This is a genomic window from Prochlorococcus marinus subsp. pastoris str. CCMP1986 (assembly GCF_000011465.1).
GTDB classification, from domain to species: domain Bacteria; phylum Cyanobacteriota; class Cyanobacteriia; order PCC-6307; family Cyanobiaceae; genus Prochlorococcus_A; species Prochlorococcus_A pastoris.
Genome location: NC_005072.1, coordinates 1,419,818 through 1,477,488 on the forward strand (window position 1 = coordinate 1,419,818; position 57,671 = coordinate 1,477,488).

Genomic DNA, 57,671 nt, shown 5'->3' on the forward strand with positions numbered 1-57,671 from the left:
GGTTTTAAGGTTCTATAGTTTATCGTCTCTGGTTTAGTAACTTCTCCTACTACTTGCCCATTAGGTAATGTCCTTTGCCCCCAATCCATTATTCTTTGAGGTGAAGCAATAGATATCTTGACGTAATCAAAATGATTTTCTGTTCTTAAGTTGCTGTTAGTCATTTTTAGAATATTTAAATTAGAAAGTGTTGATAAAGTATTTAATCTTCTGCATATTCAGAGGTACCTAGAGATTCATAAGTAGGTCTCGAAGGAGTATTTCTTTTTGGATTTACATCTTGCATTAAATCAACCTCCTTACCTTCATCAGTGTAAACACCAATGTCTAGACCTAGGGACTGTAATTCTCTCATTAGGACTTTAAATGATTCAGGAGTTCCTGGTCTAGGTATAGGCTTACCTTTAACTATGGCGTTTAATGCTTCATTTCTTCCTTGCATATCATCTGATTTAACAGTTAACAATTCTTGCAAAGTATAAGCTGCACCGTATGCCTCTAAAGCCCAAACCTCCATTTCTCCAAGTCTCTGTCCACCTTGTTGAGCTTTACCACCCAAAGGTTGCTGAGTAACTAAAGAGTATGGACCTGTTGATCTTGCATGGATCTTATCATCTACTAAGTGAACAAGTTTAAGAAAGTGAGAATATCCAACAGCTACTGGTTGATCAAAAGGTTCGCCTGTTCTACCATCTTTGAGTAACAACTTTCCAGGATCTTTAGGGTTATAAACCCAATCCTTACCATCTTGCTTTGAAGCTTCCTCTAAAAACGCTTGTACAGTTTGATGTGATTTTTCAGCACCATACATTTCATCAAAAGGCACAACTTTAACTCTGCAATTTAAATTTGATGCTGCCCACCCCATTAACAACTCAAAAACTTGACCTACATTCATTCTACTTGGAACACCAAGAGGATTTAAAACGATATCAACTGGTGTGCCATCCGGTAAATAAGGCATATCTTCTCTAGGTAAAATTCTACTTATTATCCCTTTGTTACCATGTCTCCCAGCCATCTTGTCACCTACCTGAATTTTCCTCCTTTGAGCAACATAAACTCTTACAACCATATTCGCACCAGGAGGCAGCTCATCACCTTGCTCCCTTGTATAAATACGAACATCTAAAACTCTTCCTTTTTCTGTTTTAGGAACTCTAAGAGAATTATCCCTCACATCTCTTGCTTTTTCACCAAATATAGCTCTCAAAAGTTTTTCTTCAGGTGGCTGATCTGATTCTCCCTTAGGGGTAACTTTTCCTACGAGAATATCACCACTCTCTACAAAAGCACCTGTTCTGATAATTCCCATTTCATCAAGATTATTCAAACTTTCTTCTGAAATATTTGGAATTTCTCTAGTTATTTCTTCAGGGCCCAATTTAGTTTGTCTAGCTTCTATTTCATATTTTTCTATATGCACTGAAGTATAAAGATCATCAGTAACCATCCTTTCACTTACAAGTATTGCATCCTCATAGTTGTAACCTTCCCATGGCATATAAGCAATTAAAACATTCTGTCCTAAAGCTATTTCTCCACCTTCACAAGCTGATCCATCAGCAAGAACTTGACCAGATATAACTTGATCTCCATTTTTCACTATTGGTCTTTGGTTTAAACAAGTATCTTGATTAGATCTCTGGTATTTTTGAAGAAAATGAACATGCTCATTACCATCAACATCTTTAACAACTATTTCATTAGCATCAACATAAGAAACGATTCCATTTACTTTTGTAATTGGCACCATCCCGGAGTCTCTAGCAACTTGGGATTCTAATCCTGTGCCGACTAAGGGTCTTTCAGGTCTTAATAATGGAACCGCTTGACGCTGCATATTTGAACCCATTAGCGCTCTATTTGCGTCATCATGTTCTAAGAAGGGAATGAGAGAAGTCGCTACTGAAATAACTTGAACAGGAGAAAGCTGAACATAATCAACTTGATGAGGCGGAACTTTCTCAAAATCTTGCCGGTACCTTACTGGAATTAAATCTGCAAGAATATTACCACTTTTGTCAGTCGCCACATCACCAGGAGCAACCCTACATTCATCCTCCAAGTCCGCTGATAAATAAACAGGATTCCCCTCTTTCATAACCCTACCTTTTTCTACTTCCCAAAAAGGTGTTTCAATAAAACCATATTCATTAACTCTTGCATGTGTTGCAAGAGAATTTATAAGACCTGCGTTTGGGCCTTCGGGAGTTTCAATAGGACATAATCTTCCATAGTGTGATGGATGAATATCTCTAACAGCAAAACCTGCTCTTTCTCGAGTTAGCCCGCCTGGTCCTAATGCTGATATTCTTCTTTTATGCGTTAACTCAGCTAATGGATTTGTTTGATCCATAAATTGGCTTAATTGACTGGATCCAAAAAATTCCTTAATAGCTGCTACCAAAGGCTTTGGATTAACTAGCTGAGCAGGTGTAAGAGAATCTGTCTCGCCAACAGTCATCCTTTCTTTGATAATTCTCTCTAATCGGTTAAGACCAACTCTGACTTGGTTTTGAAGAAGTTCTCCAACGGATCTAACTCTTCTATTACCTAAATGATCAATATCATCTAAACTAGCTCCACCAATATCAAGTTCCAAATTGATAAGATAATCAATTGTCGATAGAACATCCTCATGTGTAAGTGTTCTGACTTCATTTGGAACAGTTAATCTCAATTTTTTATTAATTTTGTATCTACCTACTCTTCCCAAATCGTATCTTTTAGGATCGAAAAATCTACTATGTAAAAGTTGTTGCCCACCAGAAACAGAAGGGGGTTCACCTGGTCGTAATTTTTTATAGAGTTCTAATAAAGCTTGATCTTCAGAATTTATTCCTTCATCATTAGCTGAATCAATTGACTGTTTATAAAACTCAGGATGTCTTAATTTATCAACTACATCATTATCCGAGAGCCCCATAGCTCTCATAAGTACGTGTGCATTAATTTTCCTCGTTTTATCAACTCTTACATAAAGTAGATTATTTTTATCAGTTTCAAATTTTAGCCAAGCTCCTCGATTGGGTATAACGCTAGCATTATAAGTCCTCCTACCATTTTTATCCATTTCATCTTTGAAATAGACCCCTGGACTACGTACTATTTGATTGACTATTACTCTTTCGGCTCCATTAATAATAAAGGTCCCTCTCTCAGTCATTAAAGGAAGTTCACCAATAAAAACTTCTTGTTCTTTGATTTCTCCTGTTTCTTTATTTATTAACCTACATGTTACATACATTTGCGAAGCAAAAGTTGCATCTCTTCTCTTGGCTTCTTCAACATCATGTCTAGGTCTTTTTAACCTATATTCTTCGCCAACAAAATGTAGTTCTAATTTACCTGTGTAGTCGGTAATTGGAGAAAAGCTTTTTAATTCTTCAATTAAGCCTTTTTCCAGAAACCATTTAAAACTTGCCCTTTGTACTTCAACCAAATCTGGTAGATAAGTTGCTGTTTTAGCTATCTGTAAAGCGCTACTGCTCATCCAAGAAAACCCGCCATTATGTAAGATTTGCTAATTACCATAAATTTGACTTAACTTTTAGAAAAATAATCAAAACTTTTAGAGTGAAATCGAGATTTTAGTCTTGAATTCAACAAATATCTAGATTATTATTAGCTGAAATGATCAAAGATAAAGGTTATAAAACCACACTTTAATAAGCTGTTTACTAATAATTAAGAAAAAAATCCAGTAATTTTTAATATTAACAGATTATATGTTAATTTATCAAGTCAAATTTAAACAAATCTTCAGCATTCCTAGAAGACTCATCTGCAATACTTTTCAAGTCTGAAGATCTTAAACTGGCTATAGATTTAGCTACACTTTCAACAAAAGCTGGCTCATTTCTTTTCCCTCGATATGGGACAGGGGCTAAAAAGGGAGCATCTGTTTCAATTAAATATCTATCACTCGGAACAATTCTTGCGCATTCATGAATTTCGTATGCTTTTGGGAATGTAACTATCCCACTAAAACTTATATAAAATCCTAGATCTAAAAATTGCTTCATCTCATCTGGAGTGCCACTCCAACAGTGCAAAACTCCTTTAGGACATATACCTTGTTTAGATAAATCGTGACATATTTTTATCATCTCATTTGCAGCTTCTCTACAATGGATAATGACGGGCAAGTCAAGTTCGCAGGCTAAATGCATTTGTGGAACAAGCGCATCTATCTGTTTATTTGTATTATCACTTTTAAAAAAATCTAATCCTAATTCACCAATAGCAACAACTCTTGAATCACATTGGGCTGCATCTTTCATTATGGATTTAGAATTACATTCCCATTTGTTAGCTTCAAGAGGATGTAAACCAACTGAGTAATACAATTCATCAAATCTTCGAGATATATTTTTTAATTTAGGAATTTCTGATAATTCACAACATGCATGGAGCAATTTTTTTACACCTATTGAACGCCATCTTGAAACAACTTCTTCAAGATCCTCTTCAAAATTTTCAAATATCAAATGACAATGAGAATCAATCAGTTCAATATTGTTCATTTTTACTTACTTACTTGTAAGAAAATCTTTAACTACTTTGTTGATTTTTGATTTTTTGTTAGCACCGTTATTCTTATGTAGAACATTCTTTTTGACTGCCTTATCAATAAGACTGAAGGCTTGATTTACACTAACAAGAACTAGATCTTTGTTATCTGAATTAGGTTCTTGCTTATATTTCTCACAGTTAGCTAATGTTTTTTTTGTTAGCGTTCTAACTGTTGATTTATATGATTTATTAACTAAACGATTTCTCTCAGCAACTTGAATTCTTTTTTTCGCTGATTTGTTATTGGCCACAGAAATTAGAATAAAATATAGATTTATATTATATCAAATAGATAGACTACTAATCAATAATATATAATTTAGATCAGTGAGTTACGTTATTAATTAATTGAATTTAAATAAGTATTAAGAATATGAAGATTATAAATAGTAAACAAAAAGCTCTCCAAGAGTTGAGAAGAATTTCTCAAAGAACTACATCTGGAGACAATAAAAAAATAAATTCAATTGTTGAAAATATTCTTCAAGAGGTGAAATTTCATGGAGATATAGCTGTAGAAAAATATACAAAAAAATTTGATGGATTTTATCCTAAACCAATGCAAGTAAGTACTAGGGATTTAAAAACTGCATGGGAAGAGACAGATCAGCATTTAAAGAAATCATTAGAAGTTGCCTATCAAAGAATAAAAAAATTCCATGAAAAAGAAATCCCTGAATCGTTTACTATAAAGGGAGAATTTGGTGACTCCGTCCAAAGAAGATGGATGCCTGTAAAAAATGCTGGTTTATATATTCCTGGTGGGAGAGCGGCATATCCAAGTACAGTTTTAATGAATGCGATACCTGCAAAAGTAGCTGGAGTTAAAGAAATTTCAATGGTATCGCCTGGAAACGAAAAAGGAAAAATAAATACAACTGTTTTAGCTGCTGCTTACTTATCAGGGGTTGATAAAGTTTTTAGAATTGGTGGAGCACAGGCAATTGGCGCATTAGCATTTGGCACAAAGCAAATAAATAAAGTTGATGTAATTTCGGGACCTGGAAATATCTATGTAACCACTGCTAAAAAGTTAATTTACGGATTTACTGGAATTGATTCCTTAGCCGGTCCAAGTGAAATTTTAATCATCGCCGATAGAACAGCCAACAGCTCTCAAATAGCATCAGATTTATTAGCACAAGCCGAGCATGATCCATTAGCTTCCTCAATACTTTTGACCACATCAAATGATCAAGCTCAAGAAGTTTTTGATGAAGTCTTTAAGATAATAGAGAATCACCCCAGAAAAGAAATTTGCATTCAATCAATTAAGAATTGGGGATTAATTGCTATTTGCGAAAATTTAGAATCATGTGTTGAACTAAGTAATGAGTTTGCCCCAGAACATTTAGAAATAATTACTATTGATCCAAAAACGACGCTCAAGTCTATTGAAAATGCAGGTGCGATATTTTTAGGAAAATGGACACCGGAGGCTGTAGGTGATTATTTAGCTGGACCAAACCATACTTTACCAACATGTGGGAATGCGAGGTTTAGTGGTTCCTTAGGAGTTGAAACTTTCATGAAGAATTCTTCAATAATTGAATTTAATGAAAAAAGTTTAAAAATTAACAGCGTGGATATTATAAATTTGGCAAATAGTGAGGGTTTACATAGTCATGCAAATTCAGTAAAAATTAGATTTGAAGATTAACTTCTCCTAGAAGGTGAAAATAATACTGGAACGTCATCTTCAATTTTACCCACCAAAACCTTATCTGCTAAATCAACAAATAATCCATTTTCCAAGACTCCAGGAATATTATTAATACGCATTTCTAAATCTTTTGGATCTCTTATGCCAGCATCAAATAAAACATCCAAAATCAAATTACCTTGATCCGTGACAACTGGGCCTGCTTTTTTTGTTGCCATCCTTAAATTAGAAACTCCACTCATTTCTGAAATTATATCCTTCACCTGCTTCCACGCAGAAGGCATAACCTCCACAGGGAGAGGGAAAACTTGGTTTAAATTTTGCACTAACTTTGATTCATCAATAACAATTAATAATTTATTTGCTTTAGATGCAACCAATTTTTCTCGGACATGGCAAGCTCCCCCACCCTTGATGAGTTGAAAGTCAGGATCTACTTCATCCGCTCCATCAATGGCTAAATCAATGTAAGGAACTGAAGCTAAATCAATTAAAGGGATATTGAGTTCTAATGCAAGCACCTCTGATTGAAAGGAAGTCGGGACTCCTTTAATATTTTTTAATTTGCCTGATCTGATTTTTTCAGCAAGACTTTTTATCATAAGTGCTGCTGTTGATCCAGATCCTAAACCTAAGATCATTCCATCTTCTACTTCTTCAATAGCTGAGTCAGCAACTATTTGTTTCATCTGAGTCTGTAAATCCAAAATGTTTTGAACAAGAGTTTATAGATTATTAAATTTCAACAGATGCTTTATGTCAAACCTGGAAGTGCTTCAGGTTTAATATTGACTTTAATTTCTTTATTATCTCGTAAAACATTTAAAAGAAATATTTTTCCAATTTGAGCTTTTTCTACCTCATCTAAAAGAGTCTTAGGCTCTTCTATTAAGATATTTTCAGCAGCGATTACTAGATCACCTCTTCTTAATCCAGCTTTTTCTGCAGGACTATTTGGTATTACAGATTGAATTAAAGCCCCTGACCGCTCTGGCAATTGAACAAGTGAATTAGGATCTTCATTATGTTCTTTGGCTATTTTAGGGTTCAAGGAAATCAATTGTACGCCTAAATAAGGATGAATAACTTCTCCATTTTCTAGTAACTGGTCAGAAACATTTTTAGCCAAATTTATTGGTATTGCGAAACCAAGACCAGCTCCAGGTCCACTTCTTACTAGAGTGTTGATACCAATTACTTGACCATTAGAATTAATAAGTGGGCCTCCTGAATTACCTGGATTAATTGCAGCATCTGTTTGTATAAGATCAAGCCTTTTATCAGAAAAACCGAGAGCATTAATGTCTCTATGAAGACTGCTAACTATCCCAAGAGTTACTGTTTTTTCTAGGCCATAAGGAGTCCCAAGAGCTATTGCCCAATCTCCAACTTCAAGCTCTTCTGAATCTCCTAAAGGTGCATAACTAGAGTCCTGTTGATTATCAATTTTAACTAAGGCTAAATCGGTAATTGAGTCCGTTCCCAACACTTGACCCTCACGATTAGTTCCATCAGCCAAAGTAACAGATACATTATCAACTCGTTCTACAACATGAGCATTAGTTAGAACTAAACCATCTTTATCAATAATTACACCTGAACCTTGACCTCTCTCTCGGTCGGGAGCCATACCGGGTTCTCCAAGTAAATCTCTCAATAGTGGATCTAATAAAGTTGGATCAAATTGTTGTCTTTCTACTAATCTTTCAGTATCAATTCTTACAACTGCAGGACCTACCTTTTTGACCGCATCTGAAACAAAATTATGCCCATCAATAAAATCAAAAGCTAAAACTTCAGAAAAAGGGAATAAATATATAATAAAAGTAATTAGTAAACTTATTTTAAGCAAATAACTAAATTTAGTTTTCAGAAATCTCATTACCTTTAAAAACATCAAGAATATTCAGAATTTAATTGAATAAGATTCCTAGTGTTGTTTTTTTGTTAACATCCATAAAATACACATTACAAAAACTTATTTTCAAAAAACTTTTTGATATGTGAAAATAATCAATTATTAAACAAAAACTTAAAATAAATTGGATAAGGAATGTAAAAGCAACTTAGAAAGTCTTCTTCAAGGAGTCGCTAAAGAATTTAACCTAAAGATTCATAGTTTAGATATACTGACAAATCAAAATCCTATTATTGTAAAAATTATTATTTGCAAAACTAACAAAGATGATATTACTTTAGATGACTGTTCAAGATTCAATAACCCTGCTATTAGTGTGATTGAGAATTCAAATCTTTTAAATTGTTCATATGTTTTAGAAATTAGTAGTCAAGGTGTCAGTGATGAATTAACCTCAGAAAGAGACTTCAAAACTTTTAAAGGTTTTCCAGTTAATGTTGAGTTAAACCAAAAAAATTCTCAAATAAAATTTTTGAACGGTTTACTTTATGAAAAGTCTAAAGATTATTTAGCCATTAACATTAAAGGTAAGATTAAAAAAATTCCCTTTAATGAAGTATTAAAGGTTAGTCTTTGCACTTTTAAAGACTAATTAATTATCAACTCTTATTCATTTTACCCATCATAGATGGCATTAGTAATTCTCCCAGGTTTAAACAATCTTATTGAAGACATAAGTGAGGAAAAAAAATTACCTCCTCACGTTGTGGAATTAGCTTTACGTGAAGCTTTGCTTAAAGGTTACGAAAAATACCGAAAAACTTTCTACATTGGAGTGAAAGAAGATCCATTTGATGAAGAATATTTTAGTAATTTTGATGTAGGATTCGATCTAGACGAAGAGGGTTATCGAATTTTATCGAGTAAAATTATTGTTGAAAATGTTGAAAGCGAAGATCATCAAATATCTCTTCAAGAAGTTAAACAAGTTGCTGATGATGCTCAAATAGGCGATACCGTCGTTTTAGATGTCACTCCCGAAAAAGAGGATTTTGGTAGAATGGCCGCCTCAACAACTAAGCAAGTATTGGCTCAAAAGTTGAGAGACCAACAAAGGAAAATGATTCAGGAAGAATTCGCAGATTTGGAAGATCCTGTTTTAACTGCAAGAGTTATTAGATTTGAGAGACAGTCAGTAATTATGGGGGTTAGCTCAGGAATCGGGAGACCAGAAGTAGAAGCAGAACTTCCTAAAAGGGATCAATTACCTAATGACAATTATAGAGCTAACGCTACATTCAAAGTTTTTCTTAAAGAAGTTAGCGAAGTAGCTAGAAAAGGTCCTCAACTTTTTGTAAGTAGAGCTAATGCTGGTCTAGTGGTTTATTTATTCGAAAATGAAGTCCCAGAAATTCAAGAAGGCACAGTCAAAATTGTTGCTGTTTCGAGAGAAGCAAATCCTCCTTCAAGAGCTGTTGGGCCAAGGACTAAAGTTGCCGTAGATAGTATTGAAAGAGAAGTTGATCCAGTCGGAGCTTGCATTGGAGCTAGAGGAGCAAGAATTCAACAAGTAGTTAATGAATTAAGGGGAGAAAAAATAGATGTTATAAAGTGGTCATCTGACCCTATTCAGTACATACTAAATTCTTTGAGTCCAGCTAAAGTTGATCTTGTCAGACTTGTTGATCCAGAAGGACAACATGCTCATGTTTTAGTTCCCCCTGATCAATTAAGTCTTGCCATAGGAAGAGAAGGTCAAAATGTTCGTCTTGCTGCTAGGTTAACAGGCTGGAAAATAGACGTTAAAAACTCCTATGAATATGATCAGGAGACTGAAGACTCTGCAGTAGCAGAATTAATTGTTCAAAGGGAGGAAGAAGAGAATCTTCAAAGAGAAGCTGAACAGAGATTGGAGGCTGAGCAAGCAGAAAGAGCTGCAGAAGATAAAAGACTAAGGGAACTTTACCCTTTACCTGAAGATGATGAAGAATATGGAGATGAACTATACGAAGAAGAAACTCGTTCAGAAAACGACCAAACAGAAAACTTGAAACAAGAGGAACTATTGTCTAAAGAGGAGAACACACGGTGATACAGAAATCTCCTGTTATGCGTAAGTGCATTTCTTGCAGGACAACTTTTGATAGAAATAATCTTTTGAAGATTACTAATGATCATAAGTTAGGAATAATGCTTAACCAAGGTATTGGTCGTTCTGCTTACATTTGTAAGTCAAAAAAGTGTTACACAGATTCTAAACTTAAAAAAAAGCTTCAAAAAGCTTTAAAAGGCATTTTAAATCCTGAATTTATTGATATTTTTGAAAGGGAAATTGCAAACTATAAATAACTATCCCAAAAGGGCATATAATTAAAATTATATTCTTCCAAAATTTCTTAAAAAGAGTAACATTCAGATTAAATGACTATCAGCGATAAAATCAGAGTTTATGAACTTTCCAGAGATCTAAAACTGGAAAATAAAGATATATTGGATGCTGCTCAAAAACTTTCAATATCAGTCAAAAGTCACAGCAGTTCAATAAGTTTAGAAGATGCGAAAAAAATTAAAAATCTTATAAATAAAAATTCAAGTAAAAAAATTCTTTCTGTAAGTAAATCTGCAATTAAAGCAAAAAATGAAAACCCAAAAAATAATGATAATAAAAATAATAAAAATTTTTCTAATCCCTCTCATCCAGAAAAGTTGTCAAAAGAAGGTTTAAATAAAAAACCCCTTTTAATAAAGCCTACTAATAAAGTAGTGAATTCATTAGTAAGCTCAAATATTAAAAATCCAAATCCCCCTACTATTGTCTCTAACCTCAAATCTCAAGCTCTTTCAAAAAATCAAAATAAAACTAATACTTCAGTAATAACAACTCCCAATCTAAAAGACAAAAAAAATCCAAGTGCTCTACAAGACAAAAAGCCTTTAAAAAACTCTTCAGGATCTCCCGCAAAAACTACTGCAAGGCCGCCTATTCAACTAATTGAAAAACCAAAAAATTTGGCAAATTCCAATAGGAATATAAACGCAAACAAAATAAATAACTCAGTTAATCAAAAGGCTCAATCATTAAATAGAGCTGATAATAATAAATTAAGTAGAGCTGATAATAATAATTTTCCTAAAAAGAACTTAAACAGTCCTAACGTAAAAAGTACTCCTGAACTAGTAGGTGCCCCGATTAGAAGGGAAGATCCTAAAATTAATACAAACAGGCCGAACTCTAATAGCAGGCAACCCTCATCTAATACACAAATTTCTGCAAATAGGCCAGGGGGGCAGAATAGGCAGGGTGTTCCAAATAGAGAAGGCGGTCCCTATAGACAGGGATCTCCTAATAGACCAGGAACTCCTTATAGACAAGGTGCTCCTAATAGGCCAGGGGGGCAGAATAGGCAGGGTGTTCCAAATAGAGAGGGCGGTGGCCCCTATAGACAGGGATCTCCTAATAGGCCAGGAACTCCTAATAGGCCAGGAACTCCTTATAGACAAGGTGCTCCTAATAGGCCAGGAGGGCAGAATAGGCAGGGTGTTCCAAATAGAGAGGGCGGTGGCCCTTATAGACAGGGATCTCCTAATAGGCCAGGAACTCCTTATAGACAAGGTGCTTCTGGGATTAGAAAGCCAGTAGCACCCAATGAACTGATGCAGTTACAGAAAACCAATGCATCAAATAAAGAAAAACCTAATATTTCTAATGTAAACAAACAAAAAATCGAAGGGGCCAATCAGAAGACAAAAGCACCTAATAGTCGTTTAAATACATCTCCTTCTCCTACGGCCAAGAAACCAGCTAGATCATTCGCAAGCAACACTAAGAAGCCTGGCAGAACAGATTGGGACGATAGTGCCAAGCTAGAAGCATTAAGAAATAAAAATCCACAGAAACAAAGACAAAAAGTTCATATTATTGGCGAAAATGATGATTCATTAACCTCTGAGACTAGCGGTTACTCAGGAGAAAAGGTTTCAATACTATCAGCAAGTTTGGCTCGTCCAAAAAAAGAAAAGTCTGAAGAGATCAAATCACAAAAACCCTCAAAACAATTCAAGAAAAAGAAAAAAGAGACTACTAGGCAAAGACAAAAGAGAAGAGCTATGGAATTAAGAGCTGCGAAAGATGCAAAACAAGTAAGACCTGAAATGATAATAATACCTGAAGATAATTTAACAGTACAAGAATTAGCCGATAAGCTTAGTCTTGAAAGTTCTGAAATAATCAAATCTCTTTTCTTTAAAGGTATTACGGCTACAGTGACTCAATCACTTGACTTAGCAACCATTGAAACAGTGGCTGAGGAATTTGGGGTCCCTGTTTTACAAGATGATGTTCAAGAGGCTGCAAAGAAAACAGTAGACATGATTGAAACCGATGATATTGAAAGTCTCATCAAAAGACCTCCAGTCATCACAGTTATGGGACATGTCGATCATGGTAAAACAAGTCTTTTAGATTCCATAAGAGAATCCAGGGTAGCCTCTGGAGAAGCAGGTGGAATAACTCAACATATCGGAGCTTATCAAGTTGAATTTGAGCACGAATCAAAAAAGAAAAAGCTAACTTTTCTTGATACTCCAGGTCATGAAGCATTTACGGCCATGCGTGCAAGAGGTACAAAAGTTACTGACGTAGCGGTACTTGTTGTAGCTGCTGATGATGGTTGCAGACCTCAAACACTTGAAGCTATTAGTCACGCAAGAGCAGCGAAAGTACCAATAGTTGTAGCCATAAATAAAATTGATAAAGAAGGTGCTTCTCCAGATAGAGTTAAACAGGAATTATCAGAAAAAGATCTAATTGCCGAAGATTGGGGTGGGGATGTAGTTATGGTGCCAGTCAGTGCAATCAAAAAACAAAATATTGATAAATTACTCGAAATGATCCTTTTGGTTTCTGAAGTTGAAGATCTCCAAGCAAACCCAGAAAGATTAGCTAAAGGGACAGTAATTGAAGCCCATTTAGATAAAGCCAAAGGTCCTGTTGCAACTTTATTAGTACAAAATGGCACATTAAAAGCTGGAGATGTTTTAGCCGCAGGTTCAGTCCTTGGTAAAATTAGAGCCATGGTCGATGAACATGGTAATAGAATTAAGGAGGCGGGGCCTTCATGTCCAGTGGAAGCACTTGGATTTAGCGAAGTCCCAACAGCAGGTGATGAATTTGAAGTTTATCGTGATGAGAAATCTGCTAGAGCGATTGTTGGAGATAGAGCGACTGATGCAAGAGCAACAAAATTAGCCCAGCAAATGGCATCTAGGAGGGTAAGCTTATCATCTTTATCTACTCAAGCAAATGATGGAGAACTTAAAGAATTAAATCTAATTCTTAAAGCAGATGTCCAAGGAAGTGTAGAAGCTATATTAGGTTCGTTAGAACAATTACCAAAAAATGAGGTCCAAGTCAGAGTCTTACTCTCCGCACCAGGAGAAATAACCGAGACTGACATAGATCTTGCTGCTGCCTCTGGCTCAGTAATAATAGGCTTCAACACATCATTAGCCTCTGGAGCCAAAAGAGCGGCCGACGCAAATGATGTTGATATAAGAGAGTATGAAGTCATTTATAAACTTCTAGAAGATATCCAATCTGCTATGGAAGGATTACTTGAACCTGATTTGGTGGAGGAATCTTTAGGTCAAGCTGAAGTAAGAGCAACATTTGCAGTTGGGAAAGGAGCAATTGCTGGATGCTACATACAAAGTGGTAAGCTTCAAAGAAATTGTTCTTTAAGAGTACTTAGATCCGATAAAGTAATATTTGAAGGTAATTTAGATTCCCTGAAAAGATCGAAAGATGATGTAAAAGAAGTTAATACTGGTTTCGAATGTGGAGTTGGATGTGACAAATTCTCAACTTGGAGTGAAGGAGATATCATTTCGGCATTCAAATTTGTAACAAAAAAAAGGACTCTAAATAAATAAAAGCTTAATCTTCCTTATTTCTATCGAAGAAAAATAAGATAGGAAATAATGCACAAGCTCCTAGTTGTATTAAAAGATTATTTTGCTGTATTTCATTCCCACTAGCAATTTTAGAAACCATTATTAGAAGACCTAAAAAAGCAGAACCAGAGAAGGCAATCCATAATATTCTCCTTAAACCTTTGAATGGAGCTTGAGTCTCCTTTAGTAACTTTTTTTTTAATTCAGGGTCAATTTTTGACATTAATTCTTTAAAATATAAAATTAAGTCTATATGAAAAAACTAAAATTTAATATCGCCGACATAGTCGGTGGAACAGCAACTATTTCGTAAACATTAAGTCATTTGTTTAATTCAAATTATCGGCATTTATCTAAAATAAGACAAACTTTTATATGTGGAAAATTAATTTCAAATTGTTTTTAAAATTACTTATATTTTTTCCATTAATTTTCTACTTTGGTAAAAGAAGTTACTTAGCTTATGATGAGGGATTCTATGCTTTACAGGCTAGATGGATATTGGAAAAAGGAAATTGGACAATTCCATTATGGTGGGGAGATTTTAATTTAGATAGAACAATAGGTATACAATTTCTAATTGCCAAATCACAAGAAATATTTGGGGAAAATTTATTTGCAGCCTATTTACCAACAACTATTTCATCAATAGTGATGTTAATAATAACCCATAAATTACATGAAGAATTAATAGGTAAAAAGTTTGCAATCGCATCACCACTTATTCTTTCAACAACTTTTTTGTGGTTTGATTATTCTCACTTAGCTACTCAAGATTTAATATACAGTTGCTTAGTGACTATTGGAATATTCTCCATTGTAAAAACAAACAGTAAAAAAGAATTAGTTTACATATCTCTTTTTGGAATTTGGATAGGTTTAGCTTTTATGATGAAGACTTTTCTAGTAGCGGTACCAATTACATCATTATTACCCTATCTGATTAAAAAAAAATATATTTTTACTTCAAAATATTTTTGGCTTGGATTAATAATTGGTTTTATTCCATTCATTGTATGGTCAACATCAATAAATACATTTCTTGATAAAAATATTATTTTTCACCTTTTAGATAAATTTAATAATTTATCTGAAGAAAATACTTTTACAAATCCTTTTTACTATTATTTGTGGAACATACCAGTCACTTTTCTTCCATGGAGCATATTTTCCATTATTGGATTAGTTCATGGTTTAAAAAGCAAAAATTCACAAGGTTTTATTTTATTTTACTTCCCCTTAATTCTAATAATTTTGATAAGTAGTTTTTCTACAAAAACGCCATACTATCCTTTACAAATCTCTTCTATACTATCCTTAAATGCATTTATAGGTATCAAGTATTTAATAGAAGAAAAAAGATTTAAATTTCTATTTATTTTTATATCGTCAAGAGTAATTCCATTATTAGTGGTAACGATAATTTTTATATATTTCCTCTTTCTCAAAGCTACGATAAATTTTAATCTCAGAGAAAATACATTTTTAATAAGTGGATTAATACTATTCGCATTGGCTTGGAGTTTTATCAAAAAAAGTCAACACTCCTCAAAAATGATTTCTATATTAATTATTGGACCCTATTTAATGACATCATGTTTTTTGCAATCAGGTCTTTTTACAGACCGATCAAGAGAAATTAGAGAAACTATGGAGAATATCTCCTCTTTGAAAACATCCAATAATCGAATAATTAAAGTTGATAAAAGCAGCATTATAAATACTACAACACACTCAAAAATTATTAGAATTGCTCTCTTAACACCTAATTTAGGCGAAGGGATCGATAATATCAAAACTTTAAAATCCTCAGAACTAGCTTGGTCCATCTTTCCAAAAGAAGATCAAACAAAAGATACCTCCATTAAAATTATTTATGAAAATGAAGTTATATTTCCTTGGAAATTAATCAAAAAAATCTAATAGGTTAATATTAATTACGGTTAAATTTTCAAAAAATGAAATCAGTAAATACTTGGAATTTAACAAACAATAAACTCCACCAATTATTTAAAGATGATAAAGAATTTATTTCTCTTAAAGTAAGAGGTAATACTTGGGAACCAATTACAAGATGGCTTAGATTAGATTCCAGAATATTTAGGGAAACAACAAATACAGCAAGAATTACTTTATGTGATGTTGAATCATTAGCAGAAATCTATAATTACAGATCTATCAGATGGAAAGCAAAAAAATTAACTCCAATACAAACCAAATTATTTCCCCAGTCTATAAAAAATACTTTGCGAAAGTTACCAATAATTAAGCATCTTGCATTTGAAATAGAAATCACATTTTATAAATATCATGAAAATTTAAATGATCATTTGATTTCAATACTTATCCCTGCAAGAAATGAAGAAGGTAATAGAAAACTTTTAATCAAAGCACTAAATAAATTTAAAAAAATACCAAATAAAATCGAAATAATATTTGTAGAGGGAAATAGTAAAGATAATACTTTTCAAATGTTGGAGGATCTTACTAAAGACTTCTCAAAAAACTATAAAATATCTCTTTTAAAACAAACTTCGAAGGGAAAGAAAAACGCAGTTGTTGAAGGATTTAATATATCAACTGGAGATACTCTAGCAATTATTGATTCTGACTTAACCGTTGATATTGACGATAGTATTGATGCTATTATGGAATCCACAAAAAATGAAAATATACTAATAAATTGCTCTAGGACAACTTTCCCAATGGAAAAAGATGCCATGAGATGGTCAAATTATATTGGTAATAGATGTTTTGCAATATTTTTATCAATTTTAATTAACAAGCCTATATCTGATTCGCTGTGTGGAACAAAAGTTTTCTCAAGGAAGTTTTTTAATTTGATGAAAAAAAATGGTAGTTGGGAATCAAAGTCAGATCCTTTTGGCGATTTTACAATAATCTTTGAAGCGGCCAATAATAATATTAAAATCTTAAATTACCCTGTCAGATATTATGCAAGGCGGTCTGGAGCACCAAATATATCAAGATGGATAGATGGTATTAAACTTCTAAATGTTTGTTGGAAATATATGATTTCAGACATCTAACTGAAAATAGAGTTAAATTTTTTCATGATTAAATTTAAAAAAATCACAGAAAGGGTAATAAAATAGTTAGATTCTTAATATGAGATCATTTTAAAATCTCTTTTATGTTGTTTAACTTTCCTTTAAAAAATTTAGCTAAAGAGACCAATAGAGAATCTTTTAGAAAAGTTCTCATTGTTAGACTTCCATGCAACCCGATATTTCCGATAGGGCCTATTTATTTAGCGGATCATATTCATAAGTGTTTTCCTGAGATAGATCAACAATTCATAGATTTAGCAATAGTACCGCTAAATAAAGTATCTAAATATCTAAAAAGAAAAATTGACCAATTCAGACCTCATATAATTGTTTATTCTTGGAGGGACATACAAATATACGCACCAGTTGACGGAAGAAGTGGCAATCCTTTGCAAAACTCATTTGAAGTTTTTTATTCGAGTAATATTTTAAAAAAAATTAGAGGTGCTTGGGGAGGTCTAAAGTTAATAACATCACATTATGAAGAAATAAATAGAAATACATCCTTAGTAAAGATGGGTCTCAATAGAGCTCAAAAATACAACAAATCTGTAAAAGTGATTTTAGGAGGAGGAGCTGTAAGCGTTTTCTACGAACAGCTAGGTAAGTTATTACCCAAAGGTACAATAATTTCTGTTGGAGAAGGTGAGAACCTTATCGAAAAAGTTCTTAAGGGTGATTCTATTATCGAAGAAAGATGTTATCTTGCTGGGCAAAAACCTAGAAATAAATTAATACATGAACAGCCATCAGGAACAATTAAAACAGCTTGTAACTACAAATATATTAAATCTATTTGGGCTGAGTTTGATTGGTACATAGAAGGTGGTGATTATTATGTAGGAGTTCAAACCAAAAGAGGTTGTCCACATAATTGTTGTTTTTGCGTTTATGGAGTTGTAGAGGGTAAAAAAGTTCGAGTTAATCCCGTAAATGAAATTATTGAAGAAATGAAGCAACTTTATGAGATGGGAGTTAGAGGTTTTTGGTTTACTGATGCTCAATTCATTCCAACAAAGAATCATATTCAAGATGCGAAGTTACTTCTTCAAGCTATAAAAGATCAGGGTTGGACCGATCTTAAGTGGGCGGCATATATTAGGGCCGATAACATTGACCGTGAATTAGCTCAATTAATGGTTGAGACAGGAATGAGTTATTTTGAGATCGGGATTACATCAGGATCTCAGGAACTTGTTAGAAAAATGCAACTCGCATATAACCTTAAAACTGTACTTGAAAATTGTAGAATGCTTGTTGAGGCAGGTTTTAGAAATCATGTCTCAGTGAATTACTCATTTAATGTTTTTGATGAAACCCCTAATACAATTAAACAAACAGTTGCTTATCATAGAGAGCTAGAAAATATATTTGGGAAAGGTTTAGTAGATCCAGCTATATTTTTTATAGGTTTACAACCACATACACTTTTAGAAAAGTATGCTCTTGAAAATAATATATTAAAACCTAGTTACAATCCAATGAGTATGATGCCTTGGACAGCACGTAAACTTTTATGGAACCCTGGTCCTCTTGGTAAAAAACTGGGAGAGGTATGTTTAGAAGCTTTTGATAATAAAGATGACGAATTTGGAAAAACAGTTATTAATATTTTGGAAAGAAATTATGGTAAATCATCCTTAGATGATTCCCTAAAAGTTCGTAAATTATCAGAAAGAAAGCTTACTGCAGCAAAAGTTTAAAAGTATTAAAATTAATTTATTCGTAAGAAGATAATTAATCTTCTTTTTCAATTGAACTTGATATTCCTTTTGATTTCAAAGATTCTGAATAAAATTCAGCCGGCTCAAGATCACATACAATAACTAAACCAACACCAGTATTATGAGCTTCAAGCATAATAGAAATAGCATCTTGTTCGCTTAATTGTGGAACTACTTCTCTAAGTGCATTAGTAACATACTCCATTGAATTAACAGGATCATTGTGAAGTAAAACTTTGTATTTTGGTGATTTGTTTTTTAACGGGGCTGTTTTTTTCTCCAACACTGCTGCGTTATTATTTTCCCCTTTTTCAAACTTTATATTTGACATTACTTTTTGATTGTAATTACAAGAAAATCTATTAATCATTATATATTAATTATTCGTTCCATTGCATTATTAACATTCATTCTTGAATTGAAAGCAGATAATCGAAAATAGCCCTCACCCGCCAATCCAAATCCACTTCCTGGTGTACCTACGACATCAGCTTTTTCAAGTAAATAATCAAAAAAGTCCCAAGAAGTCATTCTATCTGGTACTTTTATCCAAACATATGGTGCATTATCACCTCCATAAACTTTAAAACCTGCACTTCTGAGCTTATTTTGCATAATTTCTGCATTTTTCATATAAAAGTCAATCAGAGAATTAACCTCTTTTTTACCTTGCGAAGAATATACCGCCTCAGCTCCTCTTTGTACGATATAGCTTACTCCATTAAATTTAGTACATTGACGCCTATTCCATAATGACCATAAATCAATTTTATCCCCTTTTGAATTTTGTCCTGATAGATTTTTTGGTATTACTGTATAAGCGCATCTAACTCCAGTAAATCCTGCATTTTTTGAGAAAGATCTAAATTCGATAGCACAATTTTTTGCCCCCTCAATCTCATATATTGAATGAGGAATATTTTTGTCTTGAATAAAAGCTTCATAAGCTGCATCGAAAAGAATCAAAGACTTGTTTTCTATGGCATAATCAACCCATTTTTTCAATTCTTGTTTAGTAATTGTTGCCCCAGTTGGATTATTTGGAAAACAAAGATAAACAATATCAACTTTCTTTTTTGGGATTTCAGGTTGAAACTTATTTTCTTCATTAATAGCTAAATATACTAATCCTTGATAAGTACCATTTTGAAGTGTTTCTCCTGTTCTCCCAGTCATCACATTAGTATCGACATAAACAGGATAAACCGGATCGGTTACGGCAATTAAATTATCACTCCCAAGAATATCTAAAATATTGCTACTATCGCATTTTGAACCATCAGAAACAAATATTTCTTCCGATGAGATTTGACACCCTCTTGAAATAAAATCATTTACAGAAATTTTTTCCCTAAGCCATCCATATCCTTGCTCTGGGCCGTAACCTTTAAATCCGTTATTTGTTCCCATTTCATTTAATGCTTCGCCCATAGCTTTAACACAAGCTTTAGGTAGCGGCTCCGTCACATCGCCTATTCCAAGCTTAATGACTTTCGAACTGCTATTGGCTTGAGTATAGTTGTTAACTCTTTTTGAAATTTCAGGAAATAAATATCCTGCTTTGAGTTTTAAATAATTTTCGTTAACTTTAACCACTTTAAAAAATTTCTAAACTTAACCTATATAAGAATAATGGACAATGTACTTAACCGGGAATTAGATGTTAATATAAAGGTGGTTATGATTTAATTAAAGAAACAATCATAGCTATTTAATCAATTTCAAATCGTTTGAAAGTCGTCTAAAACTAAAACACTTAGCAAGTCAAACTGCTACTAATTATTTTAAAAATCTAATAACTTAAGCTTTCAAGAAATTGCTAGCGAAAAATTAAATATGTAATTATTTACTTTTTATCGATTTTCAAAAATTCAAAACATACTTTAAAATTTTTATGTCTCAGCAAATTGTAATAGCTGAGCAGGCGCGTATTGCAGCACTACTCACAGATGATCAAGTTGATGAATTAATCGTCGCACAAGGTCAATATCAAATCGGGGATATTTTTTTAGGAACTGTTGAAAATGTCCTACCAGGTATTGATGCTGCCTTTATAGATATTGGAGAAAGTGAAAAAAATGGCTTTATTCATGTATCAGATCTAGGTCCATTAAGATTAAAAAAAGGTGTTGTAGGAATTACTGAACTTCTTGAACCAAAACAAAAAGTTCTCGTGCAAGTAATGAAAGAACCTACTGGAAATAAAGGACCTAGACTTACAGGTAATATCTCGTTACCTGGTAAATATTTGATACTGCAACCATATGGACAAGGAGTCAATATTTCTAGAAAGATAAATACTGAGACTGAAAGAAGTCGTTTAAGAGCTCTTGGAGTTTTAATTAAACCGCCTAGCACAGGATTATTATTTCGAACTGAAGCAGAACAAATCAAAGAAGAATTTCTTATTGAAGATTTAGAACATTTAATTCAACAATGGGATCAAGTATTAAAAAATTCAGAGAATAATCATCCACCAAATTTAATAAGTAGAGATGAGAATTTTTCATTAAAAATTTTAAGAGATTACATCAAATCATCAACTAGTAAAATTGTAATTGATAATAAAATCGCTCTCGAAAAAGCAAAAGACTTTTTAGTTAATAATGACTCTAATTTGGATCTTGTTTTTCACAATAATGAAATAAATGAGCATATTTTAGAAAAATACCAAATTAATAAAACTATTCAAAAGGCGCTTCAGCCAAGAGTAGATTTACCTTCAGGAGGTTACATAATTATTGAACCTACTGAAGCATTGACAGTAATTGACGTTAATTCTGGATCTTTCACAAGATCAGCTAATTCAAGACAAACTGTTTTATGGACGAATTGTGAAGCAGCTATAGAAATTTCTAGACAAATGAAATTAAGAAATATTGGGGGAGTTTTAGTTATAGATTTTATAGATATGGAATCTCGAAGAGATCAATTTCAGTTACTTGAACATTTTACTTTAGCCATTAAAGATGATTCAGCAAGGCCACAAATAGCTCAATTAACTGAGTTAGGTTTAGTTGAATTAACAAGAAAAAGACAAGGTCAAAATATATATGAATTGTTTAGTACTAAATGCAATAACTGCAATGGATTAGGGCATAAAGAAAAATTACCAAATTATAAAAATATTTCTTTAAAAACTAATCAAAATGCAAAAAAATCCAGTAAAATTAATGATACCAAAATCTCAGATTCAACTCCCATTCAATTAATTGAAAATCAGGAAACGATCATTGGGGAAGAGTTAACTAAAACCAAAAACACCATTAAAGACGATGATCATTCCAATAAAAGGGGGAATGATAATGAATTACCTAATACAAACAATCGTAGTGAAAAGAAAGTAATCACGGTTGAGCTTAGTAATGATGAAAAAATTGTTTACAGCCAATTGGGTATTAATCCATTAATTAAATTAGGAAAGGAATATCTAAGTAGTAATCACTTAGTACGTTTGGAAGATGTTAAGAACAAGGAAAAAGATGATTCCGAGCAAAATGTAAAAACAAATAATAAAGTTACAAGTAAGAATACAAATAAAATAACCTCAACTTTTGATTCAAAAGAAGAGGTTGAAGCAGATTACTCTAAAGAAGTGAATCCCGACAAAAAATTGCCAAAAGTAACAAATGAGAACGAGGTAATAGAAACAACAGATGAAATGGATAATTCAAGAAGAAAAAGAAGAAGATCATCTGCAAATATTGAATAAAGATTCTGAGATAGGTATTGACGAAGTCGGTCGTGGTTCGGTTTTCGGACCTGTATTTTCTGTTGCTGTAGTTCTTTCTAAGAAAAGTGGATTAACTCTCAAGAAATTAGGGGTTAATGATAGTAAAAAATTAACTCCAAAAAAAAGAAAAGATTTTTTTCCTAAAATTATTGCATTATCATCAGATTACGCTTTAGGGCAGTCTTCAGTAAGAGAAATAGATTTGTTGGGGATAAGACATGCAACTGAACTTTCCATGATTAGAGCAGTTAAAAAGTTAAAACATATGCCATCTGAATTATTAATTGACGGCCCATTAACATTAAGACTTTGGGAGGGTAATCAAAGAAATATTATTTCAGGTGATTCTAAATTTATTTCAATAGCTACTGCAAGCATAATTGCTAAAGTAATGCGTGACTCTTTGATGGAAAGATTAGAAAGCAAATATCCTGGATATTTCATATTTAAAAATAAAGGATATGGTACCAAACAACATTTTTCAAGTCTTAAAAAACATGGACTAACGAATCTCCATAGAAAAAGTTTCTTGAATAAGTTAAATCTGATTTAATTCACACCAATTTACAAAATCTTTTATTAATTGTTGTTGAACTCTAGATTTTATTCCTAATAAAATTCCATTCAATACTGAATGACCTGTAGATTCTAAAATTTTCTTTGGCAAAAGTTTCAAAAGAGGCGGTTGACTTACTGAAACTCCGAGTAAGGCTTCACCTTCTAAACCAAAATCAGTTGCCTCCAAATTTGCTTTCAAAATTAAATTAAAGTCTTCAACCATGCCTAAACCATCTAATGTACTATCAAGTGCACTCATTTTTAAAACACCCTTATTATTCTCAACTGCAATTGATACAACAGGTTTAACATCTAATTGAAAAACCTTGAAACTTGTTACAGTATACTTATACATTCCTTCCCCTCCAGGCTCTAATTTCTTTGGGTCTAGCATTGCTCCAACAACTCTTTCTTCCTCCAAAAGATATTTAGAAAGATATTCTTTATTCCTCGTAACAGAAAGTTTAAGTTTCTGTTTTGCATCAAAAGCTAAAAGCATTTTCTATATACCTCCAATGCTTATTTGATCTCTTTTTTTATTACAATTTACCATGAGCAAACAAGTTGCATATTTAGGCCCTAAAGGGACATACGCTGAAAAAGCAGCTCATATTTTATCAAAGCTTGCTAATTTTAAGTCACCTTTATTTGTACCATGTAACGGGCTGTATTCGGTTATTAAATCAATAGCCTACAACAATTGTGATGCAGCAATAGTGCCCATTGAGAATTCTGTTGAAGGAGGAGTGACAACGACTTTAGACGCGCTTTGGAAATTTTCTGATATTAATATAAATAAAGCAATTGTTTTGCCAATAAATCATGCATTAATTAGTGATGGCAAGATTTCAGAGATATCTGAGGTTTTATCTCATCCGCAAGCTTTAGCTCAATGCTCAGAATGGCTATCTGAGAACCTTCCAGAAGCTATTACTTTAGCAACAAAATCTACATCAGAAGCTGTGAATATGGTTAAAGGAAGCTCATTTAGAGCTGCTATTGGTTCGAAATCTCTTATTGAAATAGAAGGACTTCAAGAATTAGCATTTCCTATTAATGATGTCCCAGGTAATTGTACAAGATTTGTATTGTTGAGTAAAGAATATATTGTAGATAAAGCCAATATTGCAAGCTTTGCCTTCTCATTACTCTCAAATAATCCTGGTGCTTTACTAGAAGCTTTAAATTATATTGCAGAATTTGGATTCAATATGAGTAAAATAGAATCTAGACCTTCAAAGAGAGAATTAGGAGAATACATAATCTATGTTGATGTTGAAATAAATACAAAAACTAATATTGAAGCATTTAATAAATTAAAGAAAAAAATACAACCCTTATGTAAACATTTGATCGACTTTGGATGTTATTTATCAGAAAAGATTAATTTAGACTAATTAACCTCTACATTTATAAACTCCAAATTCCATTAAACCTTTTTTAAAGGCCCAATCCATTAAAAGTATTGTAGGTATCTCTCTGATAGACTTTATAATTGCTCCTGGACCAAGGGATAAAATTGAATTAGGTCTTCTCATTCCTTCAAATATTGAATCAAACCAAGAGGGATTTGTAAAAGAATTCCAATTAGAGGATATAACTTGACCTGAACTATTTTTGTTATTTATAAGAATACTACTGAATTCATTGATACTAATAAATTTAGGATGTACCCACTGTTCAAGTAATTGTTTTAAGATTATTTTTTCAATCATGGATGGGGGTTGCTTTTGTAAATCTCTTGAATTCCAATCAGCCAATGCTAAATATCCTCCAGGTCTTAAAGTTCTTAACATTTGATCTGCAAATTTAGTTTTATTATTCATATGGGCTCCTGCCTCAACACTCCAAACACCATCAAATATTCCCTCTTCAAATTTCAAATCCAAAGCATCCATAACTTTGAAGTTGCATTTACATTCATAAGGAGTAAGTTCTTTTGCTCTTTTTACTTGAGCTGGACTAATAGTTATTCCAGTGACATTAAATCCATAATAATTGGCGAGAATTCTAGAACTTCCACCTATTCCGCAACCGACATCTAAAATCCTAGAACCTCTTGGTAATTTATCTAAACCACTCCAACTTACTAACTCATGTACAAATTGAACTTTAGCCTCTCTAAAATCAATATTTTTATTTAGAGGATAGAAACCTAGATGTATATGTTCTCCCCATAATCTTTCTAGTAATTTATCTTGAGTCCAGGAATCATATGCTGTAGCTACAGTTCTCGAAGAAATATATTTTCTAGTATTAATTCTCCAAAGTATTAGAGAAGAAAATAATAAAGTTAAAAATATAACAAGTGAAGATATTAAAAAAATGGACATTTAGTTTTCTTTGATATCAGGAAAACTCTCTTTTAGAGCTGTTCTAGCTGCTAATTGTTTTCTAGTATGATCTAACATTTCAAACTCTCTTTGTAAACGAGTATGTGTGTTCCTCTCCTCTAAAAGTTTTTGCTGCTCTTCAGCTACTGGCCCTCCCAGATGAGCACCGATCCAAAAAGAAAGTTCCATAGGATTCTCAGGTAACTTTTCAGGAAGAACTTTCTGAGAATTAGTTAATTTACCAGTTAATTTAACTACATCATTTAAGGCTTCAGTGACTGAATCTCTTAAAAGATCTAAACTTTGAAAACTATCAATATTTTCGTCAGTAATCCAACTTACCATTGCTGAACAATAAGGTGTAGAACGTACAATTTCAAGAACTTGAAATCTTTGCTGTCCCAAAGTGATTATATTACTTCTACCATCTTCGGCCGTTTGATGTTTAATTATCTGAGCACAACAGCCAACGTTAGCCATACTCTTTTTATTGGGATCCCATTTAATAACTCCAAACATTGAATCTGATTCAAGTACAGATTTAAGCATAATTCTGTATCTCGACTCAAAGATGTGTAGTGGCAAGACTTCTTGTGGGAAAAGAACAACTTCTGGGAGAGGGAACAATGGTAATTCCCTTACTGAAAGCTCTCCCATTTAAACCTCAAATGTTTATTATATTTTAGTGAATTAAAGTTCTATTCGGGATTTCTTATAATTTAACTTCTATGTCTACACCACTAGGAAGATCCAATTTCATTAAGGCATCTATAGTTTTAGCAGAAGGACTATAAATATCAATTATTCTTCTATGAGTTCTGGTCTCGAAATGCTCTCTAGAATCTTTATCAACATGAGGCGATCTTAAAACGCAATAAATTTTTCTTTTAGTTGGTAATGGAATAGGTCCGATAGCTGAAGCAGCGGTTGTATCTGCCGTTTGAATTATTTTGTCACAAGATAAATCAAGCATTCTTCTATCGAAGGCTTTTAATCTGATACGTATTTTTTGTTGAGTAAGTGAAGCTGTCATAAGTTTAAATTAATATCTTTATAGAGGGGTTATTGATAAGCAATAACCCATATCTCTGTATTTAACTATTTTAGATTATCAAAGGTTAACTTTATAAAATCAAAGAAAATTATTCAATAATTTTAGAAACAACACCAGCTCCAATAGTACGACCTCCTTCGCGAATAGCAAAGCGCATACCTTGTTCAATTGCAACTGGACAAATTAATTCTCCAGTCATTTTTATCCTGTCACCTGGCATTACCATCTCAACATTGGCTCCATCATCAGCTGTGAATGCAGTGATTTGTCCAGTTACATCTGTTGTTCTTATATAAAATTGTGGTCTGTAACCAGCAAAGAAAGGTGTATGTCTACCACCCTCTTCTTTCTTAAGGACATAAACTTCTCCTTCAAATTTTGTATGAGGAGTAATCGAACCTTTTTTAACAAGAACCATACCTCTTTCAATATCTTCTTTCTGAACACCACGTAAAAGTAGTCCAACATTATCTCCAGCCATACCTTCATCAAGAAGTTTACGGAACATTTCAACACCCGTGACAGTGGTCAATCTTGTATCTCTTATTCCAACTATTTCAACTTCTTCCCCTACTTTGACTTTTCCTCTCTCTATTCTTCCAGTGGCAACTGTTCCTCTACCTGTGATAGAAAATACATCTTCAACTGCCATCAAAAATGGCTTGTCGATTTCTCTCTCAGGTTCAGGAATACTAGCATCAACGGCAGTCATTAATTCTTCAATTTTAGATTCCCAAGTAGAATCTCCTTCTAAAGCTTTTAGACCTGAAACTTGAACGATGGGTATATCATCACCAGGGAAATCATAACTATCAAGAAGTTCTCTGATTTCCATTTCAACAAGTTCAATGATTTCTTCATCATCTACCATGTCACATTTATTCAAAGCAACAACCAAAGCAGGAACTCCAACTTGTTTTGCTAAAAGAATGTGTTCTTTTGTTTGAGCCATAGGACCATCTGTTGCTGCACAAACTAAAATTGCACCATCCATTTGAGCTGCACCAGTGATCATGTTTTTCACATAATCAGCGTGACCTGGACAGTCAACGTGTGCATAATGTCTTTCGGCTGTTTCGTATTCAACGTGTGCAGTATTAATTGTAATACCACGCTCTCTTTCTTCTGGAGCACCATCGATGTCTCCATAGTCTTGAGCTTGTGCTTGACCTTTTTTAGCTAAAACATTAGTAATAGCAGCAGTCAGGGTTGTTTTTCCATGATCAACGTGGCCAATAGTACCTATGTTGACATGTGGTTTGTTCCTTTCGAACTTCTCGCGAGCCATTTGAATTAAAGAATCGAGGGTTAAAGAGTGTTTAGTTTAGAGATCAGGAGTTGCCCTGATTCTTGGAAATGATAGCTTCAGCAACGTTACGAGGAACTTCCTCATAATTTGCGAACTCCATTGAAAATATGCCCCGACCTTGAGTCATTGATCGGAGTTGAGTGGCATAACCGAACATTTCGGCTAAAGGCACTTTGGCCTGTACTTTAGACAATCCATCATCGACAGATTGTCCTTCGACTTGACCTCTCCTTGAAGAGAGATCACCAATTACAGATCCAAGAAAATCATCAGGACTTTCGACCTCGACTTTCATCATAGGCTCTAAGAGGACAGGATTGCATTTTTTAACCCCATCTTTAAAAGCCATTGAACCTGCAATTTTGAAGGCCATTTCAGATGAGTCTACATCGTGGAACGAACCATCGACTAGTGTTACTTTTACATCAATCAGCGGATAACCGGCAAGAACCCCTGATTCGCAGGTTTCTTTCATTCCATTTGAGGCTGGTCCAATATATTCTTTTGGCACAGTTCCACCCACGATTTTGTTAACAAATTCAAACCCTTTGCCGACTTCGGCAGGTTCCATTTCAATAACTACGTGTCCATATTGTCCTTTACCTCCTGTTTGTCTTGCATATTTTCCTTCACCCTTGGAACTTGATCTAATTGTTTCTCTATAAGAAACCTGAGGGGCGCCTATATTTGCCTCAACTTTAAACTCTCTCAACATTCTGTCTACAAGAATTTCAAGATGTAGTTCCCCCATGCCGGCTATTACAGTCTGATTAGTCTCTTGATCTGTACTTACCCTAAAGGTTGGATCTTCTTCAGACAAGGCTTGTAAGGCCTTAGAAAGTTTCTCCATATCTCCTTTAGTTTTTGGTTCTACAGCAACTGATATAACAGGTTCGGGGATAAATAAAGTTTCTAGAACTATTGGGTCGTCAGTATTACACAAGGTATCACCTGTTGTTGTATTCTTCAATCCCAATACAGCACCTAAATCTCCTGCTCTTAATTCATCAACTTCTTCTCTTTCATCTGCTTTTAAGATGACTAACCTTGAAATTCTCTCTTTAGCATCCTTAGTTGAATTCATAACATAACTTCCTTTAGAAAGCACTCCAGAATACATTCTTACAAAAGTTAGTTTTCCATAAGGATCAGACATGACTTTGAAAGCAAGTGCACTGAAAGGAGCATTGTCATCCGAAGGTCTAACATCTTCTTTACCATTTGGTAAAACACCTTGAATTGGTTTTACATCAATTGGAGCTGGTAAATAATCAACTACTGCATCAAGAACTAATTGAACCCCTTTATTTTTAAAGGCTGATCCACATAAAACAGGAACCAAACCATGTTTGAGAACTCCTTCTCTAATCCCTTTTTTTAATTGATCTTCAGTTAATTCTCCCTTATCCAAAAATATTTCAATTAATTCTTCATCATTTTCTGCGACACTTTCCATTAATTTGCTTCTCCATTCCAATGCCTCGTCTTTCATCTCATCTGGTATAGGAGCTTCTTCAATATCAGTTCCTAAATCATTTTTGTATAAATAAGCCTTGTTACTTACTAAATCAATAATTCCTGAAAGATCACCTTCAGCTCCTATTGGAAGTTGAATAGGAAAAGCATTTGCTTTAAGACGATCTTTAATTTGTTGATTAACCTTTAGGAAGTCTGCGCCTGTTCTATCCATCTTATTAACGAAAACCATTCTTGGAACAGAGTATCTATCAGCTTGTCTCCAAACAGTCTCTGATTGTGGCTGAACTCCTCCTACCGCACAAAACACAGCTATAACACCATCTAAAACTCTCATTGATCTTTCAACTTCAATTGTGAAGTCAACGTGTCCTGGAGTATCAATAATATTAATTCTATGATCTTGCCAACTAGTAGAAATAGCAGCAGCTGTGATAGTAATTCCTCTTTCTCTTTCTTGAGCCATCCAATCTGTTACCGCAGCACCATCATGTACTTCTCCGATTTTATGAACAACCCCTGAATAAAAAAGTATTCTTTCAGTAGTAGTTGTTTTACCAGCGTCAATATGAGCGGCTATACCTATATTCCTTACTCGTTCAAGGGGAAAGTCGCGTGCCAATGTTAAAACTCCAAATAGAATGAATTGCTAAATAGCAACAGTTTATTTAATCAAATAAACTTTTGTTTAATAATAAACTAAATAAGGACCATTTTGGGTCGAAATTAGTATCTGTAGTGAGCAAAAGCTTTATTAGCTTCTGCCATTTTATGAGTATCCTCTCTCTTCTTAACTGCGCTGCCAGTTTCATTAGCTGCATCCATTAATTCACCTGCTAACTTTTGCGACATACTCTTTCCATTTCTTCCTCTTGAAAAGGTAACTAGCCATCTTAATGCCATAGCAGTTCCTCTCTCTTGACGAACTTCCATAGGAACTTGATAGGTTGCACCTCCAACTCTTCTAGCTCTCACCTCTACCAATGGGGTTGCATTCTTTACGGCTGTTTCAAATAACTCCACAGCATTTCCACCTGTTCTTTCACTGATTAGAGAGAAAGCATCTGATAGTATTTTTTGTGCAGTAGATTTTTTACCATGTTTCATCAATCTAGAAATCATCATTGAGGCAAGACGACTATTAAATTGGGGGTCTGGTAAAACCGGTCTTTTTACTGCTGCATTACGACGTGACATTTTAGAAAAGAATTGAAGTTAAAAAATTAATCATTTTTAGGGGCTTTTGCACCATATTTAGACCTGGATTGACGTCTATCTTTGACTCCTGCAGTATCTAAAGTTCCTCTTATTATATGGTATCTTACCCCCGGCAGATCTTTAACTCTTCCTCCCCTAAGTAGGACTACAGAGTGTTCCTGTAAATTATGTCCGATACCTGGAATATATGCGGTAACTTCAAAACCAGAAGTTAGTCTAACTCTGGCAACTTTTCTTAAGGCAGAATTAGGTTTCTTAGGAGTAGATGTATAAACTCTTGTACATACTCCTCTTCTCTCTGGACAAGATTTAAGTGCAGGAGATTTTGTTTTTCTTGTCAGACGTTTTCTTTCTGATCCAATTAATTGGGAAATGGTCGGCATCTATATTAATAGATAAAAATACATATCAAAACATCATAACCTTTTACGAGTCATATCTAAAGCATTTTTGATTTTTTTTGATTTATGAATAAAATTTTAATTTGTTTAGTAATTCTTCATTATTTTTGCTTTGTATTTTGAAATTCATTTTTATAATAGAAATAAATAAATTTTCTTATATAGTTAAATAATCTATGCGAGGGAGTATCAAAAGAAGCAACGAGTCATATCAAGATAGTTATTCTCCAAATGGAATTATTGGAGAGAAAGATGCTTGTGGTGTTGGTTTCATAGCAAATATTGATGGCAAAGAAAGTAATTGGATATTGAAGCAATCTTTAAAAGGTCTTAATTGTATGGAGCATAGAGGAGGATGCGGAGGAGATAGTGATTCTGGTGATGGGGCAGGAATTTTATGTTCAATTCCATGGGAATTTTTAGATAGAGAATTAAATTTAAATACTGAAAGCTACGAAAAACGAGGTTTAGGCATGATTTTTATGCCAAATAATGAATTAAAAGTTAAAGAATCAAAACTTATATGCGATGAAGAAGCTAAAGAATTAAATTTTAAACAATCATTTTGGAGAAATGTACCTATTAAAAATGAAACATTAGGAATTTTAGCAAAAGCAAACGCACCATTTATAAACCAATGGATCGTCTGCTTAGAAAAAGATGATAGTAGAGATATTGAGATGCTCTTGTTTCAACTAAGAAAAAGAATTGAAAAAAGGATAAGAGATAATACAAAAAATGCTATCGGTGAATGCGAATTTTATTTCGCATCACTTAGTTCTAAAACTGTTGTTTATAAAGGTATGGTTAGATCTGAAGTTTTATCAGAATTTTACGAAGACTTAAAGAAAGAAGATTTTAAAGTTTCTTTTTCTGTTTACCATCGAAGATTTAGCACAAATACCTTACCAAAATGGCCTCTTGCTCAGCCAATGAGATTTTTAGGTCATAATGGAGAAATTAATACCCTTTTGGGTAATATCAATTGGGCGAAAGCATCAGAAATACATATTGATGATTACTGGGGAGAGTTGTCTCGTGATATTAAGCCAATAGTTGATAAGAACAAAAGTGATTCATCAAATCTTGACGCAACACTAGAAATTAACATTCGTTCAGGCAAACCAATAACTGATTCCTTATTGAAACTTGTTCCAGAAGCATTTCGAGATCAACCAGAACTTGAAAGCAGAGAAGATATTAAGGCTTTTTATGAATATTCTGCTACTCTCCAAGAAGCTTGGGACGGTCCTGCTCTATTAGTATTTGCAGATGGAAACTATGTTGGAGCGACACTTGATAGGAATGGATTAAGACCTGCTAGATATTCAATTACCAATGATGGTTTTGTGATTATGGGTTCAGAGACAGGGGTAGTGGATATTGAAGAAAATAGAGTTATAGAAAAAGGACGTTTAGGGCCAGGCCAAATGCTCGCAGTTGATCTTTCTCAGAACAAAATTTTAAGAAATTGGGAAGTTAAAGCAGAAGCTGCCAAAAGAAAAAATTATAAAAAACTGATACAGAAAAGAACTATAAAACTCAAAAATAATGAATGGTCCAATACTTGTAATTTAAAAGATTTTGAATTACTCCAACAACAAACTGCTTTTGGTTTTTCCTCAGAAGACAATGACCTCATTCTTGATTCAATGGCTTCTCTTTCTAAGGAGCCAACATATTGTATGGGTGACGATATACCATTAGCAGTGCTCTCTTCTAAACCTCATATTTTATACGACTACTTCAAACAAAGATTTGCACAAGTTACTAATCCTCCCATTGATCCTTTAAGAGAAAAATTAGTAATGAGTTTAGAGATGCATTTAGGTGAAAGATGCTCTCCCTTCGAATTTAATGGTATTAAGCCTTTTATTCATTTAAAAAGTCCAATTATTAATGAAAAAGAATTAATTTCATTAAAAGAATCAGAAATTAAATCAAAAACCATTTCAAGTTTATTTGATATTGAGGAAAGAATAAAAGGATTTGAAGCAAAGTTAGATGATATTTGTAAAGTAAGCGAGAAAGCAATAAAAGAAGGCTGCTCTTTAATAATCATTTCTGACAAAGGAGTCAGTTCCAAACAAAGTTTTATTCCTCCTTTATTAGCTGTAGGTGCAATTCATCACTATCTTCTTAAAAAAGAAATAAGATTAAAAGCCTCGCTAATAATTGAAACTGGTCAATGTTGGAGCACGCATCACCTAGCATGTTTAATTGGTTATGGAGTTAGCGCTGTATGCCCTTGGTTAACACTTGAATCTGGAAGACATTGGTTACAACATCCAAAAACTCAAAAGCTTATTGCTACTAAGAAAATCAATCCACTATCAATTGATGATGTTCAGGAAAATATCAAAAAAGCTTTAGAAGATGGATTAAGAAAAATACTTTCAAAAATAGGGATTTCCCTTTTATCTAGTTATCATGGTGCTCAAATATTTGAAGCTGTAGGTCTTGGCTCTGACTTAATTAAAATAGCTTTCGATGGAACAACAAGTCGAATTGCAGGGATCACACTAAAAGAACTTGCAAATGAATCACTCTTAATTCATACCAAAGCCTTTCCAGAAATAGATTTAAAAAAATTAGAGTTTCTAGGATTTGTTCAGTTTAGAAATAATGGCGAATATCACTCTAATAATCCTGAAATGTCAAAGGTTTTACATTCTGCCCTAAAGCAAGGACCAGGATACGATCATTTTGAGACTTATAAAACACTTATTCGAAATAGACCTGTCACTTCATTAAGAGATTTACTGTCAATTAACTCGACAAGAAAAAGTATCCCTATAGATGAGGTTGAAAGTGTTGAATCAATATGTAAAAGGTTTTGTACTGGAGGAATGAGTTTAGGAGCATTATCAAGAGAAGCTCATGAAGTGTTGGCCGTTGCAATGAATAGAATTGGTGGGAAAAGTAATAGCGGGGAAGGAGGAGAAGATCCTGCTCGTTTTAATGTATTGAATGATATTGATGAAAATACTCAATCGGCAATATTACCATCTATAAAAGGCCTAGAAAATGGGGATACTGCTTGCTCAGCTATTAAACAAATAGCCTCTGGGAGATTTGGGGTTACTCCAGAATATCTAAGAAGTGGGAAGCAACTTGAAATAAAAATGGCTCAAGGAGCTAAGCCAGGCGAAGGTGGCCAATTACCAGGACCAAAAGTTGATTCATATATTGCAAAGCTAAGAAACAGCAAACCTGGAGTAGCCTTAATATCTCCACCCCCACATCATGATATTTACTCTATTGAAGACTTGGCTCAGTTAATTCATGACTTGCACCAAGTTCATCCAAGAGCGAAGGTCAGTGTAAAGCTCGTTTCTGAAATTGGGATAGGTACTATCGCTGCTGGAGTTAGCAAAGCGAATGCTGATGTAATACAAATTTCCGGGCATGATGGAGGTACAGGGGCTTCCCCTCTAAGTTCTATTAAACATGCTGGTTTACCGTGGGAATTAGGCGTTGCAGAAGTACATAAATCCCTTATGGAAAATAATCTTAGAGGGAGAGTACTTTTAAGAACTGATGGCGGACTTAAAACAGGATGGGATGTGGTAATCGCAGCTATTTTAGGTGCGGAAGAATTTGGTTTTGGTTCAGTAGCAATGATTGCTGAAGGCTGCATAATGGCGCGTGTTTGTCATACAAACAAATGTCCTGTAGGTGTAGCTACTCAAAAAGAAGAATTAAGAAAAAGGTTTAAAGGTTTACCTGAAAATGTCGTGAACTTTTTCTTATATATTGCTGAAGAGATAAGACAAATAATGAGTAGCATTGGAGTATCTAATATGGAGGAATTGATTGGCAATCAGGAATTTCTAACAGCAAGAGATATTAAACTTCCAAAAACTGCAAATATCGATCTTAGTTCTCTAATTAAAAAAGGGACTCAATATAAAGACAGGTCATGGTTAAAGCATTCTAAGACTGCTCATACTAATGGATATGTATTAGAGGATCAATTTTTGTCTGATAATGAATTCATGAATTCTATTAAGAATCATGGGAAAGTAATTAAAGAAATAGAAATCAAGAACACTGACAGAAGTGTATGTGCAAAAATATCAGGTGAAATTGCGGGGCTTTATGGAAATAATGGATTTAATGGTGAACTAAATCTCAATTTCAAAGGATACGCAGGGCAGAGTTTTGGTGCTTTTTTATTAAAAGGAATGCATATCCAATTAATTGGAGAAGCTAATGATTATGTTTGCAAAGGAATGAATGGAGGTGTACTTACTATTGTTCCTCCCCAAGTAGATGAGAAATCTTCAGAGCAAGTAATATTGGGTAATACCTGTCTTTATGGAGCAACAGGAGGCAAGTTATTTGCTTTAGGTAAATCCGGAGAAAGATTTGCTGTTAGAAATAGTGGAGCTACTGCAGTCACAGAAGGTTCGGGCGACCATTGTTGTGAATATATGACTGGTGGCAAGATAGTAATTTTAGGTTCAACAGGAAGAAATATTGGAGCAGGAATGACTGGTGGAATAGCTTATATACTTGATGAAAATAATGATTTAGAAAATAAAGTGAATAAGGAAATAGTTAGTATCCATAAAATAACTAGCCTTAAGCAGGAAGAAATTTTATTAGGAATTCTTGGTGAATATCTAGAAAAAACAAAGAGTCTAAAAGCATCCAAAATAATCAATAATTGGTCTAATTTTAAGGGAATTTTTAAAATAGTTGTTCCTCCTAGCGAAGAAGAAACGCTTGGTATATAAAGTTAATGAATGCCTATTTTTATAAAGACTGAACTAATAAAAAAAGAATACTTAATTCAAAAAGATATAAGAAAGAAAATAATCAATGAACATATCAAATGGATAGAAAATTTAAAGAAAAAAGGAATAAATATCAAAAGTGGGTTTCTGGTGGATGAATTCAAACAATCAGGAGCTGGTGGGTTACTAATTCTTGAAATTGGAACGTATAAAGAAGCCTTAGAAATTATAAAAAAAGATCCGATGATAAAAAATAATATTGTCGAATGGAAATTAAATGAATGGATTAATATTAATAAATAGATAATTTAATTATCTTGGAAACTTTTTCATGAGTTTCTGAATCTCTTCAGCATGATAACTACTACGAGTTAAAGGAGAACTGACAACTTGCATAAACCCTAATTCATTTTCTCCAAATAATTTAAAATAATTAAATTTTGAAGGGGTAACAAATCTTTGGACCTGAAGATGTTTTGGGCCTGGAGATAAATATTGACCAATAGTAACTATATCTACATCATTTTTTCTTAAATCCATTAGAAGAGTAAGAACTTCATCATCCTTTTCTCCTAATCCCAACATGAATCCAGATTTAGTATAAACACTTGGGAAATATTCTCTTGTTCTTTTTAGTAACTCTAAAGTTCTTTGATAGTTTCCTTGTGGCCTTACTTTCCTATACAAAGCTGAGACAGTTTCAATATTATGATTTAAAACATTTGGTCTAGAATCTAAAATCTTTTCAAGTGCTGACCAGTTACCACATAAATCTGGAATTAATAATTCAATAGTTGTTTCAGGAGATTTTTTTCTAACTTCAGAAACACATTTATAAAACTGAGAAGCTCCACCATCATCTAGATCATCTCTATTAACTGAGGTAATCACAACATGTTTAAGTTTTAATCTAAAAACAGCCTCTGCTAAACGATCTGGTTCTGTTGGGTCTAAATCTCTCTTGGATCTATCAAAATCAATATCACAATATGGACATGCTCTAGTACAACCTGGTCCCATAATTAAAAAAGTTGCAGTCCCGCTAGCAAAACATTCGCCAATATTAGGACAGCTTGCTTCTTGGCATACAGTATTTAATTTTAAATCACTCAATAAATTTGCAGTATTCCCTATTCTCTCAACTTGAGGTGCTTTTACTCTTAACCAGTCAGGCTTCGTAACTGCATTTTTGGAAATATTAGTCAAATTAATTATTTCAAACCAATCATCTCTAATTTTAATCAAAATAATTTAACTTTACTATTTTTATTTACTTCACTAAAGAAATTAAATTTCTAATTAAATCAGGAAGAAAATTAAAAATCACTTTTAGAAAAAAATTTGGCATTTTTTTAAACAGTTTCCCACAAAAACTAGTTATGCAATAAACAAAGCGTTCTAATAACATAAACTAGTACAATATTCAGAACGTTTTTTTAAATACAGTTTTAAAACAATATAATCAATTTTTTGTATAACTAACATAAGATTATTATTACAAAATTATGTTCTATAAAGTGTTTTTTTCCTATGTATTTGATACAGTTAAAAATATATGTATTAAAACGTTGACTATTAAATTTAAAAGAAAACGTTTTCTTTTATCTGAAAAAAATAAGAAATCCAAAATTATTGGATATGCAAGAGCTATAGATAGTGAATTTGATTACTTAAAAGAACAAATAAAATGCTTAAAAAATGAGGGTTGCAGCTTAATATTTTCTGAAATCGTAAGTTTAGATGAAGAAATAAAACCCGAACTTAGAAAAGCTGTAAATTATTTATCAAAAGGAGATGAATTAGTCGTTACAAAACTAGATCGGGCATTTTCTAACAGGAATGAATGTATAAAAACAATTCATAAACTCTTGAATAATGATGTTAGGTTGAGAACTTTATCTGGTTTTTTATCTCCCAAACATTCATCAGATATATCTTTGTCAGTCTTTAATATTTTATATGAGTTAGATAATTTAGATAATGAGTGTTTGGGAGAGAGGAAAAAAGAACTTATTTCGCAAAGAAGATTAAATGGAAATAATTTAGGTGGAAGACCGAAAATTAGTCCTTTAAAAGAATCATTAGTGATGAGGTTACGTAATGAGGGTTGCTCATATCGATCAATCAGAACTCAAACTGGAATTGCTTTATCAACAATTAGAAGAATAATTTTAGATGGAGAAGCTAGCTGATATGAATAAAAAAGAACTTGAAAACCTGATTAAAGAAAACCTTAAAGATACTGCATTACGCATTCATGAATTAGATAATAAAGATAGAAATAGTTTAATCGCTGAATATAAAGAATGGATTCTGAATGACTTGGATTTTGATGAGGTTATGATGTTACCTTACGAAGCCTATACAAATAAATTAGATAGAGATTTCTTAGATGACTTAAATTAATATCAAGCAAAATTATTATTATATTTGTATACAGCCTTAGCTATTTGGGGAAATATGGTCTCATCTTTTAAGTATTTCTCTCCATTCCCAAAAATAACTAATAAAGTCTGTAATGAGTCATTGTTAACCCACCAAGCGGCATCATGTCTAGCTTGTGACATCAAACCTGCTTTACTCCAAAAATTAGTATTCTCTGGTAATCCCTCTCCTAAAAACCCGTTTACTTGATTAAGGGGATCCATATTAAGAACTTTCTTATCTAAATTTCTTTTTAAAAAACTTCTTAAATTTAAATTATCTTTTTGATAATCAAGTTTTATCATTATCTCCTCCAAAATTCTTGCAGTTGAATCAGTTGTCATCATATTCCTATTATTGTTTTCAGTTCCATAAAATTCCTTTTCTCGACCAAACGGTCCATCATCCCAAGTTTTTTGGCAGCAATTTATCTCATTTAATTCACTCCAATTAAGCTCTTTTAACCAATCATTGATTATTGACCTTTGATATTTCCAATTCTCCCAAGAATCTCCTTCTATACATGGACCACTTGTAGTCCCAGTGATAATGTCGATTAAAAAGCTTGTTGCATCATTACTTGAGTAAAAAAGCATTTTATTTACTGCATCACTTATTTCTTGGGTGAATAATATTTTTTTTGTATCAATCCATGAGTATGCAGCGAGACCATAAACTAGCTTTACGATGCTTGCAGGATAAATGAGCTTTGTATTATTGATTCCACATCCAAAGCCTTTATTTAATTGATTGTTTTCACTTTTATAATTGATCCAAGTTATTGCGAGATCATCTCTTAAATTTTCTATATTGTTAGAGCAAATTCCGTCTAAAATATCATTTAAGGCTAAACCCATTTCTTCTCGTAAATAATAAAAAGACATTTTATGAAAGAACATATAGACCCTACCTCACTATTTAAGCAAACTAATTTTTCAAACACTATTTGGTGGAAAGTAAAAATTAATATTTCTGGGTATCAAAATGAAACTGAAAATAATTTAGTAACGGAAATAGCCAAAAATAGACTTTTTAGACTTATTTATCCAAGTCTTTATAAGAGTAAAAATAAATTGTCCAGAATATTAGTTCAATTTTATGAAGATGGTTATATCTGTTGGATTGATTTAGATAAATTATTTATTGAGAAATTTGATGTTAAAAACAGTATTCTCGATTCTGAACAAATATTAATACAAACAAAAATTCCATTAATTCTTAGTTGGATCAAAGATCGATCTAAGGAAAAAAATATATATCTTTGGGGTGGTACATTAGGTCCTAATTTTGACTGTTCTGGCTTGATTCAAACCGCTTTTTTAAATCATAAAATTTATATACCTAGAGATTCTTATCAAATTAAAAGTTTTTGTAAGCATCTTTTCAATTTTAAAGAAAATAATAAATCACTTAAAAAAGGAGATATTTTATTTTTTGGAAAGCAAAATAAATGTGATCATGTTGGTATTTATAAAGGGGATGGACTTTATTACCATAGTTCGGGTATAGATTACGGAAGAAATGGTATAGGAATAGACACTTTAAAAGAAACTAACGATAAAATTTCTCTACATTATCAATCAAAACTTATTTCTGCAGGAAGAATAACTAGATCATACAGATGGAATAAATCTATCAGGTAATATTTTATTTAAAAACTAACTATTGAAAGTATCTCTAGTTAGATAATGAAATCAACCAGTAGTCCAAATATTTTTAACAATTGGCATTATGGTATCTAAATGGAGAGTTCCTACAAGAAGCCATGCAAACACAGCACCACCACAACCACCTAACCAAAACCCGCTTGTAAAATCGGCCCAGCCTGTTCTAGTAAACAAGTCTGCAGGAGGATTATATACTGTGGCATCTGGAGGTTGAACATTAGGAGCTTTTCCTGGAGCATTATAAAGAACCAAAAGCCCTGTCAATATGTGCACAGCACCTATTGTTGCAAGTAATCCTGCTGTTAATGCGAAATCAGAATTTCTTAACGGACCAGTCATAGAAAATGGACCATATAAAAGATATCCAAATGCTGCTCCAGTTTCTAAACCTCTGAAATTTGGAGAAATCCCTTCTCTATAAAAAGGTAAATTATTAATAAATGCCTTTGTAAAGTAACCACTATTAACAGGTGTTGCAAGATTTCCAACACATGGATCTGAAACTGGTTTTACAGCCCATTGATTTGCAATACCAATGTCATTTGGCTGAACAGAATTATCTATATATTTTTCATCAAATTTAATAGAACTTGTTGATTCTGAGAATGATTTTTGAAAGTCGCTCATTTTTAATAAAAGTGTAATTTTTAATTTATTTAATCAGTAGCTGTAATCAATCTTCCAATTAATACAAGAAATACTGCTGGGGTTACTAGACCAATCAATGGGACAAAGATTGATGGTAAGAACGTTGAAAAATCAGATGGCATAATCTACTAAAGATCTTTGAACACTTTAGTATTTAAAGGACAAATAGTGTAACTTTTATTACTGGATGATATAAAAATTATTAACTTTATATATGCTAAATTTTTTCTCAATTGTTCTCATCATTTTAATAATATTTTTTATAGTAATTTTCAAGAAAAAAAATATATTTAATGCTTTTAATAAAAAGAAATTATATCCAATTAAAGAAATGTGTAATGAAAATAATATAATTACCTCTTCAGAAAAAATTAATCATAATCAAAATAGCGCTAATAAGTACTCAGAGTTTTACAAAAGAAAACTAAAAGAAAAAATGAATAGCCTTTTTAAAGGTTCAGCAGAAGACAAATTGAAAGCCTTAAATTTAGCAGAAGAATTAGCAGATAAATCTACATTGCCAATTCTCAAAAAAGGTTTAAAAGAAATGAATTTACAGATAGTTGAACGTTCAGCTGCTCTTATTAGAAAGTTTAAGTAAAGATTTACTCATTAGAAATACTTTGAATTTTTCTAATCCTATAAATTGGCCTATTTTGACTCTCGTGATAAGTTCTAATTAATAGTTCGCCCAATAATCCAAAACTAAATAATTGAACTCCAGCAATTCCTAATATCAAAGCAAACATCAACATCGGCCTATTGCCAATATCATTTCCTAGGAGTTTGATAATAAATAAGTAAGATGTCATTCCAAGACTAACTAAAATGCTTATAATTCCAACGAAACCAAATCCATACATTGGTCTGGTTAAAAATTTAGTCATAAACCAAACTGTAAGCAAATCCATTAAAACCCTAAACGTTCTATCAATCCCATATTTACTAGAACCGTATTTTCGACTTCGATGGTTGACTTTAATTTCTTTAATTTTAGCTCCTTCAATTTTTGCTAATACAGGCAAAAACCTATGAAGTTCTCCATATAATTTTATATCATCTAAAATCTCTTTTTTGAAAGCTTTTAGTGAACATCCATAATCATGCAATTTTAGACCAGTAACATTGGCTATTAACTTATTTGCAATTTTTGATGGTATACGTCTATTAATTAACTTATCTTTTCGATCGTATCTCCATCCGCAAATTAAATCATAGCCTTCATTTATATGTGAAATTAATTTAGGGATATCATTAGGATCATTTTGCAAGTCTCCATCTAAAGTAATTACAACTTCACCATTAGAATTATCAAAACCGGCCGCCATTGCGGCTGTTTGTCCGTAATTGGTTCGAAGTGAAATGACTGATAATTCCTTAATATTGATAGTTAATTCATCCAATACATTTGAAGTACTATCTTGAGAACCATCATTTACGACAACTATTTCAAAATTTAATTTATTAGAAGACATCACATTTAAAACTTCATCTAATAAATATCCAATACTCTCACTTTCATTAAAAACAGGAATAATAATAGAAATTAACTGATTAGGATTTGTCATGTCATATGAATAGCGATTAATAATCTTATAATTTTAACTTAAATTAGAACAATAAAATTAAACAAAAAAAATCACCACTAATGTGGTGATTTAAATTATTTGATAAAACTTTATCCAAACTTACCTGAAGTAGATGCTATTACAAATGCTCCGAAAGTAAGGATATTTCCAATTGTAAAATGCGCCAGTCCAACTAGTCTTGCTTGAACAATTGAAAGTGCAACTGGTTTATCTCTCCAACCTACAAGGTTAGCTATTGGAGTACGCTGATGAGCCCAAACTAATGTCTCAATTAATTCTTGCCAGTATCCTCTCCAAGATATCAAGAACATGAATCCAGTCGCCCATACAAGATGACCGAATAAGAACATCCAAGCCCAGACAGAAAGTGAATTAACACCGAAAGGGTTGTACCCATTAATTAGCTGAGCAGAGTTTAACCAAAGATAATCTCTAAACCAACCCATTAAATAAGTCCCAGACTCGTTAAATTGAGCTACATTACCTTGCCATATGGCTAAATGTTTCCAATGCCAGTAGAAAGTTACCCATGCTATCAAGTTCAAAGCCCAGAACATTGCAAGATACATGGCATCCCATGATGAACTATCGCATGTACCTCCACGACCAGGTCCATCACAAGGGAATGCATAACCCAAATCTTTCTTATCAGGAATTAGTTTTGTTCCTCTAGCATCTAAAGCTCCTTTAATAAGGATTAATGCAGTTGTATGAAGTCCAAGAGCTATAGCATGATGAACTAAGAAATCTGCTGGGCCAATTGGTAAAAAAGCACTTAATGCATCTTGTCTATTAATTAAATCCATCCAGTAATGGTTTCCTGGCAAAGAGTTTGCCGCCAGACTTGCTGAACTAGTAGGATCCGAAAGAAGTGCGTTAAATCCATACATCATCTTTCCTTGAGCTGCCTGAACAAACTGAGCGAATACTGGTTCGATCAAAATTTGTTTTTCAGGATTTCCAAAAGCTACAACAACGTCATTATGAACATATATTCCTAATGTATGAAAACCCAGGATCATAGTGACCCAACTCAAATGACTGATAAGAGCTTCTTTTGTACCTAATACACGAGCCAATACATTATCTTTATTAAGTTCAGGATCATAATCTCTGACAAAGAATATTGCTCCATGAGCAAAAGCACCAACCATTAAGAACATGGCTATGTATTGATGATGGGTATATAAAGCTGACTGTGTGGTGTAATCTCTAGCAATAAAAGCATAAGAAGGTAAAGCTCCCATATGTTGAGCTACTAATGAAGTTGCAACACCAAGAGCAGCCAAAGCTAAGCCTAATTGAAAGTGAAGAGAATTAGTAACAGTTTCATAGATACCATCATGATTAATTCCAAAACTACCTTTATGAGGATCAAGTGGATGTCTTGTATTATGTGCTTCTGTGATTTCTTTTAAACTATGTCCAATACCGAACGTATTTCTATACATATGTCCAGCAATTATAAATACAGTACCTATTGCAATATGATGGTGAGCTATATCAGTTAACCATAATGCTTCACTTTGAGGATGAAGTCCACCTAAAAAAGTAAATATTGCTGTACCAGCACCCTCTGATGTTCCAAATACTTGCTCTAATGTATCTGGATTCTGAGCATATGCTCCCCAGTTAAGTGTAAAGAAAGGAGCTAAACCTGCAGGATGAGGAAGAACTGTTAACCAATTATCCCAACCTACATGAATACCTCTAGATTCAGGAATTGCAACGTGAACTAAATGTCCTGTCCAAGCGATACTACTAAAACCAAATAAAACGGCAAGATGATGATTTAATCTAGATTCGTTGTTTTTAAACCATGCCAGAGATGGTCTGAATTTTGGTTGCAAATGTAGCCAACCAGCAAATAAGGTCCAGCAAGCCAAGATACTCATAAAAATTGAAGCTTGGAACAGTTGCTCATTAGTTCTCATTCCAATTGTGTACCACCAATGATATAAGCCTGAATAAGCTATATTTACAGGTCCGCTGGCTCCTGCCTGTGTCATTGCTTCGGTAATACCTGATCCAAAATGAGGATCCCAAATAGCATGAGCTATAGGACGAACATGAGTTGGATCAAGGACAAATTGCTCAAAATTACCTTGCCAAGCGATATGGAAAAGATTACCGGCTACCCAAAGGGCAATTATTGCTAGATGTCCGAAATGTGTAGAAAATAACTTTTGATAAAGCTTTTCTTCAGTCATACCATCATGACTTTCAAAGTCATGAGCAGTAGCTATTCCGTACCATATTCGGCGAGTTGTAGGGTCCTGAGCTAGACCCTGGTTAAATGATGGAAATTTTGTTGCCATTGTATTAAAAAGGAGAAGTTCAGGTTATTTAGCCAAGCCCGAAAAGGCGAGCATGGAAGAATGCCCAAGTAGTAGCAATACCACCCACTAAGAAGTGAGTAACACCAACTGCACGACCTTGAGTAATTGATAGTGCCCTTGGTTGAATTGTTGGAGCAACTTTCAGTTTGTTATGAGCCCAAACAATTGATTCAAATAGTTCTTGCCAGTAACCTCTTCCGCTGAATAAGAACATTAAGCTAAATGCCCAGATAAAGTGTGCTCCCAAAAACATCAGGCCATACATACTTATAGCTGAACCATAACTTGTCAAAACCTGAGAAGATTGGGCCCATAAAAAGTCTCTAAGCCAACCATTAATAGTAATGGCACTTTGAGAGAAGTTACCTCCAGTAAGTCCCCAAACATCGCTTTGCATCTTCCAAGAAAAATGGAAAATAACAATTGATAAACAGTTATACATCCAGAAGAGTCCTAAGAAAACATGGTCCCAAGAAGAAACTTGACATGTACCTCCTCTACCAGGGCCATCACATGGGAATCTAAATCCTAAGGATGCTTTATCAGGAATCAATCGTGAGCTTCTTGCATACAGAACACCTTTAAGAAGAATTAAAACTGTTACGTGTATTTGGAATGCATGAATATGATGAATCATCAAGTCAGCAGTTCCTAAGGGGATTGGAGCAATAGCAACCTTTCCACCTACTTCAACTAAACTTCCGTTAAATACTTCACTTATAGCTTTATGAGGTAAGGCTTCAGCTGTACCGGCCAATATTGAAGTCCCAACGGCTGAAGCTTGAATACTTTGAACCCATTGAGCAAATATTGGTTGAAGTTGAATTGCAGAATCACTAAACATATCTTGAGGTCTTCCTAAAGCTCTCATTGTGTCGTTATGAATATAGAGTCCAAAACTATGGAAACCTAACCACATACAAACCCAATTAAGGTGACTTATTAACGCATCTCTTGCTTTTAAAATCCTATCTAAAACATTATCTATATGTTTAGCTGGATCGTAATCTCTAACCATCGCTATGCCCGCATGAGCTCCAGCTCCAACAATAAATAATCCACCTATCCACATATGGTGAGTAAACAAACCAAGCACAGTCATGTAATCAGTCGCGATGTATGGATAAGGAGGCATCGCATACATATGATGAGAGATCAAGATACTAAGAGAACCGAGCATTGCTAAGTTGACAGAAAGCTGTGCATGTCTACTTTCAGCCATAAATTCAAAGAGTCCTTGATGCCCTTTAGGTGCTGGGAATAAAATTGGATCCCCTTGTTGAGAATCTAATATTTCTTTCATACTATGGCCAATACCATAGTTAGTTCTATACATGTGCCCACCAATTATCGCAATAACTCCAAAAGCTAAATGATGATGTGAAACATCAGTCATCCATAGACTTCCTGTAACAGGATTTAAACCACCTTTAAAAGTTAGGAAATCTGAAAAAGCAAGCCAATTTAAGCTAAAGAAATTTCCAGTACCACTTGCAAGTCCTGGAAAAATTTGAGCAATTATTTGAGGATCACACAACTGATGAGGCATTGGCATATCGGCAATTGTTGCTATCTCTTTGCCATTAATAACTAGAGGTGTACCAGCATCAATTGCATCCAACAGTGCTGCTGTCGGAGCACCAATATGTATACAATGACCTGCCCATGCAAGTGATCCAAGGCCAACTAAACCAGCAATATGGTGGTTTAACATTGACTCTATATTTTGGAACCATTCCATTTTTGGAGCGGCTTTATGATAATGGAAGATACCTGCATGAAGCATTAATGCAGCCATTACAACTGCTCCAATAGCTAATGCCATTAATTCACTTTCATTTGTAATTCCCCATGCTCGCCACATGTGAAATACTCCAGAACTTATTTGAATTCCATTGTAGTTAGCACCTAAATCACCATTAAGCATTTCTTGCCCAACTATTGCCCAAACTTGTTGAGCACCAGGTTTTACATGAGTAGGATCAGCTAACCATCCTGAATAATTTGAAAATCTCGCTCCATGGAAAAATGCAGCGCTCATCCATATGAAAATAACAGCAAGGTGTCCGAAATGAGCTGAGAATATTTTTCTTGTAGCTTCTTCAGCATCTCCTGTATGTATATCAAAATCATGGGCATCTGCATGCAAATTCCAAATCCAAGTTGTGGTTTTTGGACCTTTGGATAATTTACTAGACCAGAAACCTGGTTTATCTAATTTGGCAAAATCAATAGGTCTGGGATCAGCCTTGACGGGGGATTCCAAAATCTTTTTGTCTTTTTCTCCACTTTCTGGTGGGCTAATGGTCATCTAGCACCTCTAAATAATTGACCCTTAAGTAGATTTATCACACTCAAAAGCCTACGTATTAATAGTAGTCTTTATGAGGAACGAGCAAATCAAAACTTAAGATTTTCGTTACCAAAAATAATAGGCTAAAGATTCTTTGATCATGCAGGAAAGTAACAAATGTTTCATTGATTGTTACTTTTCAATATTTCTATTGAATCCCTTTACATAACAAGGTTCTAAGTATATTTACTCATTTCAATTAAATAAATCTTAAATTTTTTTTTATATTTCGTTTTTATTTTTTTTAATTGCAGCGAAGAGATATAGTTTTAAATTGATAATAAAGAGAACTTCTTAAATTGAAAGGTATTGCAATAGGTTTTTCTGATACTTCAAAAGAGATTTTAAAAAGACTAAAAAAAACTGAATTTATTAATGAGATTTTCATAGGAAGCTCATCCTATAAAGATAAAAATGTAAAAGACTCAGTTAAGTTTATGAAACCTAGGCAAATTTTGAGAGAAAAGTGGGGAAACTTGGAGTTAATTATCTTTGTCGGCTCAGTTGGCGCCTCTATTAGACTTATCAATTCTTTATTATCTTCCAAAGATAAAGATCCTGGAGTAATTGTTATTGATAAAAAAGGATCAAAAATTATCCCTATAATTGGCGCACATCAATCAAATATCCAAAATATTGCATTTCAAATATGTAATTTATTCGGTGGTGAAATAATCGAGACTAATAATTCAATTGATCAAAATTACTTAAATATTGACTCATTTGGAAATCAATGGGGATGGAAAAGATCTGGAGATATAAAGGACTGGTCAAAATTAGTAATCAAGCAAGCTAATAAAAAAGAGATTTTTTGTAGCCAATTATCAGGCAACAATTTATGGAAAACTTCTGAAGTGGGAAATACTATTACTCAATTATCAGACAAAGATTATGAGCAAAAGAAATCAATTTTTCATATATCTATATTCGATAATCATAAAAATACTTGGCATCCTCCAACTTTATGGATCGGTTTAGGTTGTGAGCGAAATACTAGCAAAGAATTAATTGAAGACTCTTTACAAAGTTTTTTAGCCACTAATAATTTATCTCCATTATCAATAGCAGGTTTTGCAACTGTTGATTTAAAAAAAGATGAGAAGGCAATTTTAGAGATCTCGAAAGAAAAAAATTTACCTATAAAATTTTTTACATCTGAAGAGCTCTCTTCAATTAATACCCCAAACCCATCGAATGTAGTTCTCAATGAAATTGGTACACCTTCAGTTGCTGAGGCATCTTGCATGATCGCTGCAGGACAAGGTTCAAAACTATTGAAAGAAAAGAAAATTTTTAAAAGTATCGATTCTTCAAAAAGTACTTTTGGCGCAGTAACTATTGCAGTCTCTGAATCTAAAAATCAATATTCCCCATTAACTGGTGAGATTCATGTTGTTGGTAGTGGGCCAGGAGATATTTCCTATTTAACAAATGATGCTAGAAAAGCTTTATCAAAATGTTCTATTTGGATTGGATACAAAATGTATTTGGATCTAATTAAACCTCTTAAAAGAAAAGACCAAGTAATGATTGAAAGCAATCTTACTGAAGAGAAAGAGAGATGTGAGAAAGCTATAAAACTTGCTGAAGAGGGAATCAAAGTAGCACTAATATCCTCTGGCGATGCAGGTTTTTATGGGATGGCTGGCCTACTTTTAGAATTAATTCAAAAAGTTCATAAAGATATTAGGCCTTCATTTGAAGTACATCCAGGAATAAGTAGCATGCAGTTGGCTGCAGCAATTGGTGGAGCCCCATTAATGAATGACTTCTGTTCAATCAGCTTGAGTGATAAGTTAACCCCTTGGGAAACTATAGAAAAAAGAATTGCAGGTGCTTTATTAGGAGACTTTGTAATTGCCATTTTCAATCCACAATCACTTGAAAGAAATTGGCAATTGAAAAGAGCTATAGAATTATGCCTAGGATATAGACCAGGAAATACTCCAGTCTTAGTAGGAAGACAAGTAGGTAGGGAAAATCAATCCAAGAGCTTTTTTAGTTTAGATAGTATTCCTTTACAGGATATAGATATGCTATCAATAATAATCATTGGTAATTCTAAAACTACTTTGGTTGATGAAATATTTTTAACTCCAAGAGGATATTTAAAAAAGTAATTTGAAACTCCATCTTATATTGATTATTGAATATTTTGTTTTTGCTTTTTTTGCAAGAGAATATTAATGTTTAATAAATAGTATCTAGATTAATTCCTTGAATAATATTGGTGTAATTTTATTTGATATAGATGGTGTTATACGAAGCGTAGAGAATAGTTATAGGCTCTCACTAAAAAAAACAGTTTATCGATTTTGCGGCTGGGAGCCTAGCTATCGAGATATAGATAATGCAAAAAACGAAGGTATCTGGAATAACGATTGGGATTTAAGTTTAGAACTGATAAAGAGGCATATTAAAAGTAAGAATCTAAAACTTAAACCACCTCAAAGAGAAGATATAATTCTATGTTTTGAAGGCTTCTACTTTGGTGGGAATCCAAATAAAGATAGTAATGACTGGTCAGGTTTTATAAAAAATGAGGAGTTGCTAGTGGAAAAAGAATTTTTTTCTACATTAAGTGCCAATGGAATTATTTGGGGATTTGTAAGTGGAGCTGAATCTGCATCTGCCAAATTTGTTTTAGAAAATAGACTTAAATTAATATCTCCCCCCTTAATAGCAATGGGTGATGCTCCTGATAAGCCAGATCCTCAAGGTTTTCTTGAATTAGCAAGCAAGCTTTCCGAAAGTAGTTTGGGTTATGCAAATGTACCCATTGCTTATTTAGGTGACACAATTGCTGATATCAATACAGTTTCTAATGCAAAAAAAAGAATTCCAAGTCAAAAATTTATAAGCATTGGAGTAGCCCCTCCTCATCTCCATTTAGAATCTAGGATGAAAGAACGTATTTCGTATGAATCAAAACTTAAAGAGGCAGGAGCTGATTTAATTCTAAATACAGTAAATGATCTTAAAAATATAGATATTGATTTTTTTAAAAAATTCCAAGAATAAAAATAATTCTTATAAATAATTACGGAGAGGGAGGGATTCGAACCCTCGACAAAAGTTACCTCCTGTAACTCCTTAGCAGGGAGCCGCTTTCAACCACTCAGCCACCTCTCCAGTTCTTCTACATTATCAATTTTTGAGCAAACATTCAAAATTATTTATTTAATCGAAATGTCTAATCAACTTGGACTCTTGGTAATCTATTTTTAAAAGAGCAAAGAATTTCCCAAGGAATGCTATTACATTTATCTGCCCAGTCAATCGGAGAAATTGATTTATCTCCTTCAGATCCTAGTAGTAGCATGGTACTACCAACTTCAATATCATTTGAGTCTGTAATATCTACCATCATTTGATCCATTGTTATAGATCCAACTTGAGGATAAAGTCTTTTATTATGAATCAAACTTATTTTGCCAGATAAATTTCTAATGATGCCATCAGCATAACCAATACTTAAAACTGCTAACTTTGTTTTTCTATCACTAACAAATTTATTTCCATAACTGACTCCAATACCTTTTTCAATAGTTCGAACAAAAGTCACTTTAGCCTTTAAAAATAAAGCAGGTTTAAGAAATAAATTTTCATTTATATTTACTGATGGGTCATAGCCATACATAGAAAGGCCAACGCGTACCATATCAAAATGAAAATCTTTGCCAAGAACCATGCCAGCAGAATTAGCAAGATGAATCTTAATATTTTGTGTATTATCAATATCAATAATTTTCAATAATTCTTGAAATTTTTCTTTTTGTAATTGAGTGCTGCTTTTAGGATTCAAAGCATTCTTTTCATCTGCGCAGGCGAGATGACTATATATTCCCTTAACAGCAATATTTTCAAGTGATTTAATATTATTAAATTGTTGAACAAACTGATCACATTCAAATCCTAATCTTGACATCCCAGTATCAACTTTTAGATGCAACGAGAATTTTAAATTATTACTCTTTCCAATGTTATTACAAATCAAACACTCCCTAAATGTACTAATAGTTGGCATCAAATCATTTCTAAAACATATTAATAAATCTTTTTTCGTATAAAGATTACCAAGTACAAGAATTGGGGCATTTATCCCAAAAGAACGAAGCTTTATACCCTCCTTTAAGGTTGCTACTCCTAATTGAGAAGCGCCACCTTTAATCGCTTTTTCAGATACAACTTTTGCATCATGTCCATATCCATCAGCTTTGACAACTGCCATAAATTCACAATTATTTTTTAATTTTGATCTTAATTGCCTTACGTTTGACTCTATTGCTTTACCACTGACTTCTATCCAAGCTCTTTGAGTTGGATCTATTTCTCCTTCAAAACTTGGAAGAGTATCAAAATTAATTTTTCGATTATTCAAAGAATTTGAATTAATGATTAAGCGATTATATGCGCTTATTTAAATATACCGCTAGCATGACATGTAAATTGATTTTTGGCATGGGCCAGACTCTTGTTTTAAATGCATCTTATGAACCTTTAAACATTACTTCTTGGCGAAGAGCTGTAATTTTAATGATCAAAGGTAAAGCTGAAAGTTTAGAAGAAGATCAATCATATGCCATACATTCTGGGCAAAACCTTCCTACTGTTATTAGGCTTCGCTACTACGTTAAAGTTCCCTTCAGAGAAGTCGCACTTACAAGAAAAAATATACTTCTTAGAGACAATAATTCATGTCAATATTGTAACCACAGAGGTAGTGATTTATCGATAGATCATGTTTTACCACGAAGCAGAGGTGGAACTGACAACTGGGAAAATGTAACAACTGCATGCCTTAGATGTAATGTTCAAAAAGGTAATAGGACTCCCGAAGAAGCAAATATGCCTTTAAAACGAAAGCCATATCGTCCATTAAGTAATCTAAATTTTGAAGCCACTAGACAAATAGACTCTGGAAAACATAAAGAATGGAGTAAATATGTGATTGGGTTAGCTGCTTAAAATTAATTAATTTTCATTCTCATTAAAATCTTCTAGCATCCTTTTTTGTTCTTGTGCTAAACAAGCATAAATAACATCATCTAATTGTCCTGCCAGAATCGGCTCTAATGCAAAATTGGATCCCAACCTATGATCAGTAGTTCTATTATCCTTAAAGTTATAAGTTCTAATTTTTTCGCTTCTATCTCCACTTCCAACTTGCATTAGCCTTTGTGACCTTTCCTTAGCATTAGCTTCTTTTAATTGAATCTCATATAACTTAGCTCTTAGAATTTCCATAGCTCGCTCACGATTTTGTAGCTGAGATCTTTCTTGTGTACAAAATACTCTGATACCTGTTGGCTTATGAATTAGATCAATAGCAGTCTCTACCTTATTAACATTTTGACCTCCAGCACCACCTGATCTAGCCGTACCAATTTCTATCTCAGTTGGATCAATCTTAACTTCTACTGGATCAGCCTCAGGCATAACCGCAACTGTTGCAGTAGAAGTATGAACTCTGCCTTGAGATTCAGTTGCTGGGACTCTTTGAACTCTATGAACACCTGCCTCAAATTTCAATTGACTATAAACAGAATCTCCTTTTACAGAAATAACTAATTCTTTAAATCCTCCCATATCTGATTCAGAAGCACTAATAGGTTTTACTGTCCAACCAATCTTTTGTCCATATCTTTCATACATTCTTGCTAGATCACCGGCCCAAATACAAGCTTCATTTCCTCCTGCACCAGCTCTAATTTCCAACATTACACTTCTTTCATCTCGTGGATCTTTGGGTAATAAAGCAATTGTTAATTTTTCAATAAGTTGATTCTTAAGATCTTCTAGACTAAATAATTCTTCATTAATCAATGATTCCATATCTTTATCATTTCTATTCTCTTTAAGTAATTGTTTAGAGTCTCCAATTTCTTTATCAGTATCAAGTAATTGATTAAAATCTAAAACCAAAGGTTCCAGCTTGGCTCTTTCTCTTGCTATTGATTCTAGTTTTTTAGGGTTATTTGCAATATCGGGGTCAGCCAACTGCATTTCCAAATTAACAAAACTTTCTGATGCATTTTTCAACCTTGCAATTAATGTTGTATATTCCAATTGAAAATTTGCTTAAATTTTGATTAGTAAATTTTTATTTATCTGATTTTTTAGATTCTTTTGTTTCTTTTGAAGTAGCTGAATCGGCTGAACCCATTCCATACTTTTTCATGAACCTATCAACTCTACCCTCAGTATCAAGTATTTTTTGAGTGCCAGTAAAGAAAGGATGATTCCCACTCCAAACATCAACATGTAATTCAGGCTTAGTTGAACCTGTTGTCATTACGACTTCTCCATTACAAATAACTTTTGCATCTGGATACCATTTAGGATGAATTTCTGATTTAGGCATAATAAAAGATGTTTTAACGTTTAGAGAATTGACCAGCTTTCCTAGCTTTTTTAAGACCATATTTTTTTCTTTCTTTTGATCTAGGGTCTCGACTAAGGTGTCCTTCTGTTTTTAAAGGCTTCCTGTTATCTGGAGATAAACCACAAAGAGCTCTAGCTGCTCCTTGCTTGATAGCATCTGCTTGCCCTGTTAAACCACCACCAAAAACATTTACAAAAATATCGTATGAATTTTCAAGGCCTAAAGTTAGCAAAGGTGCTTTAACTGAATTTAAGTGTGATGGGTTGAAGTTTAAGTAATCATCACCAGAACGACCATTTATTTTAATTTGTCCATTGCCGGGAATTAAACGAACTCTTGCCACAGAAGTTTTTCTTCTTCCAGTACCCCAATAAACTGCTTTGTTTTTTACTTGACTATTCATTGTTAGAGTTTAACTATTTAATAATACAGGATTTTGTGCAGCATGAGGATGATCTGAACCTTTATAAACTTTTAATTTCTTGAATTGCTGCCTTCCCAATGAATTATGAGGAAGCATTCCTTTAACAGCTTGCTCAATTATTCTCTCAGGAATCCTTTCTTGAAGTGATTCAAATTTTTCAACTTTCATTCCTCCTGGTCTACCAGAATGTCTTCTGTATAATTTCTGTGATGCTTTTTTACCTGTTACCTCTACTTTTTCGGCATTAACAACGATAACAAAATCACCTGTGTCTAAATGAGGGGTAAATGTTGGTTTATTCTTTCCTCTCAAAACAGCAGCTATTTCTGTAGAAAGCCTGCCAAGTGTCTTATCTTTAGCATCAACTAAAAACCAATTTCGTTCGATAGTTTCTATAGAGGGAGTAATAGTTTTATTCATTTATAAATTTTACTTGAATAAATTTTATCAATTTTAAATTCTACCTTATTGAAGGAGTAATAAACAATTATTTTGATTATCTAAATATATTATTTAAGTTTATAAAATCTTCCAAGCTAGGAGTAACCTCTAATTACAAATTTCGGGAAAAGATCATTTTTATTAATCCTTTTAAAAATATTTTCTTCGTATACAGAATTTACGAAACATAAACCTTTGGCTGGCGCTGACTCTCGAACATCATGTTTCTTTTTTAAAACCCATCTATCTTTAAAGATATCTGGCGTTATTTTCTTTTCTCCTACTAAAACAAGTTGACCCACTATTGAACGTACCATTCCATAAAGAAATCCTGTAGCTTTTATATCTATCAATATCAAATCCTCAGTCCTTTCTAATTTTATATCTTTTATTGTTGTCACTGAAGTTGATCTATTACTTCCACTCTTTTGAAAAGCAAAAAAATCATGCTCTCCAATCATTCCATCTAAAGCAATTGACATTGAAACCTCATCAAGATATTTCTGATATCTATGCCAAGACCACTTATTTAAAAACAAATTAGGTATCTTATTATTATTTATTACGTATCGATAATGTCTATAAACTGCAGAATAGCAAGCATGCCAGCTACTTTTTACTTCTACTGATTCTAAGATTCTAATTGTATGAGGTAATCTACTATTTAATACATCTGCATAACGATCAATTGGTATTAAGAAATCAATATCAAAATGAATTACTTGCCCAGAAGCGTGAACTCCAGCGTCTGTTCTTCCTGAAGCAAATGTTTTTATAATTTGATTTGATATTTTAAATAGGCAATTTTCTATTGTCTCTTGAACACTTATTGCATTTTTCTGTCTTTGCCAACCTGAAAAATAAGATCCATCATATTGGATAACTAAAGCTACTCTTTTCAAAAGTTATTTTATATTTTCCAGTTTTATTTTTCTATCTTCAAACTAGTTCAATAATAGCCATTTGTGCATTATCACCTTTTCTAGCAACAGTTCTGACGATTCGGGTATAACCACCGTTTCTCTCTCCATATCTTTCTTGAGCTTTTTCAAATAGTGAGTGAACTAACTTTTTATCATAAATGTAACCAAGAGCTCTTCTTCTAGCAGATAAAGTACCCTCCTTTGCTAAGGAGATCATTCTTTCCGCCTCATTTCTTAAAGCTTTAGCTCTTGCTTTGGTAGTAGTTATTCTACCTTCTCGAATAAGTTGAGTAGTTAAAGCTCTAAGAAGAGCTTTTCTTTGATCAGCTGGTTTACTTAAAAGAGGAACCCTAAGTTGATGTCTCATAATCTCAATAGTTTGTTAAACAGATGTCCTGCTTTGTGGAATTGAAATTCCTATTCGTTCAAGAGCTTCAATAACCTCATCTGCAGATTTCGAGCCGAAGTTCTTAATTTCTAAAAGATCTTCGTAACTGAATCCCATTAAATCTGAAACAGAATTAACTTGTGCTCTCTTCAAACAATTATAAGCTCTAACGGACAAGTTTAGTTCTTCTAATGGAATTTGAGCTTCAGGAGAAGGTTCTGGTTCTTCAGGTATTTCTTCAACCATTGTAACGGTTGCTAGGGGCTGAAAGAGTTCAATTAACTGGTTTGCTGCTTCAGCAATTGCATCATCAGGGCTTGTGGAACCATCTGTAACAACTTCCATTGTTAATCTTTCTCTACCTGTTGCTCCTTCTGCAACAGCAGTTTCATCTATTGTGAAGTTAACTCTTTTTACAGGCATAAAAACAGCATCAATCTGAAGCAAGTCTATAGCAGTAGTTTCTTGATTTCTTCGATCTACAGGTCTATAACCAACCCCTCTTTCTACATGAATTTCTAGCTCTAGATTATGTCCCTCTTGAATAGTTGCGATAGGTTTTTCACCATCAACTATTTCAACTTGAGAAGAAAATTGTATGTCGTTTGCCTTTACTTCCATTGGGCCATTAACTACTAACCTCCCAATCTCAGTCTCTGGGTTGGAACTATTAATAGAAAGTTGCTTACAATTTAAAAGAATATCTAAAACGTCTTCTCTAACTCCTGGGATAGTGGCATATTCGTGATTAATTCCTGAAATTCTTACAGCTGTAACAGCACTACCTTCAAGTCCTCCCATAAGAACTCTTCTTAAAGAATTACCGAGAGTTGTAGCTTGTCCTCTTTCTAAGGGGCCAATTAAAAATGTTCCTGTTTGGGAGCGATCATCTGATATTTGATGATCGATTCTGTCAATCTGGTATTGCAACACGGAAAAAAAAAGGTTGAAAGTTTGGGGGGGGGGGGGGGGTTAAGTTCTAAACGCGTCTACGTTTAGGTCTTCTGCATCCATTATGAGGTAATGGAGTTACATCTCTTATTAGAGTTATTTCTAAACCGGCCACTTGTAAAGCTCTTATGGCGGTTTCCCTACCTGAGCCAGGGCCTCTAACTAATACTTTTATTTGTCTCATGCCTTGATCAAGAGCTCTTTTAGCCGCGGCTTCGGCAGCTGTTTGAGCAGCAAATGGAGTCCCTTTTCGAGCACCTTTGAATCCACTTGCTCCTGCAGAAGACCAAGAAATTACATGGCCCGAAGTATCAGTGATAGATACGATAGTGTTATTAAAGGTACTTTGAATATGTACTACGCCATTTGGTACATTTTTCTTTGATTTCTTTGAACCTGTTTTTTTTACTGGAGCTGCCATAACAATTTAGATAAATAAATTTAGTGTCATTTTTTTATAATTAATTAATTATTTTTTTCTTCCAGCAACTGTTTTTCTTGAGCCTCTTCTCGTTCTAGCATTTGTTCTTGTTCTTTGACCTCTTACAGGAAGACTCATTCTATGCCTTCTCCCTCTAACACAACCAATATCTTGCAAGCGTTTCATCGCCATACCCTCTTTCCTACGTAAATCACCCTCTACAGTAAAGTCTTCTGTAGCACCTCTCAATTTCTGTACATCACTATCTGATAAATCTTTGACACGAATATCAGGATTAACTCCTGTATTTGAAAGGATTAATTTTGATCTTGTTAGACCAACTCCATAGATGTATGTAAGTGCAATTTCAACTCGTTTTTCACGAGGTATGTCAATTCCTGCAATCCTGGCCACTTGTTTCGAATTAGTAAAAGGTTTTTAATTAAATTTCGTCAAAGATTAACCTTGACGCTGTTTGTGTCTAGGGCTAGCGGTGCAAATAACCATTACCCTGCCATGTCTACGAATAACACGACATTTGTCACACATTTTTTTTACTGAGGCTCTAACCTTCATAAGGTTTTCTCATTAAAATGTTAATTCCATATTGTACATCATCGACAAGCCATTTTTTGTTTTATATCAGCAGAAATTGTTTTTAGATCACCATCAGCCTTGATATTTTCTAATAAGGCGAGATCTTTATAGTATTCAATCAATGGCTCTGTAGTTTCCTTATAAATTTTTAATCTTGTTTTAATAGTTTTTTCATTATCATCTTTTCTACCCCTAATAAGTAAACGCTTTATTAAAACTTCGTCTGGTATATCTAAATAAAATACGATTTCTAAAGGTTGATTTATATTAATCAATACATCATTAAGAGAATTCACTTGAGACAAATTTCTAGGATAACCATCTAAAATCCAACCATTATTATCCTTATCCAAATTTTTTTTTACAATTTCTAAAACTAATTGATCACTTACAAGTTCCCCTCTATTCATAATATCTTTTACTTGTTTACCCAAATCAGTATCCAAATCAA

The 57,671-nt window shown here is 33.3% G+C and carries 56 protein-coding genes and 1 tRNA gene (2 of these 57 running past the window's edge); 20 read left to right on the forward strand and 37 right to left on the reverse strand.

The window, feature by feature from the left end:
* The 4 genes from TX50_RS07970 to rpsT all read right to left on the reverse strand — a co-directional run.
* Positions 1 to 164 carry the start of a DNA-directed RNA polymerase subunit gamma gene (locus TX50_RS07970; RefSeq protein ID WP_011133112.1) on the reverse strand. It extends 1,741 nt beyond the left edge of the window, so 164 of the gene's 1,905 nt are visible here — the first part of the coding sequence; it begins with the start codon at positions 162 to 164; the stop codon falls past the left edge of the window.
* 38 nt (positions 165 to 202) lie between these two features.
* Positions 203 to 3,496, reverse strand: coding sequence for a DNA-directed RNA polymerase subunit beta (gene rpoB / locus TX50_RS07975; protein WP_011133113.1), 3,294 nt, complete (start codon positions 3,494 to 3,496; stop codon positions 203 to 205).
* A gap of 238 nt (positions 3,497 to 3,734) precedes the next feature.
* The gene (locus TX50_RS07980) at positions 3,735 to 4,529 is read right to left on the reverse strand and encodes a TatD family hydrolase (protein WP_011133114.1); all 795 of its coding nucleotides are present in this window, start codon (positions 4,527 to 4,529) and stop codon (positions 3,735 to 3,737) included.
* 6 nt (positions 4,530 to 4,535) lie between these two features.
* Positions 4,536 to 4,829, reverse strand: a complete 294-nt coding sequence (rpsT, locus tag TX50_RS07985; RefSeq protein ID WP_011133115.1) for a 30S ribosomal protein S20 — start codon at positions 4,827 to 4,829, stop codon at positions 4,536 to 4,538.
* A gap of 122 nt (positions 4,830 to 4,951) precedes the next feature.
* Here rpsT and hisD point away from each other — a divergent pair, with 122 nt between their 5' ends.
* Positions 4,952 to 6,238 (forward strand): histidinol dehydrogenase, encoded by a 1,287-nt coding sequence (hisD, locus tag TX50_RS07990; protein ID WP_011133116.1) that lies wholly within the window; start codon positions 4,952 to 4,954, stop codon positions 6,236 to 6,238.
* Here hisD and rpiA read toward each other — a convergent pair.
* Positions 6,235 to 6,930 carry a ribose-5-phosphate isomerase RpiA gene (rpiA, locus tag TX50_RS07995; RefSeq protein ID WP_011133117.1) on the reverse strand — a complete coding sequence of 232 codons (696 nt, stop codon included), beginning with the start codon at positions 6,928 to 6,930 and terminating at the stop codon, positions 6,235 to 6,237. The genes hisD and rpiA overlap by 4 nt on opposite strands.
* A 65-nt stretch (positions 6,931 to 6,995) precedes the next feature.
* The gene (locus TX50_RS08000; RefSeq protein ID WP_036930685.1) at positions 6,996 to 8,123 is read right to left on the reverse strand and encodes a trypsin-like peptidase domain-containing protein; all 1,128 of its coding nucleotides are present in this window, start codon (positions 8,121 to 8,123) and stop codon (positions 6,996 to 6,998) included.
* Between the two features lie 160 nt (positions 8,124 to 8,283).
* Here TX50_RS08000 and rimP point away from each other — a divergent pair, with 160 nt between their 5' ends.
* From rimP to infB, 4 genes are all read left to right on the forward strand, one after another.
* Positions 8,284 to 8,751: a ribosome maturation factor RimP gene (gene rimP / locus TX50_RS08005; protein ID WP_011133119.1), complete on the forward strand. Its 468-nt coding sequence runs from the start codon at positions 8,284 to 8,286 to the stop codon at positions 8,749 to 8,751.
* A 36-nt stretch (positions 8,752 to 8,787) separates the two neighbouring features.
* Positions 8,788 to 10,191: a transcription termination factor NusA gene (gene nusA / locus TX50_RS08010; RefSeq protein ID WP_011133120.1), complete on the forward strand. Its 1,404-nt coding sequence runs from the start codon at positions 8,788 to 8,790 to the stop codon at positions 10,189 to 10,191.
* 17 nt (positions 10,192 to 10,208) lie between these two features.
* Positions 10,209 to 10,448, forward strand: coding sequence for a YlxR family protein (locus TX50_RS08015; protein ID WP_036930725.1), 240 nt, complete (start codon positions 10,209 to 10,211; stop codon positions 10,446 to 10,448).
* Positions 10,449 to 10,520: 72 nt separating this feature from the next.
* On the forward strand, positions 10,521 to 14,030 hold the full coding sequence (gene infB, locus TX50_RS08020; RefSeq protein WP_011133122.1) for a translation initiation factor IF-2: 3,510 nt from the start codon (positions 10,521 to 10,523) through the stop codon (positions 14,028 to 14,030).
* A gap of 4 nt (positions 14,031 to 14,034) precedes the next feature.
* On the opposite strand, the gene TX50_RS08025 is transcribed toward infB, so the two are convergent.
* A complete protein-coding gene (locus TX50_RS08025) occupies positions 14,035 to 14,274 on the reverse strand; it encodes a DUF3493 domain-containing protein (RefSeq protein ID WP_011133123.1) in 240 nt (79 codons plus the stop codon).
* 152 nt (positions 14,275 to 14,426) lie between these two features.
* On the opposite strand from TX50_RS08025, the gene TX50_RS08030 reads away from it, so the two are divergent.
* The 3 genes from TX50_RS08030 (at position 14,427) to TX50_RS08040 (ending at position 18,825) form a co-directional block, all read left to right on the forward strand.
* Entirely contained in the window at positions 14,427 to 15,974 is a 1,548-nt protein-coding gene (locus TX50_RS08030; protein WP_011133124.1) for an ArnT family glycosyltransferase, read from the forward strand.
* Positions 15,975 to 16,009: 35 nt separating this feature from the next.
* A complete protein-coding gene (locus TX50_RS08035; protein ID WP_011133125.1) occupies positions 16,010 to 17,101 on the forward strand; it encodes a glycosyltransferase family 2 protein in 1,092 nt (363 codons plus the stop codon).
* Positions 17,102 to 17,205: 104 nt separating this feature from the next.
* Positions 17,206 to 18,825 (forward strand): photosystem II high light acclimation radical SAM protein, encoded by a 1,620-nt coding sequence (locus TX50_RS08040; RefSeq protein ID WP_011133126.1) that lies wholly within the window; start codon positions 17,206 to 17,208, stop codon positions 18,823 to 18,825.
* A gap of 34 nt (positions 18,826 to 18,859) precedes the next feature.
* Here TX50_RS08040 and clpS read toward each other — a convergent pair whose 3' ends face one another.
* Together clpS and TX50_RS08050 are read right to left on the reverse strand one after the other, a co-directional pair.
* Positions 18,860 to 19,177, reverse strand: coding sequence for an ATP-dependent Clp protease adapter ClpS (gene clpS, locus TX50_RS08045; RefSeq protein WP_036930728.1), 318 nt, complete (start codon positions 19,175 to 19,177; stop codon positions 18,860 to 18,862).
* Positions 19,178 to 19,215: 38 nt separating this feature from the next.
* Positions 19,216 to 20,442: an LL-diaminopimelate aminotransferase gene (locus TX50_RS08050; protein WP_011133128.1), complete on the reverse strand. Its 1,227-nt coding sequence runs from the start codon at positions 20,440 to 20,442 to the stop codon at positions 19,216 to 19,218.
* A 298-nt stretch (positions 20,443 to 20,740) separates the two neighbouring features.
* Between TX50_RS08050 and TX50_RS08055 the strand changes: the two genes are divergently transcribed.
* Both TX50_RS08055 and TX50_RS08060 read left to right on the forward strand, forming a co-directional pair.
* Complete coding sequence (locus tag TX50_RS08055; protein WP_011133129.1) at positions 20,741 to 22,558, forward strand: Rne/Rng family ribonuclease; 1,818 nt, start codon at positions 20,741 to 20,743, stop codon at positions 22,556 to 22,558.
* Positions 22,503 to 23,132: a ribonuclease HII gene (locus TX50_RS08060; protein ID WP_011133130.1), complete on the forward strand. Its 630-nt coding sequence runs from the start codon at positions 22,503 to 22,505 to the stop codon at positions 23,130 to 23,132. Before TX50_RS08055 ends, TX50_RS08060 begins: the two co-directional genes overlap by 56 nt.
* Here TX50_RS08060 and TX50_RS08065 read toward each other — a convergent pair.
* Positions 23,118 to 23,636, reverse strand: coding sequence for a DUF1997 domain-containing protein (locus TX50_RS08065; protein ID WP_011133131.1), 519 nt, complete (start codon positions 23,634 to 23,636; stop codon positions 23,118 to 23,120). The two genes, TX50_RS08060 and TX50_RS08065, sit on opposite strands and share 15 nt — an antisense overlap.
* Before the next feature lie 52 nt (positions 23,637 to 23,688).
* Here TX50_RS08065 and pheA point away from each other — a divergent pair, with 52 nt between their 5' ends.
* Positions 23,689 to 24,534 carry a prephenate dehydratase gene (pheA, locus tag TX50_RS08070; RefSeq protein WP_011133132.1) on the forward strand — a complete coding sequence of 282 codons (846 nt, stop codon included), beginning with the start codon at positions 23,689 to 23,691 and terminating at the stop codon, positions 24,532 to 24,534.
* On the opposite strand, the gene TX50_RS08075 is transcribed toward pheA, so the two are convergent.
* The 7 genes from TX50_RS08075 to rpsL all read right to left on the reverse strand — a co-directional run bounded on the left by TX50_RS08075 (position 24,535) and on the right by rpsL (position 30,910).
* Complete coding sequence (locus tag TX50_RS08075; RefSeq protein ID WP_011133133.1) at positions 24,535 to 25,470, reverse strand: methyltransferase domain-containing protein; 936 nt, start codon at positions 25,468 to 25,470, stop codon at positions 24,535 to 24,537. It abuts the gene before it with no gap.
* Entirely contained in the window at positions 25,471 to 26,127 is a 657-nt protein-coding gene (locus tag TX50_RS08080; protein ID WP_011133134.1) for an LON peptidase substrate-binding domain-containing protein, read from the reverse strand. It lies immediately after the preceding gene.
* Positions 26,128 to 26,182: 55 nt separating this feature from the next.
* Positions 26,183 to 26,503: a 30S ribosomal protein S10 gene (gene rpsJ, locus TX50_RS08085; protein ID WP_011133135.1), complete on the reverse strand. Its 321-nt coding sequence runs from the start codon at positions 26,501 to 26,503 to the stop codon at positions 26,183 to 26,185.
* Between the two features lie 109 nt (positions 26,504 to 26,612).
* Positions 26,613 to 27,812 carry an elongation factor Tu gene (tuf, locus tag TX50_RS08090; protein WP_011133136.1) on the reverse strand — a complete coding sequence of 400 codons (1,200 nt, stop codon included), beginning with the start codon at positions 27,810 to 27,812 and terminating at the stop codon, positions 26,613 to 26,615.
* A gap of 43 nt (positions 27,813 to 27,855) precedes the next feature.
* Complete coding sequence (gene fusA, locus TX50_RS08095) at positions 27,856 to 29,931, reverse strand: elongation factor G (RefSeq protein ID WP_011133137.1); 2,076 nt, start codon at positions 29,929 to 29,931, stop codon at positions 27,856 to 27,858.
* Positions 29,932 to 30,035: 104 nt separating this feature from the next.
* Positions 30,036 to 30,506: a 30S ribosomal protein S7 gene (gene rpsG / locus TX50_RS08100; protein ID WP_011133138.1), complete on the reverse strand. Its 471-nt coding sequence runs from the start codon at positions 30,504 to 30,506 to the stop codon at positions 30,036 to 30,038.
* A gap of 26 nt (positions 30,507 to 30,532) precedes the next feature.
* Positions 30,533 to 30,910 (reverse strand): 30S ribosomal protein S12, encoded by a 378-nt coding sequence (gene rpsL, locus TX50_RS08105; protein WP_011133139.1) that lies wholly within the window; start codon positions 30,908 to 30,910, stop codon positions 30,533 to 30,535.
* A 194-nt stretch (positions 30,911 to 31,104) separates the two neighbouring features.
* On the opposite strand from rpsL, the gene gltB reads away from it, so the two are divergent.
* Positions 31,105 to 35,670 carry a glutamate synthase large subunit gene (gene gltB / locus TX50_RS08110; RefSeq protein WP_011133140.1) on the forward strand — a complete coding sequence of 1,522 codons (4,566 nt, stop codon included), beginning with the start codon at positions 31,105 to 31,107 and terminating at the stop codon, positions 35,668 to 35,670.
* 9 nt (positions 35,671 to 35,679) lie between these two features.
* Positions 35,680 to 35,973, forward strand: coding sequence for a YciI family protein (locus tag TX50_RS08115; protein ID WP_011133141.1), 294 nt, complete (start codon positions 35,680 to 35,682; stop codon positions 35,971 to 35,973).
* A gap of 9 nt (positions 35,974 to 35,982) precedes the next feature.
* Here the strand turns inward: TX50_RS08115 and lipA are convergent, their stop codons facing one another.
* Positions 35,983 to 36,876, reverse strand: a complete 894-nt coding sequence (lipA, locus tag TX50_RS08120) for a lipoyl synthase (RefSeq protein ID WP_011133142.1) — start codon at positions 36,874 to 36,876, stop codon at positions 35,983 to 35,985.
* A gap of 299 nt (positions 36,877 to 37,175) precedes the next feature.
* Here lipA and TX50_RS08125 point away from each other — a divergent pair, with 299 nt between their 5' ends.
* Together TX50_RS08125 and TX50_RS08130 are read left to right on the forward strand one after the other, a co-directional pair.
* Complete coding sequence (locus tag TX50_RS08125; RefSeq protein WP_011133143.1) at positions 37,176 to 37,862, forward strand: recombinase family protein; 687 nt, start codon at positions 37,176 to 37,178, stop codon at positions 37,860 to 37,862.
* Position 37,863: 1 nt separating this feature from the next.
* Entirely contained in the window at positions 37,864 to 38,076 is a 213-nt protein-coding gene (locus TX50_RS08130) for a hypothetical protein (RefSeq protein ID WP_036930687.1), read from the forward strand.
* Positions 38,077 to 38,078: 2 nt separating this feature from the next.
* On the opposite strand, the gene TX50_RS08135 is transcribed toward TX50_RS08130, so the two are convergent.
* Positions 38,079 to 38,978, reverse strand: coding sequence for a serine hydrolase (locus tag TX50_RS08135; protein ID WP_011133145.1), 900 nt, complete (start codon positions 38,976 to 38,978; stop codon positions 38,079 to 38,081).
* 3 nt (positions 38,979 to 38,981) lie between these two features.
* On the opposite strand from TX50_RS08135, the gene TX50_RS08140 reads away from it, so the two are divergent.
* Complete coding sequence (locus tag TX50_RS08140; RefSeq protein ID WP_011133146.1) at positions 38,982 to 39,737, forward strand: C40 family peptidase; 756 nt, start codon at positions 38,982 to 38,984, stop codon at positions 39,735 to 39,737.
* Positions 39,738 to 39,788: 51 nt separating this feature from the next.
* Here the strand turns inward: TX50_RS08140 and TX50_RS08145 are convergent, their stop codons facing one another.
* Positions 39,789 to 40,388, reverse strand: a complete 600-nt coding sequence (locus TX50_RS08145; protein ID WP_011133147.1) for a photosystem I reaction center protein subunit XI — start codon at positions 40,386 to 40,388, stop codon at positions 39,789 to 39,791.
* Positions 40,389 to 40,417: 29 nt separating this feature from the next.
* Positions 40,418 to 40,531: a photosystem I reaction center subunit VIII gene (locus TX50_RS08150; RefSeq protein ID WP_011133148.1), complete on the reverse strand. Its 114-nt coding sequence runs from the start codon at positions 40,529 to 40,531 to the stop codon at positions 40,418 to 40,420.
* Positions 40,532 to 40,740: 209 nt separating this feature from the next.
* Here TX50_RS08150 and TX50_RS08155 point away from each other — a divergent pair, with 209 nt between their 5' ends.
* Positions 40,741 to 41,010: a hypothetical protein gene (locus TX50_RS08155; RefSeq protein ID WP_225866758.1), complete on the forward strand. Its 270-nt coding sequence runs from the start codon at positions 40,741 to 40,743 to the stop codon at positions 41,008 to 41,010.
* A 4-nt stretch (positions 41,011 to 41,014) separates the two neighbouring features.
* Here the strand turns inward: TX50_RS08155 and TX50_RS08160 are convergent, their stop codons facing one another.
* The 3 genes from TX50_RS08160 to psaA form a co-directional block, all read right to left on the reverse strand.
* On the reverse strand, positions 41,015 to 41,977 hold the full coding sequence (locus TX50_RS08160) for a glycosyltransferase family 2 protein (RefSeq protein WP_011133150.1): 963 nt from the start codon (positions 41,975 to 41,977) through the stop codon (positions 41,015 to 41,017).
* A gap of 110 nt (positions 41,978 to 42,087) precedes the next feature.
* Positions 42,088 to 44,316 (reverse strand): photosystem I core protein PsaB, encoded by a 2,229-nt coding sequence (psaB, locus tag TX50_RS08165; protein ID WP_011133151.1) that lies wholly within the window; start codon positions 44,314 to 44,316, stop codon positions 42,088 to 42,090.
* Positions 44,317 to 44,344: 28 nt separating this feature from the next.
* Positions 44,345 to 46,648, reverse strand: coding sequence for a photosystem I core protein PsaA (gene psaA, locus TX50_RS08170; RefSeq protein ID WP_011133152.1), 2,304 nt, complete (start codon positions 46,646 to 46,648; stop codon positions 44,345 to 44,347).
* A 341-nt stretch (positions 46,649 to 46,989) separates the two neighbouring features.
* Between psaA and cobJ the strand changes: the two genes are divergently transcribed.
* Both cobJ and TX50_RS08180 read left to right on the forward strand, forming a co-directional pair.
* Positions 46,990 to 48,810, forward strand: coding sequence for a precorrin-3B C(17)-methyltransferase (gene cobJ / locus TX50_RS08175; RefSeq protein ID WP_011133153.1), 1,821 nt, complete (start codon positions 46,990 to 46,992; stop codon positions 48,808 to 48,810).
* 97 nt (positions 48,811 to 48,907) lie between these two features.
* Positions 48,908 to 49,711: a TIGR01548 family HAD-type hydrolase gene (locus tag TX50_RS08180; RefSeq protein WP_011133154.1), complete on the forward strand. Its 804-nt coding sequence runs from the start codon at positions 48,908 to 48,910 to the stop codon at positions 49,709 to 49,711.
* Between the two features lie 22 nt (positions 49,712 to 49,733).
* On the opposite strand, the gene TX50_RS08185 is transcribed toward TX50_RS08180, so the two are convergent.
* Both TX50_RS08185 and alr read right to left on the reverse strand, forming a co-directional pair.
* A tRNA-Ser gene (locus TX50_RS08185) sits at positions 49,734 to 49,822 on the reverse strand.
* 61 nt (positions 49,823 to 49,883) lie between these two features.
* Positions 49,884 to 51,071, reverse strand: a complete 1,188-nt coding sequence (alr, locus tag TX50_RS08190; protein ID WP_011133155.1) for an alanine racemase — start codon at positions 51,069 to 51,071, stop codon at positions 49,884 to 49,886.
* Positions 51,072 to 51,100: 29 nt separating this feature from the next.
* Here alr and TX50_RS08195 point away from each other — a divergent pair, with 29 nt between their 5' ends.
* Positions 51,101 to 51,658: an HNH endonuclease gene (locus TX50_RS08195; RefSeq protein WP_036930691.1), complete on the forward strand. Its 558-nt coding sequence runs from the start codon at positions 51,101 to 51,103 to the stop codon at positions 51,656 to 51,658.
* A gap of 6 nt (positions 51,659 to 51,664) precedes the next feature.
* Here TX50_RS08195 and prfA read toward each other — a convergent pair whose 3' ends face one another.
* From prfA to TX50_RS08245, 11 genes are all read right to left on the reverse strand, one after another.
* Positions 51,665 to 52,759: a peptide chain release factor 1 gene (gene prfA, locus TX50_RS08200; protein ID WP_011133157.1), complete on the reverse strand. Its 1,095-nt coding sequence runs from the start codon at positions 52,757 to 52,759 to the stop codon at positions 51,665 to 51,667.
* A gap of 34 nt (positions 52,760 to 52,793) precedes the next feature.
* Positions 52,794 to 53,054 (reverse strand): 50S ribosomal protein L31, encoded by a 261-nt coding sequence (gene rpmE / locus TX50_RS08205; RefSeq protein ID WP_011133158.1) that lies wholly within the window; start codon positions 53,052 to 53,054, stop codon positions 52,794 to 52,796.
* Between the two features lie 13 nt (positions 53,055 to 53,067).
* Positions 53,068 to 53,478, reverse strand: coding sequence for a 30S ribosomal protein S9 (gene rpsI / locus TX50_RS08210; protein WP_011133159.1), 411 nt, complete (start codon positions 53,476 to 53,478; stop codon positions 53,068 to 53,070).
* A 9-nt stretch (positions 53,479 to 53,487) separates the two neighbouring features.
* Positions 53,488 to 53,919 carry a 50S ribosomal protein L13 gene (gene rplM, locus TX50_RS08215; RefSeq protein WP_011133160.1) on the reverse strand — a complete coding sequence of 144 codons (432 nt, stop codon included), beginning with the start codon at positions 53,917 to 53,919 and terminating at the stop codon, positions 53,488 to 53,490.
* Between the two features lie 116 nt (positions 53,920 to 54,035).
* Complete coding sequence (gene truA, locus TX50_RS08220) at positions 54,036 to 54,842, reverse strand: tRNA pseudouridine(38-40) synthase TruA (protein ID WP_011133161.1); 807 nt, start codon at positions 54,840 to 54,842, stop codon at positions 54,036 to 54,038.
* Between the two features lie 37 nt (positions 54,843 to 54,879).
* Positions 54,880 to 55,230 carry a 50S ribosomal protein L17 gene (gene rplQ / locus TX50_RS08225; RefSeq protein ID WP_011133162.1) on the reverse strand — a complete coding sequence of 117 codons (351 nt, stop codon included), beginning with the start codon at positions 55,228 to 55,230 and terminating at the stop codon, positions 54,880 to 54,882.
* Positions 55,231 to 55,245: 15 nt separating this feature from the next.
* Positions 55,246 to 56,184 (reverse strand): DNA-directed RNA polymerase subunit alpha, encoded by a 939-nt coding sequence (locus TX50_RS08230; protein ID WP_011133163.1) that lies wholly within the window; start codon positions 56,182 to 56,184, stop codon positions 55,246 to 55,248.
* 46 nt (positions 56,185 to 56,230) lie between these two features.
* Positions 56,231 to 56,623, reverse strand: a complete 393-nt coding sequence (gene rpsK, locus TX50_RS08235; protein ID WP_011133164.1) for a 30S ribosomal protein S11 — start codon at positions 56,621 to 56,623, stop codon at positions 56,231 to 56,233.
* Between the two features lie 48 nt (positions 56,624 to 56,671).
* Positions 56,672 to 57,037, reverse strand: a complete 366-nt coding sequence (gene rpsM / locus TX50_RS08240) for a 30S ribosomal protein S13 (RefSeq protein WP_011133165.1) — start codon at positions 57,035 to 57,037, stop codon at positions 56,672 to 56,674.
* A gap of 45 nt (positions 57,038 to 57,082) precedes the next feature.
* Positions 57,083 to 57,199, reverse strand: a complete 117-nt coding sequence (gene rpmJ / locus TX50_RS09335; RefSeq protein WP_011133166.1) for a 50S ribosomal protein L36 — start codon at positions 57,197 to 57,199, stop codon at positions 57,083 to 57,085.
* Positions 57,200 to 57,237: 38 nt separating this feature from the next.
* A protein-coding gene (locus TX50_RS08245; RefSeq protein ID WP_011133167.1) for an adenylate kinase crosses the window boundary here: on the reverse strand, positions 57,238 to 57,671 show its 3' portion. It continues 121 nt past the right edge of the window; 434 of the gene's 555 nt are visible here — the last part of the coding sequence; the start codon falls outside the window, past its right edge — the gene reads right to left on this strand; its stop codon occupies positions 57,238 to 57,240.

Coding starts and splice junctions, on each gene's coding strand:
- rpoB (WP_011133113.1), bottom strand. CDS start 3,496: ATGAGCAGTAGCGCTTTACAGATAGCTAAAACAGCAACTTATCTACCA.
- TX50_RS07980 (WP_011133114.1), bottom strand. CDS start 4,529: ATGAACAATATTGAACTGATTGATTCTCATTGTCATTTGATATTTGAA.
- hisD (WP_011133116.1), top strand. CDS start 4,952: ATGAAGATTATAAATAGTAAACAAAAAGCTCTCCAAGAGTTGAGAAGA.
- rpiA (WP_011133117.1), bottom strand. CDS start 6,930: ATGAAACAAATAGTTGCTGACTCAGCTATTGAAGAAGTAGAAGATGGA.
- TX50_RS08000 (WP_036930685.1), bottom strand. CDS start 8,123: ATGAGATTTCTGAAAACTAAATTTAGTTATTTGCTTAAAATAAGTTTA.
- nusA (WP_011133120.1), top strand. CDS start 8,788: ATGGCATTAGTAATTCTCCCAGGTTTAAACAATCTTATTGAAGACATA.
- TX50_RS08015 (WP_036930725.1), top strand. CDS start 10,209: ATGCGTAAGTGCATTTCTTGCAGGACAACTTTTGATAGAAATAATCTT.
- infB (WP_011133122.1), top strand. CDS start 10,521: ATGACTATCAGCGATAAAATCAGAGTTTATGAACTTTCCAGAGATCTA.
- TX50_RS08025 (WP_011133123.1), bottom strand. CDS start 14,274: ATGTCAAAAATTGACCCTGAATTAAAAAAAAAGTTACTAAAGGAGACT.
- TX50_RS08030 (WP_011133124.1), top strand. CDS start 14,427: ATGTGGAAAATTAATTTCAAATTGTTTTTAAAATTACTTATATTTTTT.
- TX50_RS08035 (WP_011133125.1), top strand. CDS start 16,010: ATGAAATCAGTAAATACTTGGAATTTAACAAACAATAAACTCCACCAA.
- TX50_RS08040 (WP_011133126.1), top strand. CDS start 17,206: ATGTTGTTTAACTTTCCTTTAAAAAATTTAGCTAAAGAGACCAATAGA.
- clpS (WP_036930728.1), bottom strand. CDS start 19,177: ATGTCAAATATAAAGTTTGAAAAAGGGGAAAATAATAACGCAGCAGTG.
- TX50_RS08055 (WP_011133129.1), top strand. CDS start 20,741: ATGTCTCAGCAAATTGTAATAGCTGAGCAGGCGCGTATTGCAGCACTA.
- TX50_RS08060 (WP_011133130.1), top strand. CDS start 22,503: ATGAAATGGATAATTCAAGAAGAAAAAGAAGAAGATCATCTGCAAATA.
- TX50_RS08065 (WP_011133131.1), bottom strand. CDS start 23,636: ATGCTTTTAGCTTTTGATGCAAAACAGAAACTTAAACTTTCTGTTACG.
- pheA (WP_011133132.1), top strand. CDS start 23,689: ATGAGCAAACAAGTTGCATATTTAGGCCCTAAAGGGACATACGCTGAA.
- TX50_RS08075 (WP_011133133.1), bottom strand. CDS start 25,470: ATGTCCATTTTTTTAATATCTTCACTTGTTATATTTTTAACTTTATTA.
- TX50_RS08080 (WP_011133134.1), bottom strand. CDS start 26,127: ATGGGAGAGCTTTCAGTAAGGGAATTACCATTGTTCCCTCTCCCAGAA.
- rpsJ (WP_011133135.1), bottom strand. CDS start 26,503: ATGACAGCTTCACTTACTCAACAAAAAATACGTATCAGATTAAAAGCC.
- tuf (WP_011133136.1), bottom strand. CDS start 27,812: ATGGCTCGCGAGAAGTTCGAAAGGAACAAACCACATGTCAACATAGGT.
- rpsG (WP_011133138.1), bottom strand. CDS start 30,506: ATGTCACGTCGTAATGCAGCAGTAAAAAGACCGGTTTTACCAGACCCC.
- rpsL (WP_011133139.1), bottom strand. CDS start 30,910: ATGCCGACCATTTCCCAATTAATTGGATCAGAAAGAAAACGTCTGACA.
- gltB (WP_011133140.1), top strand. CDS start 31,105: ATGCGAGGGAGTATCAAAAGAAGCAACGAGTCATATCAAGATAGTTAT.
- TX50_RS08115 (WP_011133141.1), top strand. CDS start 35,680: ATGCCTATTTTTATAAAGACTGAACTAATAAAAAAAGAATACTTAATT.
- TX50_RS08125 (WP_011133143.1), top strand. CDS start 37,176: ATGTTCTATAAAGTGTTTTTTTCCTATGTATTTGATACAGTTAAAAAT.
- TX50_RS08130 (WP_036930687.1), top strand. CDS start 37,864: ATGAATAAAAAAGAACTTGAAAACCTGATTAAAGAAAACCTTAAAGAT.
- TX50_RS08135 (WP_011133145.1), bottom strand. CDS start 38,978: ATGTCTTTTTATTATTTACGAGAAGAAATGGGTTTAGCCTTAAATGAT.
- TX50_RS08140 (WP_011133146.1), top strand. CDS start 38,982: ATGAAAGAACATATAGACCCTACCTCACTATTTAAGCAAACTAATTTT.
- TX50_RS08145 (WP_011133147.1), bottom strand. CDS start 40,388: ATGAGCGACTTTCAAAAATCATTCTCAGAATCAACAAGTTCTATTAAA.
- TX50_RS08150 (WP_011133148.1), bottom strand. CDS start 40,531: ATGCCATCTGATTTTTCAACGTTCTTACCATCAATCTTTGTCCCATTG.
- TX50_RS08155 (WP_225866758.1), top strand. CDS start 40,741: ATGTGTAATGAAAATAATATAATTACCTCTTCAGAAAAAATTAATCAT.
- TX50_RS08160 (WP_011133150.1), bottom strand. CDS start 41,977: ATGACAAATCCTAATCAGTTAATTTCTATTATTATTCCTGTTTTTAAT.
- psaB (WP_011133151.1), bottom strand. CDS start 44,316: ATGGCAACAAAATTTCCATCATTTAACCAGGGTCTAGCTCAGGACCCT.
- psaA (WP_011133152.1), bottom strand. CDS start 46,648: ATGACCATTAGCCCACCAGAAAGTGGAGAAAAAGACAAAAAGATTTTG.
- TX50_RS08195 (WP_036930691.1), top strand. CDS start 51,101: ATGCGCTTATTTAAATATACCGCTAGCATGACATGTAAATTGATTTTT.
- rpmE (WP_011133158.1), bottom strand. CDS start 53,054: ATGCCTAAATCAGAAATTCATCCTAAATGGTATCCAGATGCAAAAGTT.
- rpsI (WP_011133159.1), bottom strand. CDS start 53,478: ATGAATAGTCAAGTAAAAAACAAAGCAGTTTATTGGGGTACTGGAAGA.
- rplM (WP_011133160.1), bottom strand. CDS start 53,919: ATGAATAAAACTATTACTCCCTCTATAGAAACTATCGAACGAAATTGG.
- rplQ (WP_011133162.1), bottom strand. CDS start 55,230: ATGAGACATCAACTTAGGGTTCCTCTTTTAAGTAAACCAGCTGATCAA.
- rpsK (WP_011133164.1), bottom strand. CDS start 56,623: ATGGCAGCTCCAGTAAAAAAAACAGGTTCAAAGAAATCAAAGAAAAAT.
- rpmJ (WP_011133166.1), bottom strand. CDS start 57,199: ATGAAGGTTAGAGCCTCAGTAAAAAAAATGTGTGACAAATGTCGTGTT.